41 protein-coding genes and 1 pseudogene are annotated in these 53,539 nt (G+C 59.8%); 27 read left to right on the forward strand and 15 right to left on the reverse strand.

Translation table 11 applies throughout. The annotated features are described in order from the left end of the window. Positions 1-131 precede the first annotated feature (131 nt). The 8 genes from recC (at position 132) to AC07V4_RS25935 (ending at position 14,330) form a co-directional block, all read left to right on the forward strand. Positions 132-3,584, forward strand: a complete 3,453-nt coding sequence (recC, locus tag AC07V4_RS25900) for an exodeoxyribonuclease V subunit gamma (protein WP_492638626.1) — start codon at positions 132-134, stop codon at positions 3,582-3,584. Further along, positions 3,581-7,255, forward strand: a complete 3,675-nt coding sequence (gene recB, locus AC07V4_RS25905) for an exodeoxyribonuclease V subunit beta (protein WP_492638627.1) — start codon at positions 3,581-3,583, stop codon at positions 7,253-7,255. The genes recC and recB overlap by 4 nt, the downstream gene beginning before the upstream one ends. After that, positions 7,252-9,312 (forward strand): exodeoxyribonuclease V subunit alpha, encoded by a 2,061-nt coding sequence (gene recD, locus AC07V4_RS25910; RefSeq protein WP_492638628.1) that lies wholly within the window; start codon positions 7,252-7,254, stop codon positions 9,310-9,312. Before recB ends, recD begins: the two co-directional genes overlap by 4 nt. A gap of 150 nt (positions 9,313-9,462) precedes the next feature. Beyond that, the gene (gene yfiR / locus AC07V4_RS25915) at positions 9,463-10,029 is read left to right on the forward strand and encodes a regulatory sequestration protein YfiR (RefSeq protein WP_492638629.1); all 567 of its coding nucleotides are present in this window, start codon (positions 9,463-9,465) and stop codon (positions 10,027-10,029) included. Next, positions 10,026-11,288 (forward strand): diguanylate cyclase DgcN/YfiN, encoded by a 1,263-nt coding sequence (gene dgcN / locus AC07V4_RS25920; RefSeq protein ID WP_492638630.1) that lies wholly within the window; start codon positions 10,026-10,028, stop codon positions 11,286-11,288. The genes yfiR and dgcN overlap by 4 nt, the downstream gene beginning before the upstream one ends. A gap of 4 nt (positions 11,289-11,292) precedes the next feature. After that, a complete protein-coding gene (gene yfiB / locus AC07V4_RS25925; RefSeq protein ID WP_492638631.1) occupies positions 11,293-11,784 on the forward strand; it encodes an outer membrane lipoprotein YfiB in 492 nt (163 codons plus the stop codon). A gap of 750 nt (positions 11,785-12,534) precedes the next feature. After that, positions 12,535-13,383 (forward strand): EamA family transporter, encoded by an 849-nt coding sequence (locus AC07V4_RS25930; protein WP_492638632.1) that lies wholly within the window; start codon positions 12,535-12,537, stop codon positions 13,381-13,383. Next, on the forward strand, positions 13,383-14,330 hold the full coding sequence (locus AC07V4_RS25935; RefSeq protein ID WP_492638633.1) for a LysR substrate-binding domain-containing protein: 948 nt from the start codon (positions 13,383-13,385) through the stop codon (positions 14,328-14,330). The genes AC07V4_RS25930 and AC07V4_RS25935 overlap by 1 nt, the downstream gene beginning before the upstream one ends. Before the next feature lie 25 nt (positions 14,331-14,355). Here AC07V4_RS25935 and AC07V4_RS25940 read toward each other — a convergent pair whose 3' ends face one another. Beyond that, positions 14,356-15,306 (reverse strand): LysR family transcriptional regulator, encoded by a 951-nt coding sequence (locus tag AC07V4_RS25940; RefSeq protein ID WP_492638634.1) that lies wholly within the window; start codon positions 15,304-15,306, stop codon positions 14,356-14,358. A 129-nt stretch (positions 15,307-15,435) separates the two neighbouring features. Here AC07V4_RS25940 and AC07V4_RS25945 point away from each other — a divergent pair, with 129 nt between their 5' ends. Together AC07V4_RS25945 and mmsB are read left to right on the forward strand one after the other, a co-directional pair. Next, positions 15,436-16,953, forward strand: coding sequence for a CoA-acylating methylmalonate-semialdehyde dehydrogenase (locus AC07V4_RS25945; protein WP_431751561.1), 1,518 nt, complete (start codon positions 15,436-15,438; stop codon positions 16,951-16,953). A 15-nt stretch (positions 16,954-16,968) separates the two neighbouring features. Further along, entirely contained in the window at positions 16,969-17,856 is an 888-nt protein-coding gene (gene mmsB / locus AC07V4_RS25950; RefSeq protein ID WP_492638635.1) for a 3-hydroxyisobutyrate dehydrogenase, read from the forward strand. 107 nt (positions 17,857-17,963) lie between these two features. Here the strand turns inward: mmsB and AC07V4_RS25955 are convergent, their stop codons facing one another. Next, positions 17,964-18,308 (reverse strand): cupin domain-containing protein, encoded by a 345-nt coding sequence (locus AC07V4_RS25955; protein WP_003230905.1) that lies wholly within the window; start codon positions 18,306-18,308, stop codon positions 17,964-17,966. A gap of 374 nt (positions 18,309-18,682) precedes the next feature. Between AC07V4_RS25955 and kynB the strand changes: the two genes are divergently transcribed. Together kynB and kynA are read left to right on the forward strand one after the other, a co-directional pair. Next, complete coding sequence (gene kynB / locus AC07V4_RS25960; protein ID WP_492638636.1) at positions 18,683-19,333, forward strand: arylformamidase; 651 nt, start codon at positions 18,683-18,685, stop codon at positions 19,331-19,333. Next, positions 19,330-20,202, forward strand: a complete 873-nt coding sequence (gene kynA / locus AC07V4_RS25965) for a tryptophan 2,3-dioxygenase (protein WP_492638637.1) — start codon at positions 19,330-19,332, stop codon at positions 20,200-20,202. Before kynB ends, kynA begins: the two co-directional genes overlap by 4 nt. A 141-nt stretch (positions 20,203-20,343) precedes the next feature. On the opposite strand, the gene AC07V4_RS25970 is transcribed toward kynA, so the two are convergent. From AC07V4_RS25970 to antA, 4 genes are all read right to left on the reverse strand, one after another. Next, positions 20,344-21,744 (reverse strand): amino acid permease, encoded by a 1,401-nt coding sequence (locus AC07V4_RS25970; protein ID WP_492638638.1) that lies wholly within the window; start codon positions 21,742-21,744, stop codon positions 20,344-20,346. Positions 21,745-21,814: 70 nt separating this feature from the next. Beyond that, the gene (antC, locus tag AC07V4_RS25975; RefSeq protein WP_492638639.1) at positions 21,815-22,822 is read right to left on the reverse strand and encodes an anthranilate 1,2-dioxygenase electron transfer component AntC; all 1,008 of its coding nucleotides are present in this window, start codon (positions 22,820-22,822) and stop codon (positions 21,815-21,817) included. A gap of 119 nt (positions 22,823-22,941) precedes the next feature. Next, complete coding sequence (gene antB, locus AC07V4_RS25980; RefSeq protein ID WP_492638640.1) at positions 22,942-23,433, reverse strand: anthranilate 1,2-dioxygenase small subunit; 492 nt, start codon at positions 23,431-23,433, stop codon at positions 22,942-22,944. After that, positions 23,433-24,824: an anthranilate 1,2-dioxygenase large subunit gene (gene antA / locus AC07V4_RS25985; protein WP_492638641.1), complete on the reverse strand. Its 1,392-nt coding sequence runs from the start codon at positions 24,822-24,824 to the stop codon at positions 23,433-23,435. Before antA ends, antB begins: the two co-directional genes overlap by 1 nt. Before the next feature lie 195 nt (positions 24,825-25,019). Here antA and AC07V4_RS25990 point away from each other — a divergent pair, with 195 nt between their 5' ends. Further along, entirely contained in the window at positions 25,020-26,000 is a 981-nt protein-coding gene (locus tag AC07V4_RS25990) for an AraC family transcriptional regulator (RefSeq protein WP_492638642.1), read from the forward strand. Between the two features lie 133 nt (positions 26,001-26,133). On the opposite strand, the gene AC07V4_RS25995 is transcribed toward AC07V4_RS25990, so the two are convergent. Next, positions 26,134-27,009, reverse strand: a complete 876-nt coding sequence (locus AC07V4_RS25995; RefSeq protein ID WP_492638643.1) for a LysR family transcriptional regulator — start codon at positions 27,007-27,009, stop codon at positions 26,134-26,136. Positions 27,010-27,123: 114 nt separating this feature from the next. On the opposite strand from AC07V4_RS25995, the gene AC07V4_RS26000 reads away from it, so the two are divergent. Genes AC07V4_RS26000 through catA form a run of 3 tightly spaced genes read left to right on the forward strand, consistent with a single transcriptional unit; the run spans position 27,124 to position 29,525 of the window. After that, positions 27,124-28,251 carry a muconate cycloisomerase family protein gene (locus tag AC07V4_RS26000; protein ID WP_492638644.1) on the forward strand — a complete coding sequence of 376 codons (1,128 nt, stop codon included), beginning with the start codon at positions 27,124-27,126 and terminating at the stop codon, positions 28,249-28,251. Positions 28,252-28,263: 12 nt separating this feature from the next. Beyond that, on the forward strand, positions 28,264-28,554 hold the full coding sequence (catC, locus tag AC07V4_RS26005; RefSeq protein WP_431751197.1) for a muconolactone Delta-isomerase: 291 nt from the start codon (positions 28,264-28,266) through the stop codon (positions 28,552-28,554). A 41-nt stretch (positions 28,555-28,595) separates the two neighbouring features. Next, entirely contained in the window at positions 28,596-29,525 is a 930-nt protein-coding gene (catA, locus tag AC07V4_RS26010) for a catechol 1,2-dioxygenase (protein ID WP_492638645.1), read from the forward strand. Between the two features lie 104 nt (positions 29,526-29,629). Here the strand turns inward: catA and AC07V4_RS26015 are convergent, their stop codons facing one another. After that, the gene (locus AC07V4_RS26015) at positions 29,630-30,103 is read right to left on the reverse strand and encodes an Lrp/AsnC family transcriptional regulator (RefSeq protein ID WP_431751199.1); all 474 of its coding nucleotides are present in this window, start codon (positions 30,101-30,103) and stop codon (positions 29,630-29,632) included. Positions 30,104-30,247: 144 nt separating this feature from the next. On the opposite strand from AC07V4_RS26015, the gene kynU reads away from it, so the two are divergent. Both kynU and AC07V4_RS26025 read left to right on the forward strand, forming a co-directional pair. Continuing rightward, positions 30,248-31,498, forward strand: coding sequence for a kynureninase (gene kynU, locus AC07V4_RS26020; protein WP_492638646.1), 1,251 nt, complete (start codon positions 30,248-30,250; stop codon positions 31,496-31,498). A gap of 136 nt (positions 31,499-31,634) precedes the next feature. Then, entirely contained in the window at positions 31,635-33,041 is a 1,407-nt protein-coding gene (locus AC07V4_RS26025) for an amino acid permease (protein ID WP_492638647.1), read from the forward strand. On the opposite strand, the gene AC07V4_RS26030 is transcribed toward AC07V4_RS26025, so the two are convergent. Then, on the reverse strand, positions 32,987-33,883 hold the full coding sequence (locus AC07V4_RS26030; protein WP_492638648.1) for a LysR substrate-binding domain-containing protein: 897 nt from the start codon (positions 33,881-33,883) through the stop codon (positions 32,987-32,989). The genes AC07V4_RS26025 and AC07V4_RS26030 overlap by 55 nt on opposite strands. Positions 33,884-34,071: 188 nt before the next feature. On the opposite strand from AC07V4_RS26030, the gene AC07V4_RS26035 reads away from it, so the two are divergent. The 4 genes from AC07V4_RS26035 to AC07V4_RS26050 all read left to right on the forward strand — a co-directional run bounded on the left by AC07V4_RS26035 (position 34,072) and on the right by AC07V4_RS26050 (position 38,413). Beyond that, positions 34,072-34,836: a sulfite exporter TauE/SafE family protein gene (locus AC07V4_RS26035; protein ID WP_492638649.1), complete on the forward strand. Its 765-nt coding sequence runs from the start codon at positions 34,072-34,074 to the stop codon at positions 34,834-34,836. A gap of 44 nt (positions 34,837-34,880) precedes the next feature. Continuing rightward, complete coding sequence (locus AC07V4_RS26040; protein WP_431751204.1) at positions 34,881-35,783, forward strand: LysR substrate-binding domain-containing protein; 903 nt, start codon at positions 34,881-34,883, stop codon at positions 35,781-35,783. Between the two features lie 96 nt (positions 35,784-35,879). Continuing rightward, entirely contained in the window at positions 35,880-36,773 is an 894-nt protein-coding gene (locus AC07V4_RS26045; protein ID WP_431751205.1) for an NAD-dependent epimerase/dehydratase family protein, read from the forward strand. A 194-nt stretch (positions 36,774-36,967) separates the two neighbouring features. Continuing rightward, positions 36,968-38,413, forward strand: a complete 1,446-nt coding sequence (locus tag AC07V4_RS26050) for a SulP family inorganic anion transporter (protein ID WP_492638650.1) — start codon at positions 36,968-36,970, stop codon at positions 38,411-38,413. A 20-nt stretch (positions 38,414-38,433) separates the two neighbouring features. Here AC07V4_RS26050 and AC07V4_RS26055 read toward each other — a convergent pair whose 3' ends face one another. Next, complete coding sequence (locus AC07V4_RS26055) at positions 38,434-38,814, reverse strand: lysozyme inhibitor LprI family protein (protein ID WP_492638651.1); 381 nt, start codon at positions 38,812-38,814, stop codon at positions 38,434-38,436. Between the two features lie 263 nt (positions 38,815-39,077). On the opposite strand from AC07V4_RS26055, the gene AC07V4_RS26060 reads away from it, so the two are divergent. The 4 genes from AC07V4_RS26060 to AC07V4_RS26075 are packed head-to-tail and all read left to right on the forward strand — an operon-like array spanning position 39,078 to position 43,163. After that, positions 39,078-40,427, forward strand: a complete 1,350-nt coding sequence (locus AC07V4_RS26060; RefSeq protein ID WP_492638652.1) for a GntT/GntP/DsdX family permease — start codon at positions 39,078-39,080, stop codon at positions 40,425-40,427. A 12-nt stretch (positions 40,428-40,439) separates the two neighbouring features. Beyond that, complete coding sequence (locus AC07V4_RS26065; RefSeq protein WP_431753419.1) at positions 40,440-41,300, forward strand: MurR/RpiR family transcriptional regulator; 861 nt, start codon at positions 40,440-40,442, stop codon at positions 41,298-41,300. A 1-nt stretch (position 41,301) separates the two neighbouring features. Then, positions 41,302-42,765, forward strand: coding sequence for an N-acyl-D-amino-acid deacylase family protein (locus AC07V4_RS26070; RefSeq protein WP_492638653.1), 1,464 nt, complete (start codon positions 41,302-41,304; stop codon positions 42,763-42,765). Positions 42,766-42,794: 29 nt separating this feature from the next. Further along, entirely contained in the window at positions 42,795-43,163 is a 369-nt protein-coding gene (locus AC07V4_RS26075) for a glyoxalase superfamily protein (RefSeq protein ID WP_492638654.1), read from the forward strand. A 635-nt stretch (positions 43,164-43,798) separates the two neighbouring features. Here AC07V4_RS26075 and AC07V4_RS26080 read toward each other — a convergent pair. From AC07V4_RS26080 to AC07V4_RS26090, 3 genes and pseudogenes are all read right to left on the reverse strand, one after another. Further along, complete coding sequence (locus AC07V4_RS26080; protein ID WP_492638656.1) at positions 43,799-44,662, reverse strand: methyl-accepting chemotaxis protein; 864 nt, start codon at positions 44,660-44,662, stop codon at positions 43,799-43,801. Next, a pseudogene (locus tag AC07V4_RS26085) lies at positions 44,654-45,718 on the reverse strand (methyl-accepting chemotaxis protein); the annotation flags it as partial. The gene AC07V4_RS26080 and the pseudogene AC07V4_RS26085, both read right to left, overlap by 9 nt. A gap of 171 nt (positions 45,719-45,889) precedes the next feature. Then, positions 45,890-51,598 (reverse strand): membrane-targeted effector domain-containing toxin, encoded by a 5,709-nt coding sequence (locus AC07V4_RS26090; RefSeq protein WP_492638655.1) that lies wholly within the window; start codon positions 51,596-51,598, stop codon positions 45,890-45,892. A gap of 199 nt (positions 51,599-51,797) precedes the next feature. Here AC07V4_RS26090 and bamJ point away from each other — a divergent pair, with 199 nt between their 5' ends. After that, a complete protein-coding gene (gene bamJ, locus AC07V4_RS26095; RefSeq protein ID WP_017477811.1) occupies positions 51,798-52,415 on the forward strand; it encodes a BamJ family beta-barrel-assembly machinery protein in 618 nt (205 codons plus the stop codon). 153 nt (positions 52,416-52,568) lie between these two features. Here bamJ and AC07V4_RS26100 read toward each other — a convergent pair whose 3' ends face one another. Then, positions 52,569-52,826 carry a PA4570 family protein gene (locus AC07V4_RS26100; protein ID WP_003194088.1) on the reverse strand — a complete coding sequence of 86 codons (258 nt, stop codon included), beginning with the start codon at positions 52,824-52,826 and terminating at the stop codon, positions 52,569-52,571. 159 nt (positions 52,827-52,985) lie between these two features. After that, entirely contained in the window at positions 52,986-53,327 is a 342-nt protein-coding gene (locus AC07V4_RS26105) for a zinc ribbon domain-containing protein YjdM (RefSeq protein WP_017254008.1), read from the reverse strand. Between the last annotated feature and the right edge of the window lie 212 nt (positions 53,328-53,539).

Genomic DNA, 53,539 nt, shown 5'->3' on the forward strand with positions numbered 1-53,539 from the left:
ATTCCGAAACCCCATTTGCGAAAGCAGATGGGGTTTTGTTTTGGGCGCTCGAAAAGTGCAACGAGGCTCATCAATGTGGCCTTCAATGCTAAAGTCCACGCCTCGATTTTGCTTTTCCCAAGGAAGCCGTTATGCCTGATACGACGTCCCCCAGCGCTGGATTCATGGTGGTTCACGGCAATCGCCTGGATGAACTGCGCAGCCTGGTGGTCAGTTGGATGCGCCGCTATCCTCTGGCGCCTTTGGAAAACGAAATCGCCCTGGTACAAAGCAATGGCATCGCCCAATGGCTCAAACTGGCCTTGGCTGAAGATCCTGAAGATGACGACATGGGTGGCTGCGGAATCGCTGCAGCAATCGATGTGCAGCTCCCCGGCAGTTTTATGTGGCAGCTTTACCGCATGGTCCTGGGCCGTGACGAAATACCGCCCAAGTCCCTGCTCGATAAAGCCCCACTGACCTGGCGTCTCATGCGGCTGCTGCCGGAACTCATCGATCAGCCGCATTTCGAGCCACTACAGCGCTTCCTCACCCACGACACAGATTTGCGTAAACGCTACCAACTCGCCGAGCGTCTGGCGGATCTGTTCGACCAGTATCAGGTCTACCGCGCCGACTGGCTGGAAGACTGGGCGGCAGGCCGCCACCAGCTGCGTAACGGGCGCGGCGAATCCAAGCCGCTCAACCCCGCCAATTGCTGGCAAGCCGAGCTATGGCGTGCCCTGTTACTGGATGTCGGCGAAGAAGGCATGGCACAAAGCCGCGCCGGCGTTCACCAACGTTTCATCGAGCGCATCAATACGCTGGAGACAGCCCCTCAAGGCCTCCCGTCCCGGGTGATCGTTTTCGGGATTTCATCGCTGCCCGCTCAGGCTTTGGAAGCGCTCGCAGGATTGGCACGTTTCAGCCAGGTCTTGCTATGCGTTCACAACCCTTGTCGCCATCACTGGTCCGACATCGTTGCGGACAAAGACCTACTGCGTAACGAATACAAACGCCAAGCGCGCAAAGCCGGCATGCCGGTCACTATCGACCCACAAACTCTGCACCAGCACGCACACCCGCTGCTCGCCGCCTGGGGTAAACAAGGCCGCGACTACATCAGCCTGCTGGACAGCTACGACGACCCCAACAGCTACCGCGCCGCATTCCGTGACGGCCGTATCGACCTGTTCAGCGAAAGCGAACCCACCACACTGCTCAATCAATTGCAGGACGACATCCTCGAACTGCGCCCGCTCAATGAAACCCGTGGGCTATGGCCTGCTGTCGATCTGGAACGTGACACTTCAATCCGCTTCCACATCGCCCACAGCGCCCAGCGCGAAGTGGAGATCCTGCACGACCAGTTGCTCCAACGCTTCAGTGCCGACCCAACCCTACGTCCCCGGGACATCATCGTCATGGTCCCCGACGTCGACAGCTACGCGCCGCATATTCGCGCCGTATTCGGCCAGCTCGAACGCAATGACCCACGCTTCATCCCGTTCACCTTGACCGACCAGGGCCAACGCGGCCGCGACCCTCTGCTGATCGCCATCGAGCACCTGCTCAAACTTCCGGACAGCCGTTTTCCCGTCAGCGAAATCCTCGACCTGCTCGACGTCCCCGCCTTGCGCGAGCGTTTCGGCATCAAGGAGCGCGACTTGCCCACGCTGCACCGTTGGATCGAAGGCGCCGGTGTGCGCTGGGGGCTCGACGCCGAGCAACGTGCCGGCCTTGGCCTGCCGAGTGAGTTGGAACAAAACAGCTGGCGATTTGGCCTGCGTCGGATGTTGCTGGGGTACGCGGTCGGTACTGGTGCCGCCTACAACGGCATCGAACCTTATGATGAAGTTGGTGGCCTCGACGCTGTGCTGATTGGCCCACTAGTCGCTTTACTCGACGCACTAAACGACGCGCATCAGACCCTCTCCCAACCTGCCGCTCCCCAGGAGTGGGGCGAGCGCCTGCAAGGTTTGATGCAACTCTTCTTCCTGGCCAGCAGCGAACACGATGACTACCTATTGGGCCAACTCGAACAACTCAGGGAGACCTGGCTGGAGACTTGCGAGTCCGTTGGCCTGCATGACGAATTACCACTCACCGTAGTCCGCGAGGCCTGGCTGGCTGGCCTCGACCAAGGCCGCCTATCCCAACGCTTCCTCGCCGGGGCTGTCAATTTTTGCACTTTGATGCCCATGCGAGCGATCCCGTTCAAGCTTGTCTGCCTACTGGGTATGAATGACGGTGACTACCCGCGCGCCCAACCGCCGCTGGACTTCGATCTGATGGGCAGCGACTACCGCCCCGGCGACCGTTCACGCCGCGAGGATGATCGTTACCTGTTGCTCGAAGCACTGCTTTCGGCCCGCGACCAGCTCTACATCAGTTGGGTCGGTCGCAGCATCCGCGACAACAGCGACCGTCCGGCCTCGGTACTGATCGGCCAACTGCGCGACCACCTCGCCAGTGGCTGGCAGAACGCACACCCAGAAACACCGCTTATCGACGCAATGACCCAGGAGCATCCGCTCCAACCCTTCAGCGCTCGCTACTTCCACGAAGGCGACCCGCTGTTCAGCTACGCCCGCGAATGGCAGTTGCTACACGAAGCATCCGACGCCGTCGCACAGGAGCACGAGCTGGCCGATCACCAACAAGAAGAACCCCTGAGCCTCGGCCAGTTACAGGACTTCCTACGTAACCCGGTCAAACATTTCTTCAGCCAACGTCTGAAAGTGTTTTTTGAAGCCGCCGAAGTCCCCTTGGCCGATGAAGAACCTTTCGTCCTCGATGCACTTCAACGTTACAGCCTCAGCGACAGCTTGCTGAGCGCCGTATTGGCCCGACCCGATCACGTGGACCAGGCCCTCAAGGCCCAGGCTCAGCGCCTACAAGGTAGTGGCCTGCTGCCCATGGTTGGTTTCGGCGAGTGCCTGCGTAACGAACTGATCGAGCCCTTGCCCGATCTGCTGCAACGCTACCAACAACTGCTGGCTCTCTGGCCCATCCCGCACACAGGGGCAGAGCCGGTCAGTTTTGAGCATCAGGGCATTCAGTTGGACGGTTGGATCAGCGGCTTGCACCGGCGCAGTGATGGCGGGTTGCTAAGCGTGACCACCATCCCCAACAGCATCGGCTCGATCAAGACGCGCAAGTGGCATCGCCTGATTCGTCCGTGGGTCAATCATGTGGTGGCGTGCGCGTGCGGCCTGTCACTCAGTACAGGTCTGGTGGCGAGTGATGACACTTTGCTACTAGCTCCGATGGATAAGTCGGCGGCCCAGGAAATCCTTGGCAACCTGCTGCTGGCTTGGCACACCGGTATGCGAAAGCCGCTGCCGGTGGCCGTCAAGACCGCCTTCGCCTGGCTTGGTCAAACCGACCCCGCCAAGGCTCAGGCTGCCGCCCATAAGGCCTACGAAGGCGACGGCCAAAATACCGATGGTGAACGCCGCGAAACCCCGGCGCTCACGCGGCAGTTCCCGGATTTCGCCACACTCATTGCCAGCGAAGAGTTCGAAGGGTGGTGCGAAACCCTGTATCGCCCCCTGATCAACGCTCCATGGCGATCACTCACGGGCGAGGAGGGCAGCGCATGAACAGCAAACCCCTGGCCTTGGCCTTCCCGCTCAAAGGCAGCCAGCTGATTGAAGCCAGCGCAGGCACCGGTAAAACCTTCACCATTTCCGCCCTGTACCTGCGCCTGGTTCTCGGCCACGGTGGTGAGGAATCCGGCTTTGGCCGCGAACTGTTGCCGCCGCAAATCCTGGTAGTGACCTTCACCGACGCTGCCACCAAAGAGCTGCGCGAACGTATCCGCATCCGCCTGGCCGAAGCCGCGCGCTTCTTCCGTGACGAAATCCAGCAACCGGATGCGCTGATCGCCGACCTTCGCGAGCAATACCTTCCCGAGCAATGGGCCGCCTGCGCCAATCGCCTGGATATTGCCGCACAATGGATGGACGAAGCCGCCGTCTCGACCATCCACAGTTGGTGCCAGCGCATGCTGCGCGAGCACGCGTTCGACAGCGGTAGCCTGTTCACCCAGACCCTGGAAACCGACCACAGCGACCTACTTGGCGAAGTGCTGCGTGATTACTGGCGTCTGTTCTGCTACCCGATGCATGACGATGCGCTGAATTGGGTACGCAACAACTGGGGAGGCCCGGCTGCGTTGATGCCACGGGTACGCGCACTGTTCGGCAGTGAGCGGCCGACGGATGAGACGCGTGAGCCGGCCGAGCTGATCAACGCCTGCCTGCAAGAGCGCCGCGAAGTGCTGATCCAACTCAAGGCGCCCTGGCAACAATGGGCCGCCGAGCTGCGCGATATCTGCCTGCAAGCCGTGGCCGCCAAAGCCGTCGATGGCCGCAAGATGCAGGCCCGTTACTTTGAACCCTGGTTTGAAAAAATCAGTGCCTGGGCCGCCGATGAATCTCTTGAGCAGCTTGATATTGGCACCGGCTTCATCCGCCTGACACCCGACGGTATGGCCGAAGCCTGGAAGGGCGAGGCACCGCGCCACCCCGGCATTGACGCGATGGCCGATCTCAAGGCCGCCCTCGACGCACTGCCAACCCCCGATGCAGCTGTTTTGCAACACGCTGCCGGCTGGGTGGGTAAACGCTTCGAAGATGAAAAGCGCCGACGCGCCGAAATGGGCTTCGACGACATGCTGATCCGCCTCAACGCCGCGCTGCAAGCCGAAGGCGGCGAGCGCTTGGCCAGTGTGATCCGCGAGCAGTTCCCGGTGGCGCTGATTGATGAGTTCCAGGACACCGACCCGGTGCAATACAGCATCTTCGACAGCATCTACCGCATCGAAGAAAACCACCTCGATAGCGGTCTGTTCCTGATCGGCGACCCCAAGCAGGCGATCTACGCGTTCCGTGGCGCCGATATCTACACCTACCTGCGTGCCCGTCAGTCCACCACCGGCCGTCACCACACCCTGGGCACCAACTTCCGCTCCAGCCACGCGATGGTCGAGGCGGTGAACCATGTGTTTCAGCGTGCGGAGCAAGGTCGTGGTGCGTTTCTGTTCCGTGAGCCGAATGGCGAAAACCCCGTACCGTTCCATTCGGTGCTGTCACAAGGCCGCAAGGAACAATTACAGGTCGATGGCCTGACGCTGCCGGCCATGAATCTCTGGCACCTGCCCACTGAGCAACCCGTTTCCAACGCGGTCTATCGTCAACAACTGGCAGCCGCCTGTGCCACGCAGATTGTTGAGTTGCTCAATGGCGGGCAACGAGGCAGCGCAGGTTTCCTACAACCGGACGGCAGCTTCAGTGGCGTGCTTCCGTCGGATATCGCCATCCTCGTGCGCGACGGCAAGGAAGCTCAAGCCGTGCGTGCCGAGTTGGCTGCCCGTGGCGTGCGTAGCGTGTATCTGTCGGACAAAGACTCGGTCTTCGCTGCCCAGGAAGCCCACGACCTGCTCGCCTGGCTCAAGGCCTGTGCCGAGCCCGACGTCGAGCGTCCGCTGCGTGCCGCGCTGGCCTGCGTCACCTTGAACCTATCGCTGCCTGAACTGGAACGCCTGAACCAGGATGAACTGGCGTGGGAAACCCGTGTCATGCAGTTCCGGGGCTACCGTGCGATCTGGCGTACTCAAGGCGTGCTGCCGATGCTGCGACGCTTGCTCCATGATTTCAAACTGCCGCAAACCCTGATCGCGCGCAGTGATGGCGAGCGCGTGCTGACCAACCTGCTGCACCTCAGCGAACTGCTGCAACAGGCTGCGTCGGAGTTGGACGGTGAGCAGGCGCTGATTCGCCATCTGGCCGAACATCTCGCACTGTCTGGGCAGGCCGGTGAAGAGCAGATCCTGCGCCTGGAAAGTGATGAGCAACTGGTCAAGGTCGTGACTATTCACAAGTCCAAGGGCCTGGAGTACGACCTGGTATTCCTGCCCTTTATCTGTTCGGCCAAGCCGGTGGATGGCAGCCGATTGCCGCTGCATTACCACGATGAAAACGGCAAGTCCCAGGTGAGTCTGCGGCCAAGCACCGAGTTGATCGCCCAGGCCGACGATGAACGCCTCGCCGAAGACCTGCGCTTGTTCTACGTCGCCCTGACCCGTGCCAAGTACGCCTGCTGGCTGGGTATTGCCGACCTCAAGCGCGGCAACAACAGCAGCTCGGTATTGCACCTGTCCGCGCTGGGCTATCTGCTCGGCGCAGGCACCGCCTTGAGCGAGTCCGCCGGGCTGGCACGCTGGTTGTTGGACCTGCAGGAAGGCTGCGCCGCCATCCACTACGGCCACGTGCCCGAAGCGCAAGACATCGTGTTCCTCCCGCCGCGCAACGACGCCACCCTGCTTGCGCCTTTGCTGCCAAAGCGCAAGGCCGCCGAAAACTGGTGGATCGCTTCCTACAGTGCTTTGAGAATCGGCGACAGCATGAGCGCCGCCAATCTTGAAGCACCGGAAAGCCCGCAAGCCCAGAAACTGTTCGACGACGAACGCCTCGACCCCGACGCACCGCGTGAAGTGGTGGCTTCCGGCGGTGACATTCACCGTTTCCCTCGTGGCCCGAATCCAGGGACCTTCCTCCATGGCCTGTTGGAGTGGGCGGGGGAGGAGGGCTTCAACGTGACACCCGAGGCCATCGAAAAGGCTGTGGGCGCGCGTTGTAATCGGCGTAACTGGGAAGGCTGGATCGTCACTCTCAGCGGCTGGCTGGGTCATTTGCTGCAAACGCCGCTGTCGGTAGATAACGATCTCGTCACGCTCAACGGTCTGGCGCGCTACCAGATCGAAATGGAGTTCTGGTTCGCCAGCCATAAAGTCGACGTGCTCGCCCTCGACAAGCTGGTGTGCCAGTACACTCACAATGGCGTCTCCCGAGTGGCCGCCGAACCGGTGCTGCTCAATGGCATGTTCAAGGGTTTTATCGACCTGACTTTCGAACACGCCGGCCGCTATTACGTGGCGGATTACAAATCCAACTGGCTCGGCCCCGACGATTCGGCCTATACCGTTGATGCCATGGAACTGTCGATTCTGGAGCATCGGTACGACCTGCAATACGTGCTTTACCTACTGGCCCTGCACCGCCAGCTAAAGGCCCGGCTACCGGATTACGACTACGACCGCCATGTCGGCGGCGCGCTGTATGTATTCCTGCGCGGCACCCAGTCGGCAAGCAAAGGTGCGTATTTCACCCGACCGCCACGAGAGTTGATTGAAGGCCTGGACCTGCTGTTCCAGGGCAAGCCCATCCCGCCCAAGGTTGAGCCCGCCTGGGAACAAGGAGTTCTGCTATGAGCCTGTCGCCTCTACCGCTTGAGGAGCTGATGCCCCTCGATCACGCCACCGACCTGGTGCAGTTGCTGGAGCGTTGGGTGGATCGCGGCTGGTTGCGCGCTCTGGACAAAGCCTTTGTCGGTTTCCTGCATGAACTTGATCCACAGGCCGATCCTTTGGTGCTGCTGGCGGCAGCGCTGACGAGCCATCAACTGGGCCATGGCCACGTGTGCCTTGACCTGTTCGAAACCCTCAAGGCGCCGGATTTTGCCCTGTCATTGCCGCCAGAAGGTGATCTGCAGACCGGCGCCATGTTGCTGCCGTCGCAATTGCTTGATGGCCTGGATGGCGCCCATTGGTGCCATGCGTTGGTCGCCAGTCATTTGGTCGCGTTGGCGGTTGATGGCAGTGAGGATGCTCAAAGTCGCCCGTTGGTGTTGTCCGGCAAACGCTTGTATTTGCGCCGCTACTGGACTTACGAGCGGCGCATCGATAGCGCTTTGCGCCTGCGCCTGGCCATTCAGGAAACCGTCGCTGCCGATTTGCCGCAACGCCTGAACAGTTTGTTCGATCAACCTCCGCCGGATGGCGTGATCGACTGGCAAAAACTCGCCTGCGGCCTGGCAACGCGTGGTGCATTCAGCATCGTTACCGGCGGCCCCGGTACGGGCAAGACCACCACCGTGGTGCGCTTGCTTGCGTTGTTGCAGGCTCCGGCTGTTGAGACCGGTAATCCGCTGCGCATACGCCTGGCCGCGCCCACCGGTAAAGCCGCTGCGCGCCTGACCGAATCCATCAGCCAGCAAGTACTGTCGCTGAATGTGCCTGACAGCGTGCGGGAAAAAATCCCCACCCAGGTCACCACCGTTCACCGCCTGCTGGGCAGTCGTCCGGGCACCCGGCACTTCCGTCATCATCTCGGCAACCCGCTGCCCCTGGATGTGCTGGTGGTAGACGAAGCCTCGATGATCGACCTGGAAATGATGGCCAACCTGCTGGATGCCTTGCCGCCCCATGCGCGGCTGGTGTTGCTGGGTGACAAGGATCAACTGGCTTCGGTGGAGGCGGGTGCCGTACTCGGTGATTTGTGCCGCGACGCCGAGGCCGGTTGGTACAGTCCGGATACCCGCCAATGGCTGCAAGCCGTCAGCGGCGAAGACCTCAGCGCCAGCGGCCTGCGGGAAGACCACGACAGCAGCCACCCGTTGGCCCAGCAAGTGGTGATGCTGCGCTACTCGCGGCGGTTCGGTGAAGGCAGTGGCATTGGCCAGCTGGCGCGTTGGGTCAACCAGCAGAATGCCGAAGAAGCACGCAAATTACTGGCCGCGCGCAGCCACGATGACCTGTACTGTCTCAGCCTCAAGGGCGAGCACGACCACGCCCTGGAGCGCCTGGTACTGGACGGGCAGGGCGGGGAAGCCCAAGGTTATCGCTATTATCTCAACCTGCTGCGCAGCGCGCGCCCAGCCTTGGACACTCCGCGCGAAGATCCCGCCTGGACCCACTGGGCGCAACAACTGCTGCAAGCCTTCGATGCCTTCCAACTGTTGTGTGCCGTGCGTAAAGGCCCTTGGGGTGTCGAAGGACTGAACCTGCGTATCACCGCCGCGCTGCGCAAAGTGCGGCTGATCGAAGGTGACGACCCCTGGTACGAGGGCCGTCCGGTGTTGATGACCCGCAACGATTACGGCCTGGGCTTGATGAACGGCGATATCGGTATCGCCCTCAAGCTGCCCGAAAGCGATGGTGGCCCTCAGGTGTTGCGTGTGGCCTTCCCACGTAACGATGGCCAGGGTGGTGTGCGCTTCGTGCTGCCCAGCCGTCTGAATGATGTGGAAACGGTGTACGCCATGACCGTGCACAAATCCCAAGGCTCGGAATTCACCCATACCGCGCTGATCTTGCCGGATGCCCTGAATCCAGTGCTGACTAAAGAACTTATTTACACCGGTATCACCCGTGCCAAGCGCTGGTTCAGCCTGGTCGAGCCCCGAGGCGGTGTGTTTGAGGAGGCGGTGCGACGGAAGGTCAAGCGCTTGAGTGGACTGATGCTGGAGCTGGACGCCGTGCCTGAATAAACTGACTGTCGGGTCATGAAATATTTCTGATTCAACTGTCGGATTTTTCTGGAAAAATAGCGAACCCCGCGTAAGCCGTGCTTCACGGGGTTTTCCGCCGCTGTGCTATCGTTGCGGCATCACCTTGAAAAAAACTGAGAGTATCGCTGCATGAACGTGGCTGTCTCGCCCACAGAACGCAGTTTGAGCTGGAGACGCATGTTACTGGTGGCGATGCTGTGCCTGCTCGCGCCACTTGTATCGGCCCAATCGCCCAGCCTGGCGGATAATCGCGCCCAGGCAGTCACCCAAGTGGTACTCGGTATCCTCAGTTACGCGCGTTGGCCAGTGGAGCCCGCGCAACTGCGCCTGTGCATCGTCGGTCCCACCCAATACACCGACGATCTGATCAAAGGCACCACCCAGGCCACCGGCCGTCCGGTGCTGGTGCGGCGCCTGTTGGCCGATAATCCCGATATCGTCAGCGCATGCGACGCCGTGTACATCGGCAAACTCAGTGCTGATGAACGCACACGGTTGTTTACCTCGTTGATCGGCCACCCGGTGCTCAGCATCAGTGAAGGCGGTGACCAATGCACCGTAGGCAGCCTGTTCTGCCTGCGGGTGAATGATGAACAGGTGTCGTTCGAGGTCAACCTGGACTCTGTCGCGCGCAGTGGCGTGCGCATTCATCCCAGCGTGTTGCAACTGTCCCGTCGGCGAGCGCCCGTGCCATGACCGCCGTTAAAGCGCGACCGACCCTGCGCTCGGTCATTGGCCGTGGGCATTTGATCCTGGCGTTGGTGGCCGTAACCCTGGCGAGTGTGTCCCTAACCCTGCTTGGTGTGCTGGCGCTGCGGGTGTACGCCGATCACAACCTGCACCTGATCGCGCGCTCCATCAATTACACCGTGGAAGCGGCGGTGGTGTTCAACGACAGCGCCGCCGCTACCGAAGCCCTCAGCCTGATCGCGTCCACCGAAGAAGTGGCCCAGGCCGAAGTCTTCGACGCTCATGGCAAACTACTGGCGCAATGGGTGCGCCCGGAAACTGGGATGTTGTCGCAGATTGAACTGGTGCTAGCGCACACGCTGCTGGAACAACCCATCAGCCAGCCGATCCTGCACCAAGGGCGTACCGTGGGCAGCATTCATGTGGTCGGCCACGGTGGCAGCCTGCTGCGCTTTTTGCTCAGTGGCTTGGCCGGCATTCTGATCTGCACGGCCCTCAGCGCCTGGATCGCGTTGTTTCTGGCGCGGCGCCTGTTACAGGGCATCACAAGGCCATTGCAAAGTCTTGCCGCCGTGGCCCACGCCGCCCGTAGCGAGCGCGATTTCGACCGTCGCGTGCCACCGGCGCAGATCGCCGAACTCGACAGCCTGGGCAGCGACTTCAACGCCTTGCTCGGTGAAATGGAGGCCTGGCAGAGCCACCTGCAAAGCGAAAACGAAACCCTCGCCCACCAGGCCAGCCACGACAGCCTGACCGGTCTGCCTAACCGTGCATTCTTCGAAGGTCGCCTGATCCGCGCCCTGCGCAGTGCGGCCAAGGTCAACGAGCGCGTAGCCGTGTTGTTTCTCGACAGCGACCGCTTCAAAGACATCAATGACAACTTCGGTCACGCCGCTGGCGACGCCGTGCTGGTGGCCGTCGCCGAGCGTATACGCGCGCAACTGCGCGAAAATGATTTGGTGGCACGTCTGGGCGGTGATGAATTCGCGATCCTGCTGGCGCCGTTGCACAAGGCCGAAGACGCCCGGCGCATTGCCGACAAGATCATCGCCAGCATGGACGTACCGATCCCGCTGCCGGGTGATAGCCAAGTGTTGACGTCCCTCAGTATCGGCATTGCCATTTACCCCGATCATGGCGCCACTCCCGGCACCTTGCTCAATGCCGCCGATGCGGCGATGTACCAGGCCAAACGTTTGTCTTCGGGCGGCCAGCAAACGGCGGAATCGGAGCCCACCGCCGCAAATGTTAACCACAGGAGTTGATCCCTTGTTCTCGACCGCGCGTTTTATGTTTATTACCTTACTGGTGGCATTCCTTGCCCTCGGCGGCTGCCAGACGCCCCCACCCAAAGGCCTGACCCCAGCCCAAGTCGCGGTCCTCAAACAGCAAGGCTTTGAACTCACCGATGAAGGCTGGGCGTTCGGCCTGTCCGGTAAAGTGCTGTTCGGCAGCGACATCGAAAGCCTTAACAAAACCAGCACCGACATCGTCGAACGTATTGGCAAAGCCCTGGTGGGTGCGGGCATCGAGCGCGTACGCGTTGACGGCCACACCGACGCCTCGGGCAAAGAAACCTACAACCAGCAACTGTCCCTGCGCCGCGCCAAAAGCGTGAGCAAGGTACTCACGGGTGTGGGCATGAAGGAAGAAAATATCCAGCTGCGTGGCCTGGGCAGCAGCGAGCCGGTGGCACCGAACACTACGGTGGCGGGGCGTACCGAGAATCGACGGGTATCGATTGTGGTGATCGCGGACTAAGCGGGCTCACCCAATTCCAATGTTGCAATGCAGTCAAATGTGGGAGCTGGCTTGCCTGCGATAGCGGTGTATCAGCAGCAGATGTGCTGACTGACCCACCGCTATCGCAGGCAAGCCAGCTCCCACACTTATTCGTGCCTGACCCGAACCTTGTGCTCGCCACCATTCCAATGTGGGAGCCGGGCTTGCCCGCGATGGCGGTGTATCAGTAGCAGATGTGCTGACTGACCCAACGTCATCGCAGGCAAGCCAGCTCCCACACTTATTCGTGCCTGACCTGAACCTTGTGCTCGCCACCATTCCAATGTGGGAGCCGGGCTTGCCCGCGATGGCGGTGTATCAGCAGCAGATGTACTGACTGACCCACCGCTATCGCAGGTAAGCCAGCTCCCACACTTATTCGTGCCTGACCCGAACCTTGTGCTCGCCACCATCCCAATGTGGGAGCCGGGCTTGCCCGCGATGACGGTCGCTCAGTCAAGGACTTATTGACTGGCTCATCTCACACAGATAATGCGCAGCCCACGCTTTCGCCAAGCGCCAAAAACATCAAATTTTACCTGTAGGAAAGGCCTGCCATGACGAATCTTGATGGCTAAGCTGATGAGGTTTCGCTTTTTTGCATGGGCTGGGCTTAGTTAAATGATTGCTCCAGCACCTTTGCAGCGGTGCGAATACGCGAACCTGAGTGCTTAGTCGTCTGCCAGTTTTCGCCTCGAATATTCCCTCCAAACGAAAACGCCGAGCCCCATGGACAACTCCGATATCGCGATCACGCTAGTCTTGATCTCTGCCTTTATGCACGCCACTTGGAACGCGGTCGTTCGCGCTGGTAGTAGTCGTTTCATGACCTTGGCCATGGTCGATGGCACTGCGCTGGTGATTTGTCTGTTGGCGCTGCCGCTTGTCAGTATGCCGAGCCTGGAGGTATGGGGTTATATCCTTGTCTCCGTGGTGCTCAATACGGTCTATCGGCTATTTTTGATCAAGGCTTATGAAACGGGTGACTTCGGTCAGGTTTATCCGGTGATGCGTGGCGTGCCGCCCGTATTGGTCGCGCTGTTTTCCTACTTTCTACTGCACGAGCAGTTATCGCCCCAGGCATTGGCGGGGGTACTGCTGATTTGTGTGGGGATTATCAGCCTGACCTTTGTGCGCAGGATGACGGCGCAGATGTTCAAGCCGATCCTGATGGCGGTGTGCGCCGGGGCGTTTATTGCGTCTTACACGGTGGTGGACGCCAAAGGGGTAAGAGCCAGTGAGACGGTGTTGCAATACATCATCTACCTGACGGTGTTCCAGAGTATTCCGATCCCGGTGCTGGCGTTTTCCAAAGAGCGCTCGGCCTTGGTTAGCGCGATACGTGGACATTGGCGAGTCGGCCTGCTAGGCGGTGTTTTTTACTTGGCGTCTTACGGGTTGGTGTTGTTTGCGTTGTCGCTGGACGCGGTAGCCAAGGTCTCAGCCCTTAGAGAAACCAGTGTTATCATCGGTGCCATTATTGCCGCGCTGTTCTTTCGTGAGCGGTTCGGTTGGCGACGGATGCTGTCGGCATTCGTCATTGTTTGCGGGATCATCTTGATCAAAGTGAGCACTTGATGGCCCAGCGCCCGCCTCCTACTCCAATGCTTCAAGCGTTCGTCAGCGCTGCGCAAACCGGTAGTTTTGCGCGTGCGGCGTCTGAGCTTAACCTCTCCGCCAGTGCCATCAGCCATCAAATTGCGGGCCTGGAGGAGTGGTGGGGCGTGCAGTTGTTCGAGAGGCACTCGCGGGGCGTCAAGCTGACGGTAGCGGGGCAGGCGTTGTTGCCGGTTACCGATGGTTTTTTCAAGGCGCTGGATGGGGTACTGCATTCACTCAATCCCGGTAAATCCCAACCGTTGTACCTCTCATGCACGTCTTCTCTCTGTTCGACGTGGCTGATTCCCAGGATGCACGGTTCTCACACTGAGGCCTCATTCAACCTTGATCTGGTGTTGACCAGCGCCGACATGAGCAGCGCCAGCCTGGAGGCTCATCAATACGATGTCGCGGTGGTGATGGGGTACGGTGACTACCCGGATCATCATGTCGAACTACTGATGCGCGATGCAGTGTTCCCTGTTTGTTCGCCGGAGTTTCTGCGGTTGAAGGGTGAGATTGCGCTGGAGGATGTCGCCCGGTATACGTTGATTCATCGGGTGGACGATCAAGTGTGCCCGGGGTGGGAAAGCTGGTTTGCTTTTCAGGGGCTGGCGGCGCCGCCTTATCACCATGGGCCGCGATTCCCGGATTCGAGCCTGGCGATCAGCCTGGCGGTGAAGGGTGCAGGGATAGCGCTGGGCAGGACTGCCTTGGTGTATGACCAATTGGAAGACGGTGCGCTGGTTGCGCTGAACAGTCCCGTAATGATGTCGCCAGCGGCCTATTACATCATTTGTCGAAACGGGCGGCAGTCGGAGCCGGATATTGCTCGGTTGATTGAATGGCTCAAGATGAGCGCGGGTGAGTTTCTGCGGAACGTTCGGGCGCGGCATCCACAAGTAGCCGGGGCTGGTGCGGTTTAACTGTGGGGGCAGGAGCGAGTCTCCCTCACTGACTGGCAAACTGCATCTCCCGCGTCTCCCCCATCAACAACCCCTGATTCCGCTCCGTCACCTCCCTGATGTAATCCCACAACAGCGTAATCCGCTTCAACTTCCTCAAATCCTCCCGGCAATACATCCAGAACTGGCGGGTGATGGAAATCTGCTCCCCCAGCACCGGCAACAACCGTGGGTCCTGCGCCGCCAAAAAGCATGGCAATATCGCCATCGACCGCCCCTGCTGCGCCGCGACGTACTGCGCGATCACGCTGGTACTGCGCAAACTCGCGCTGGCGCCGGGTACTACGTTCGCCAGGTACAGCAGCTCCGAGCTGAACGCCAAATCATCCACATAGCTGATAAACGGATGCTCAGCCAAATCCGCGGGTTTGCGGATCGGTGGGTGTTGGTCGAGGTATTCCTGGGTCGCGTATAGCTGCAATTTGTAGTCGCACAGTTTGCAGCACACGTACGGACCATGTTCCGGGCGTTCCAAAGCGATGACGATGTCGGCTTCGCGCTTGGACAGGCTGATGAAGTGGGGCAGGGGCAGGATGTCCACCGAGATCGCCGGGTAGGTGTCGACGAAGTGGCTCAACTGCGGGGTGACAAAGAAGCTGCCGAAACCCTCGGTACAACCCATGCGCACGTGGCCGGACAGCGCGACGCCGGAGCCGGAGACTTGTTCGCACGCCATGTGCAGAGTGCTTTCGATGGATTCGGCATACCCGAGCAAACGCTGGCCCTCGGCGGTGAGGACGAAGCCGTTGGTCCGGGATTTTTCGAACAGCAGCGTGCCGAGCGACACTTCCAGTGAACTGATACGCCGCGACACGGTGGTGTAGTCCACCGCCAGGCGCTTGGCGGCGACGCTGGCCTTGCGGGTACGGGCCACTTCGAGGAAAAACTTCAGGTCATCCCAGTTCAGGGAACCCAGTGATGTGATGTTTTTTTGCATATTGGTCCGGCTTTTATGTGCGTTCTTATTAGAGATTTGCACATCTATACTCCAAAAATAGTCCGAACGCCTCATTCCCAAGGCGATTCACGCGCCTTGTCTCTGCATAACTACAAGATTGGAGACCACATGAACGCATCTGCCGATATTTCCGTGCAACAGGTCAAGTTGCTGATCAACGGTGAATGGGTCGAGTCCAAGACCACCGAGTGGCAAGACATCGTCAACCCGGCCACCCAGCAAGTGCTGGCCAAAGTCCCGTTCGCCACCGCCGACGAAGTCAACGCCGCCATTGATGCTGCCCACCGTGCCTTCCAGACCTGGAAGCTGACGCCGATCGGCGCACGCATGCGCATCATGCTCAAGCTGCAAGCGTTGATCCGCGAACATTCCAAGCGTATTGCCGTCGTCCTCAGCGCCGAGCAGGGCAAGACCATTGCCGATGCCGAGGGCGATATTTTCCGTGGCCTGGAAGTGGTCGAACACGCGTGCTCCATCGGCACCTTGCAGATGGGCGAGTTCGCTGAAAACGTCGCCGGTGGCGTAGACACCTACACACTGCGTCAGCCTATCGGCGTGTGCGCGGGGATCACGCCCTTCAACTTCCCGGCGATGATTCCGTTGTGGATGTTCCCGATGGCGATAGCCTGCGGTAACACCTTCGTGCTCAAGCCGTCCGAGCAGGACCCGCTGTCGACCATGCTGCTGGTGGAGCTGGCGCTGGAAGCCGGTGTCCCGGCGGGCGTGCTTAACGTGGTGCACGGCGGCAAGGATGTGGTGGATGCGCTGTGCACCCATAAAGACATCAAGGCCGTGTCCTTCGTTGGCTCGACTGCCGTGGGTACCCACGTCTATGACCTGGCCGGAAAACACGGCAAGCGTGTGCAGTCGATGATGGGCGCCAAGAACCACGCCGTGGTACTGCCGGATGCCAACCGTGAACACACCCTCAATGCCCTGGTCGGTGCAGGTTTCGGCGCGGCGGGCCAACGTTGCATGGCCACTTCGGTGGTGGTGCTGGTGGGCGCCTCCAAACAGTGGCTGCCGGACCTGAAAGCACTGGCGCAGAAACTCAAGGTCAACGCCGGCAGCGAAGCGGGCACGGATGTGGGCCCAGTGATTTCCAAGCGCGCCAAGGCTCGCATCCTGGAGCTGATCGAAAGCGGCGTGAAAGAAGGCGCCAAGCTGGAGCTGGACGGCCGTGACATCAAGGTGCCGGGCTTCGAGCAAGGCAACTTTGTCGGTCCGACCCTGTTCTCGGGTGTGACCACCGATATGCAGATCTACACCCAGGAAATCTTCGGCCCGGTGCTGGTGGTGCTGGAAGTCGCCACACTCGATGAGGCCATCGCGTTGGTCAACGCCAACCCGTTCGGTAACGGCACCGGCCTGTTCACCCAGAGCGGCGCGGCGGCGCGTAAGTTCCAGAGTGAAATCGATGTCGGCCAGGTCGGTATCAACATCCCGATCCCGGTACCGGTACCGTTCTTCAGCTTCACCGGCTCCCGTGGTTCCAAGCTTGGCGACCTCGGCCCGTACGGCAAGCAAGTGGTGCAGTTCTACACCCAGACCAAAACCGTGACGAGCCGCTGGTTCGATGACGACACGGTCAACGATGGCGTCAACACCACCATCAACCTGCGCTGATTCCGGGAGACGACCATGAAGATTGCATTTATCGGCCTGGGCAACATGGGCGCACCGATGGCCCGCAACCTGATCAAGGCCGGCCACGCGCTGAATCTGTTTGACTTGAACCAGGCGGTACTCAAGGAACTGGCTGAGCTGGGCGGCAGCATCAGCGATTCACCGCGTGATGCGGCCAATGGCGCCGAACTGGTCATTACCATGCTGCCGGCCGCTGCCCATGTGCGCAGCGTCTGGCTGAATGAAGACGGTGTACTCGCCGGCATCGGCAAAGGCGTGCCGGCTGTGGATTGCAGCACCATCGACCCGCAGACCGCCCGCGATGTGGCCGCTGCTGCGGCCAAGCAAGGCGTGGTGATGGCTGATGCACCGGTTTCCGGTGGCACCGGTGGCGCCCAGGCCGGGACGTTGACCTTCATGGTCGGCGCCACTCCTGAACTGTTCGCCACCCTGCAACCGGTGCTGGCGCAGATGGGCCGGAATATCGTGCACTGCGGCGACGTCGGTACCGGCCAGATCGCCAAAATCTGCAATAACCTGTTGTTGGGCATCAGCATGGTCGGCGTCAGCGAGGCCATGGCCTTGGGTGATGCACTGGGGATCGACACCCAAGTGCTGGCAGGGATCATCAACAGCTCCACCGGGCGCTGCTGGAGTTCCGATACCTACAACCCGTGGCCAGGAGTGATCGAAACTGCGCCGTCGTCCCGTGGCTACACCGGTGGGTTCGGTGCCGACCTGATGCTCAAGGATCTGGGCCTGGCCACTGAAGCCGCGCGTCAGGCCAAGCAACCCGTGATTCTGGGCGCCGTGGCCCAGCAGTTGTATCAATCGATGAGCCAGCGTGGGGAAGGCGGCAAGGACTTCTCGGCGATCATCAACAGCTATCGCAAGCCCAAATAAGGTTGATCTGTAGTGAGCGGGCTTGCCCCGCGCTGCGGTGTGTCAGGTAAGTTTGAGGTGCCTGGTACACTGCGGCGCGGGGCAAGCCCGCTCACTACAAAGACACTTCAAGCAAATACAAAATACTTGCGTACCGTCTCCACCACTTCCCACGTCCCCTTCATCCCCGGCTCCACCACGAAGATATCCCCAGCCCGCAGGTGGATCGGCTCCATGCCTTCCGGTGTGATCACGCAGTAGCCTTCCTGAAAGTGGCAGTATTCCCACTTCACATACTCCACATACCACTTGCCCGGTGTGCAGATCCACGTGCCCATGATCTTGCTGCCGTCTTCGCTGGTGTAGGCGTTGAGGTTGACGGTGTGCGGGTCGCCTTCGAGTTTTTCCCATTTGCACGCGTCCAGGACCGGCAGTGGGTGGGTGTCGCGTAGTACGGTGATGGGCTTGGACATGATGGCTCCGAGGCAGGGAATGAAAAGAGGCACCCTAAGGCCTTGAGCGTCGTGGCAGTGGTCTGAACTCGACATCAGGATGCCCAGAAGCGCAGCGGCGTGATAATCCGGAAATCACTGCGAACCCTTGTGGGAGCCGGGCTTGCCCGCGATAGCGGAGTGTCAGGCTATGAAGATACAAGCAGTGCTACCGTCATCGCGGGCAAGCCCGGCTCCCACAGGGCGCAGTGGCGGGCCGGATCGATAGATTTGTGCGCTCTTGCGCCATTTCATCGCAGTAAGTGCGAAAGATTTCCCAGCCGGCGCCAGAATTCGCAAGAAAATTCGCAGCAGGCCCTCGTATCATTCACCGCATAATGAGTGAGAGCCTTGTCATGAACCCAATAAAAACGTGGTGGGATATCAGCCCGCCCTTGAGTACGGCGACTCCGACCTGGCCGGGGGATACGCCGTTCCAGGAAGAGCGCGTGTGGCAGTTTGGCCCGGAGTGCCCGGTGAATGTCGGGCGTATCACCTTGTCGCCGCACACCGGCGCCCACGTGGACGCACCGCTGCATTACAGCGCAGACGGTGCGCCCATCGGCGAGGTATCACTGGATGTGTACATGGGCCCCTGCCGGGTGCTGCATTGCTTGGGTAGCGGCGCGTTGGTGCAGCCGCATCAGTTGGAAGGGCGTGTGGATAACTTGCCGGAGCGCGTGTTGCTGCGTACTTATCCACAAGCGCCGCTGACCGAATGGGATTCGAATTTCACCGCCATCGCTCCACAAACCATTGAGCTGCTCGCCAGCCTGGGGGTGCGCCTGGTCGGTATCGACACCCCATCCCTGGACCCGCAACAGTCCAAGACCATGGATTCCCACAACGCCGTGGCCCGCCATGGCATGGCGATTCTCGAAGGCATCGTGCTCGACGATGTACCGGAAGGCGACTATGAACTGATCGCCCTGCCGCTGCGTTTTGCCAACCTGGACGCGAGCCCGGTTCGCGCCATTCTCCGCCCGCTCAAGGAACCCACGCGATGAGCCAGTGTCCCTTCTCTCCAGAATATAAGCCTGCCGACGGCCGGCCACCCGAAGAATGGCATAACGCCGAACTGAATTTCTCCGAGTCCATGAGCTACGGCGATTACCTGGACCTGGGCAAAGTCCTCAGCGCCCAGCACCCGCTGTCGCCGGACCACAACGAAATGCTGTTCATCATCCAGCACCAGACTTCCGAGCTGTGGATGAAACTGATGCTCCACGAACTCAAGGCCGCCCGCGAACACGTGCGCCTGGGTGAGCTGCCTCCGGCGTTCAAGATGCTGGCACGGGTGTCGCGGATCTTCGATCAACTGGTGCACGCCTGGGCGGTGCTGGCGACGATGACGCCATCGGAATACAAGGCGATCCGCCCGTTCCTGGGGCAGTCGTCGGGGTTCCAGTCGTTCCAGTACCGAGAGATCGAATTTATCCTCGGCAACAAGAGCCCGGCGCTGTTGCGGCCTCATGCCCATCGTCCGGAACTGCTTCAGGAGTTGCAGGTGGCGATTGCCACGCCGTCGCTGTATGACGAGGCGATCAACCTGATGATCAAGGCAGGCCTGACGATTGATCCGAAACGCTCCGAGCGCGACCCGACGGCGGCGACGGTTCATGATGAGTCCGTGGAGGCGGCATGGCGTGAGGTATACCGCGACCCGAACCGCTACTGGGACTTGTATCAGTTGGCCGAGAAGTTTATCGACCTGGAGGATTCGTTCCGTCAGTGGCGCTTCCGTCATGTGACCACGGTGGAGCGGATCATCGGCTTCCAGCCCGGTACAGGTGGTACGGAAGGTGTGGGGTATTTGCGCAAGATGCTCGATACGGTGTTGTTCCCCGAGCTGTGGCGAGTACGCTCCACGCTCTAAACAAAAAGCCCCGGATAACCGGGGCTTCTCATTTGAAATACATTCAAAACTGTGGGAGCTGGCTTGCCTGCGATGACATCACCTCGGTCTCACTGGAAAACCGAGTCGCCTGCATCGCGGGCAAGCCCGGCTCCCACAGGGTTATTGCGTCACTGCAACCTTCGTATTTCTGATCCGCAACCGGTAGGCCACATAGATAATCCCCACCCACACCGGCATGGCATACACAGACTCGCTGATGCCCGGAATCGCCAGCATCACACTGATGATCATCACCATGAACGCCAGGCACAGGTAGTTGCTGAACGGGAACCAGAAGGTCTTGAACGACGGCGTCAGGCCTTGCTCACCCATGGCCTTGCGGAACTTGATGTGGGTGATGCTGATCAACGCCCAGTTGATCATCAGCGAGGCAACTACCAGCGCGAACAGCAGTTCCAGCGCACTTTTCGGTGCCACGTAGTTGACCACCACGCACAGCATCGTCACCAGTGCCGAAATCGCCAGGGCGCGGATCGGCACGCCTTGCTTGTTCAGTTTCATCAGCGATTTCGGCGCATCGCCTTGCTCGGCCAGGCCGAACAGCATGCGGCTGTTGCAATACACGCCGCTGTTGTACACCGACAGCGCCGCGGTCAGGACCACGAAGTTGAGGATGTGCGCGGCGGTATCGTTACCGATCAGCGAGAAGATCTGCACAAATGGGCTACCGCTGTAGGCATCGCCCGACGCACCGAGGGTTTGCAGCAGTTGGTCCCAGGGGTACAGTGACAGCAGCACGGTCAGGGCGCCGACGTAGAAAATCAGGATCCGGTACACCACTTGGTTGATGGCTTTGGGAATCACTTTGCGCGGCTCACTGGCCTCGGCGGCAGTGATGCCCACCAGCTCCAGGCCACCGAACGAGAACATGATGAACGCCATGGACATCAATAGCCCCATACCGCCATTGGGGAAGAACCCGCCGTGGCTCCACAGGTTGCTGACGGTGGCTTGCGGGCCGCCGGTGCCGCTGAACAGCAGGTAGCAGCCGAGCACGATCATGCCGACAATCGCCACCACCTTGATGATCGCGAACCAGAACTCGGCCTCACCGAAGAACTTCACGTTCAGGGTGTTGATGAGGTTCACCGCCACGAAGAACACCAGAGCACTGACCCAGGTCGGGATCTCCGGCCACCAGAACTGGATGTACTTGCCTACTGCGGTCAGTTCAGCCATGCCCACCAGCACGTACAGCACCCAGTAGTTCCAGCCTGCCAGGAAGCCTGCGTAACCCCCCCAGTATTTGTGGGCGAAGTGGCTGAAGGAACCCGCCACCGGCTCTTCGACGATCATCTCGCCGAGCTGGCGCATGATCAGGAACGCGATAAACCCGGCAATCGCGTAGCCGAGGATCATCGACGGTCCCGCCGACTTGAGTACCCCGGCCGAGCCAAGGAACAACCCCGTGCCGATCGCCCCTCCCAAGGCGATCAGCTGAATGTGCCGGTTCTTCAGGCCACGCTTGAGGCCTACCGGGTTAACCATGTCATCCGCCATTAACATTCCCTTCTACTTGTTTTTCTTAGGGTAAGTGCACGCCGCATCTGCCCCTCAGAAGTACTGAGGGTCAGATATTACTCTGCGTAAACTTTTCGTAATACAGCTGAACGTCGTTAAGCGCCTGATCCGCCAGCCATTGTTGGATGGATTCGACCATTGGAGGGGGGCCACACAGGTACATATCCGCCGATCTGTCCCGCAATTCGGCCAGGTCGAAATGCTCGGTGAGGTAACCGCGCTTGCCGGGCCATTCGGGCGACGGGTCACTCAATACCTCGGTGTAGCGAAAATCAGCGATTGTCGAGGCATAGCTCCGGATACGTTCCGCTTCGCACAAATCCTCGGCCCCACGCACGCCGTAATACAGGTGCACCGGTTGCGCGCAGCCGTTGGCAGCCAGCTCATCGAGCATGCCCAGCAAGGCCGATAGCCCGGTGCCTCCTGCCACCAACACCAGTGGTTTGGTGACGTGCCTGAGGTAGAAAGCCCCCAAGGGGGCTTCCATCAGCACGTCATCCCCGACCTGACAGCGCTCGCGCAGGTAGTTGCTCATCACGCCATCCGGCAGCAGGCGCACCAAAAACTGCAACTGGTTGCCCGGAAGGTTGGCGAAGGAATAAGAACGCCAGCTGTCGGTGCCGGGAACCGACAGGCGGGCGTATTGGCCGGGGAGAAAATCCAGGGTCTGATCCAACTGCACCCGCAGGATCGCCGTGCTGGCCGACACCTGCTGCATCGCGCTCACCGTGCCGCGCACTTGCACCGGCCCCGGTGCATTGCACAGGCTCGAATCAAAGTCGAAGTAGAACGTCGCGTCGGACTTCACCCGGGTCTGGCAACTGAGCATCTTGCGTTGTTGCAAATCGAGGCTGGAAAGCGCTTCGTCGTCCACATAGTCCTGGCTGTACTCGCCGGATTCGCAACGACCCTGGCAGGTGCCGCACACGCCTTCGCGGCAATCCAGCGGAATCTTGATGCCGTTGCGCAGGGCTGCATCCAGCAGGATTTCATGGGCATCCACCGGGAAGAACAGGGTCTTGCCATCGGCAAAGCTGAAGGCCACTTTGTGATTCATCTTATTTGCTCGCAGAACCTTGTAGTGAGCGGGCTTGCCCCGCGCTGGGCTGCGTTGCGGCCCCAAAAGATGGGAGCGCTACGCACTCCAGCGCGGGGCAAGCCCGCTCACTACAGGGTTTATAGGTGGTAGAAATCCAGCACCGAGTTGATGGTGTCGTTGAGCAGCAGCGCGTGTTTGCGGGTAATCAGCCAACTGTCGCCATTGGGTTTGAGGCGGTAGGTGGCCTGTCCATAAAACTGCTCCGACATGGCCAGGCGATAGAACAGCGTGTGCCAGTTCAACTTCACTTCCAGGGTGCCGCCTGCTTGCTCGGCAATACGCACGTTATTGATCAGGTGCAAGGTACGCGGCATCGGCGTGGCCGACGCCGCCTTACCGGTACGCAGGCGGAACACACGGTCTTCCAGGCCCGAACGGTTGGCGTAGTAGATCAACGACATCTCACGCTTGGGGTCACGGGTGTAGACGTGTTCCGAGTCCCATTGCGGCAGGTGGAACTCACTTTGCGGGTCGAACAGTTGCACATAGGCGTCCCAGTCCTGGGCGTCGCACAGCTCGGACTTGCGGTAGAAGAACTGCTCGATCTGGTACTGCAGTTGCGCATTCATCACTTCACCTCCCGAAGTTTCAACGCTTGTTGATCGAGGCCGTTGAGCAGGAACTGTTGCCAGTTACGGTGCTGGTTGACGTACAGGCCTTCGTGGGTGAATTCAGTGCCGGTCATCGCCGGCTGGATGCCAATGGCTTCGCTGTTTGGCGTGGGCCCGGTTTCCCAGCGGTGGCTGCCGCGAGAGATATCGCTCCAGCGTTCAAGCCGGCCCTGGAAACCGCGCTGGGCTTCGCGGAATTCCACCAGGTCATCCGGCGTGCCCATGCCGGAGACGTTGAAGAAGTCTTCGAACTGGCGGATACGGTTTTCGCGGTCGGCGTCGGACTCGTTCTTCACCCCCAGGCACTGGCTGATGATCTCGGTCTTGTTCCAGGCCACCGGACGGATGATGCGCAGTTGGGAGCTGATCTGGTCGAGGAAGAACAGGCTCGGGTAGATATTCAGGTTGCGCAGGCGGTGCATCATCCACTCGGCCTTTTGCTGGCCGTGTTCTTCCACCAGGCGCGGCATGATGGTGGCGTAGCCGGAACGCACGCTGGGGTTGGGCATGTCGCTGAACAGCACACTGTGACCGTTGTTGAAGGCGAACCAGCCGTCATCGGTATTGGCGTCGCCGGCGCCGAGCTTGCTGTAGTCCAGGGTGCTGGCCGACCCGTTGCCGTTCTCGGTGTTCACCTGTTGGCGGTGCTGCACCGTGGCCACGTAGTTGTAGTGCACGGTACTGACGTGATAACCGTCCAGGCCGTTTTCGTTCTGCAGTTTCCAGTTGCCGTCGTAGGTGTAGGCGGATTTGCCCGGTAGCACTTCCAGCTCACCGGTGGCGGACTGTGCGACCATCATGTCGAAGAACACTTTGGCGTCGCCAAGGAAGTCTTCCAGGCTGTCGCGACCGTTCACGTCCAGGCTGATGAAGACAAAGCCCTTGTAGCTTTCGATGCGCGCTTTTTTCAGCCCGCGCGTGGCCTTGTCGAAGCCCTCCGGATATTCCCCGGGCGCCTTGACCTTCACCAGCCGGCCGTCGCTCTTGTAGCACCAGGCGTGGAACGGGCAGGTGAAGGTGGATTGGTTGCCCTTGCCGACCCGCGTCAGGGTGGTGCCGCGATGCTGGCAGGCATTGATCAAGGCATTGAGTTGGCCTTCGCCGTCGCGGGTGATGATCATCGGCTGGCGCCCGGCGCGCAGGGTCACGAAGTCGTGGTTGTTGGCCAGTTCGCTTTCGTGGCAGGCGTAGATCCAGTTCTTTTCGAAGATCAGTTCCATCTCCAGGTCGAACAGTTCCGGCTCGGTGAACATGTCCCGGGCAATGCGGAACATCTCGTCTGCCGGGCGAAAATCCAGGCAACTCTCGATAAAGGATTTCCACTGCTCGACGCTTCTTGCACCACTCATGGGAGGCACCTTTTTTGTTTGGGCTAATCGGTGGCTCATTAAAAACAGTGCGATTGGGCATGGGCTATCCGCTTAATCGGGGAAGCTGGGCCAAATAATTGGGGCGGGTGCCGGACGGCGGCGCAATGCGCTACTGTGATTGAACAGACGCGCCGCCAGAGCGCGCAAACGCCTAACCGCCGTGGGTGCACCCTGATGAGCAGCCAAACGATTCAACGTTTCGACCTGGAAGGTGCGCGTAGCTGGATGTGTGGCATCTGCGGGCCACACCGGCTGGCCACCGCCACGCCCGAGCGCTTGCGCTTTCACCACAGCGCCAACGTATTCAAGTCCCGCGCCACCACCTTGGGCGTGATCGAGTACGGCACTGACGTGACCATCGACATCGAAGACGCCGAGCACTTCAGCAGCTACAGCCTCAGCCTGCCGTTGGTGGGTGAGCAGGAGTTGAGCAAGCACGGTTTACGCCTGAGTTCCAACCGCGACCAAGGCGTGATCATCTCGCCCAACGAGCACCAGGTCCTGGCGATTTCCGGTGACTGTCGCAAGCTGCAGGTGGTCATTACGCAGGCGGCTATGCGTGAGTCCCTGGAAGGTTTGCTGCAACGACCGATAGAAGCACCGCTGCGCTTTGAGTCGGTGATGGACGCGGTCGATGGCGCTTCGGCGTCGTGGTGGCGCATGGCGCGCTACATGATTGCGGAGTTGGAGTGCAGCAGTGAGCTGTATGAGCAGGCGGCGTTTACCCGGGACCTGGAAAGCTCGCTGATCAAGGGCCTGATCCTGGCCCAGCCGAATAATTACTCCGAAGAACTGCGCGACGTGCTCGGAGTGAAACTGCCGCACTACTTGATCCGCGCTCGGCAGTACATCCACGACAACGCCCGTGAAGCCATACACCTGGAAGACTTGGAGGCTGCCGCCGGTGTCTCTCGGTTCAAGCTGTTCGATGCTTTCCGCAAGTACTTCGCTCTATCGCCCATGGCCTACCTGAAGAAGCACAGGCTGGGCGTCGTACGTCAGGAAATCCTTGAACACGGCTCTACCCGTACGATTTCCGAAATCGCCCTGGGCTGGGGCTTTACCCATCTGGGACGGTTTTCGGCGGAGTATCGCAAGCTGTTCGATGAGTCACCGAGCCAGACCCTGCAACGCAAGCGCCTGCGCGCTATCTGAACTCAATGAAGATCAAACTGTGGGAGCTGGCTTGCCTGCGATAGCGGTGGATCAGTTGGCATCTTTACTAACTGGCCCACTGCTATCGCAGGCAAGCCAGCTCCCACAGGGGGATTGCGGTGTTTGGGTGGTATCAGATCAATTCTTCCACCAGTTGCAAGCAATGACTGAGCCCCGGCGACTGGTCATTCACCCGCCGGCTCAGAATGATCGGCGAGGTCGCGGTGGTTTCTACGATCGGTGTGTAACCGATGTCCGCCCGATGCAGTACCTGTACCGAAGCCGGCACCAACGTCACGCCCATGCCCGCGCCGACCAGGCCGATGGCGGTCTGCAATTCATTGGTCCATTGCGTTACCTTGAGGCTCAAACCGTGAGCGTCGAACAGCGCAATCACATGGTCGGCATAGCTGGGGCGCGGGTTGCCGGGGTAGAGCACAACGGGCTCGGCCGCCAATTGGGCAAGGGTGGCGGGCGCGCCGAGCAACGGGTGACCGGCGGGCAACACGGCCACCAGTCGATCTTCCACCAACACACGCTGGACGATGGCCGGGTCATCGATGCGAATGCGCCCGAAGCCCACATCGATACGTCCGGCCTTGAGGGCGTCGACCTGCTGCAGGGTGGTCATCTCCGACAACCCCAGCTCCAGCTCCAGCGAATCGTGGTTGCGCAGGCGCCGAATCAATTCCGGCAGTACACCGTACAGGGTCGACGGCGCAAAGCCGATACCCAGCCAGGTCTTCTCGCCCAGGCCGATGCGCCGCGTGTTGTCGCAGACCGTGCTCAACTGTTCCAGCAGCACATTGGCGTGTTCATAGAAAAAACGCCCGGCGTCAGTCAGCCGCAGTGGCCGGCCGCGTTCCAGCAGAATCACCCCCAGTTCATCCTCCAATTGCTGGATCTGCCGGCTCAGTGGTGGCTGGGCGATGTGCAGGCGAACGGCTGCGCGGGTGAAGTTAAGGGTTTCACCCAGCACCTGGAAATAGCGCAGATGACGCAGTTCCATGTCGGCTCCTTTCATACCTTGAGGGTATCGATTGAGACCAATTCTATATTGGAAGCCCGGAAAATTGCGGAACAGAATCGGCTCAAACCGATAAAGAACCCAATGGGTATAGCCATGCCGATTTGTACCATCGAGTCGATCGAAACGATCATCGTCGACCTGCCCACCATCCGCCCGCACAAGCTGGCGATGCACACCATGCAAAACCAGACCCTGGTGATCATCCGCCTGCGTTGCAGTGATGGCGTCGAAGGTATCGGCGAAGCCACCACCATCGGTGGCCTGAGCTACGGCAACGAAAGCCCCGACAGCATCAAGGTCAACATCGACCGTCACTTCGCACCGCTGTTGATTGGCCAGGACGCGGGCAATATCAACGCCGCCATGCAGCGTTTGGATCGCAGCATTCGCGGTAACACCTTTGCCAAGTCCGGTATCGAAAGCGCCTTGCTCGACGCGCTGGGCAAACGCCTGAACCTGCCGGTCAGCGAACTGCTCGGCGGGCGTGTGCGTGACGCCTTGCCGGTGGCCTGGACCCTGGCCAGCGGCAATACCGAACAGGACATTGCCGAGGCCGAAAAGATGCTCGATCTGCGCCGCCACCGCATCTTCAAGTTGAAGATCGGTGCCGGTGAGGTGGGTCGCGACCTGGCCCATGTGATTGCGATCAAGAAGGCCCTGGGCGAGCGCGCCAGTGTGCGAGTTGATGTCAACCAGGCGTGGGATGAAGCGGTGGCCCTGCGCGCGTGCAAGGTGCTGGGCGATAACGGCATTGACCTGATCGAGCAGCCGATCTCACGTAACAACCGTGGCGGTATGGCGCGGCTCAACCTGTCGAGCCCGGCACCGATCATGGCCGATGAGTCCATCGAGTGTGTCGAAGATGCCTTCAACCTGGCCCGCGAAGGCGCGGCGTCAGTGTTCGCCTTGAAGATCGCCAAGAATGGTGGCCCCCGCGCCGTGTTGCGTACCGCTGCGATTGCCGAAGCGGCAGGCATCGGCCTGTACGGCGGCACCATGCTCGAAGGTGGTATCGGCACCCTGGCCTCGGCCCATGCCTTCCTCACGCTGAATAAGCTGGCGTGGGACACCGAGCTGTTCGGCCCGTTGCTGCTCACCGAAGACATCCTCACCGAACCGCCGGTGTACCGCGATTTCCAGCTGCATGTTTCCCACTTACCGGGCCTGGGCCTGGCCATCGATGAAGAACGTTTGGCGTTCTTCCGTCGTGACAAACACTAAGAGGCGCCTGCCATGTTGTTCCACGTAAAAATGACCGTGAACCTGCCTTTGGACATGAACCCCGAACGCGCAGCCGCCCTGAAAGCCGACGAGAAAGCCCTGGCGCAGCGCCTGCAACAAGAGGGCAAATGGCGCCACTTGTGGCGCATCGCCGGGCACTACGCCAACTACAGCGTGTTCGATGTCGACAGCGTACAGGCACTGCACGACCTGCTGATGCAGTTGCCGCTATTTCCCTACATGGCCATCGAAGTGAACCCACTGTGTCGTCATCCATCGTCGATCCACGAGGACGACCGCTGAGCCTGTTTTGCACCCAATAACTACAAGATGAGGATTGCACCATGTCCATCCGACTGTCCCAGACTGCCCACGCCCAACAGTTTCTCGAAGAAGCCAGTGGTAACCTCAATGACGGCGGCAACCCGCGTGCCAAGGCTCTGATCTACCGTATCCTGCGCGACACCGTGAACATCATCGAAGACCTGGAAGTGACCCCGGAAGAGTTCTGGAAGGCGGTCAATTACCTCAACGAGTTGGGTAAGAACCAGGAAGCCGGTTTGCTGGCGGCAGGGTTGGGCCTGGAGCATTACCTGGACCTGCTGATGGACGCTGCCGATGAAGAGGCGGGCAAGTCCGGCGGCACGCCGCGTACCATCGAAGGCCCGCTGTATGTGGCGGGGGCGCCGCTGAGCAAGTACGAAGCACGGCTGGATGATGGCCAGGACGACGCGGTGCCGTTGTTTATGCGCGGGCAGGTACGCGACACCGATGGCAAGCCGCTGGCGGGTGCGATTGTGGATGTGTGGCAGGCCAATACCGGCGGCACCTATTCGTGGTTCGACCCGACGCAATCAGCGTTCAACCTGCGTCGGCGCATCGAGACCGATGCCCAGGGCAACTACCGCTTTCGCAGCATCGTGCCGTCCGGCTACGGCTGCCCACCGACCGGGCCGACCCAGCAGTTGCTCGATCAACTGGGGCGGCATGGGCAGCGGCCAGCGCATATTCACTTCTTCATTTCGGCGCCGGGGCATCGGCATTTGACCACGCAGATCAACCTGTCGGATGACCCGTATCTGCATGATGACTTTGCCTACGCCACGCGGGATGAGTTGATTGCCGAGATTCGCTTCAGTGACGATCAACAACTGGCCCGGGAGTTTGGCGTGCAAGGGCGGTTTGCGCAGATTGATTTTGACTTTGAGCTGCAACCGGCTGCCGCGCCGGTAGAGCAGAAACGCATGCAGCGGGTCCGCGCCCTGGAAGACTAAACGCGGTTAAAACTGTGGGAGCTGGCTTGCCTGCGATAGCGATGGTGCATTCACCACCGCTATCGCAGGCAAGCCAGCTCCCACAGGGTTTTGTGGTGTTGCGGTTATTTGCGGATGACCAGATCCAACACCTCATCCCGATCCTTGATCTTCTGCAGCACAATCTCCGAACGTATATCCATCACCCCGGCCGTGCGGTTCAGGTGGTTCACGATAAAGTCCGAAAAGTGCTTGAGGTTGCGCGCCTGCACCCGCAACACATAGTTGCTCGCGCCGGTAATCACATAGGCGCTGGCCACCTCCGGCCAGCCTTGCACCTTCTTGATAAATGTCTCATGCCAGTCCTCCATATCCTGGCGCAACGACAGGTGCACGATGGCCTCCAGCTCGATGCCCAGTTGCTCGGCATTCAGCACCGCACGGTAGCCGCTGATGATTCCCTCGCTCTCCAGCAAGCGCAAACGGCGCAGGCAGGCGGAGGGTGACAACGCGACTTTTTCCGCCAGTTCCTGGTTGCTGATACGCCCATCCTGTTGCAGGAAATGCAGGAGGCGCAGGTCGGTGGCGTCGAGAATCATGATTAGAATAAATCCACGTGTTTGGGGGTTAAATTCGAATTTCCTACAGCTTAATTAGCCTGTTACCCACCACTTTGCACGAAAATTCTCTAGAACTTCGCTCATTATTTTGTCCATTCTCACTTATAAAAATCAGGACCACCCATGACCACTCGAAGCCACTGCCAAGCCCTCGATGCCCTGGATTCACTCGCCCCGTTGCGACGCCAATTCGCGTTGCCCGAGGGGGTGATCTACCTCGACGGCAACTCTCTCGGGGCGCGTCCGGTGGCGGCGGCTGAACGTGCACAACAGGTCATCTGCGAGGAGTGGGGCAATGGCTTGATTCGCAGCTGGAACAGCGCCGGTTGGGCCGATTTGTCCCTTCGCCTGGGCAACCGCCTGGCACCGTTGATCGGCGCCCAGGACGGTGAAGTGGCCATCACCGATACCACCTCCATCAACCTGTTCAAGGTGCTCAGTGCCGCGTTGAGCGTGCAGCGCCAACGCCAGCCTGGGCGCAAGGTCATCGTCAGCGAGGCGAGCAACTTCCCCACGGATTTGTATATCGCCGAAGGCCTGGCCGAGTTGCTGCAACAAGGTTATTGCCTGCGGTTGGTCAACAGCCCGGATGAACTGCCCCAGGCCATCGACCAGGACGTGGCGGTGGTGATGCTCACTCACGTCAACTACAAGACCGGCTACATGTACGACATGCAGGCGCTCACCGCCTTGAGTCATGAGTGCGGTGCGCTGAGCATCTGGGACTTGGCGCATTCGGCGGGTGCGGTGCCTGTCGACCTGCACAAGGCCGGTGCCGATTATGCGATTGGCTGCACCTACAAGTATCTCAATGGCGGGCCGGGTTCCCAGGCGTTCGTGTGGGTCAACCCGACGTTGGTGGATGTGGTGCGTCAGCCGCTGTCGGGTTGGTTCGGGCATAGCCGGCAGTTCGCCATGGAGGCGCAATACGCCCCGAGCAGCGGCATTGCCCGCTACCTGTGCGGCACGCAGCCAATCACCTCGTTGGCCATGGTGGAATGCGGCCTGGAGATTTTCGCCCAGACCGATATGGCCAGCCTGCGCACCAAATCCCTGGCGTTGACCGACCTGTTTATCGCGCTGGTTGAAACCCGCTGCGCCGCCCACGGCCTGGTGTTGATCACACCGCGTGAGCACGCCAAACGTGGCAGTCATGTGAGTTTCGAACACCCTGAAGGCTATGCGGTGATCCAGGCGCTGATTACCCGTGGCGTGATCGGTGACTACCGCGAGCCGCGCATCATGCGTTTTGGTTTTACCCCGCTGTACACCAGCTTTACCGAGGTGTGGGACGCAGTGGAGATCCTTGGCGACATCCTCGACAACCACACTTGGGACCAGCCGCAATACAAAGTCCGAAACAGCGTCACCTGATACAACGCGGAACAAAATGTGGGAGCTGGCTTGCCTGCGATGACGTCAGTGAATGCACCGACGCTATCGCAGGCAAGCCAGCTCCCACAGGTTCAGCACCAGCAACAACAATCACAATAATAAAGGGGCACACCACGTGACCACGCCAGACCACGGCTTTGCAGAGATCACCCACCGCGAACTGGGCCTGAGGCGCCAGCTCACTTCCGGCCAGATGAGCATGATCGCTATCGGTGGCGCCATCGGCACCGGGCTATTCATGGGCAGCGCCTATGCCATTGGCTACGCCGGGCCCAGTGTGCTGGTGAGCTATGCCATCGGCGCATTGATCACCTTGCTGTTGATGGGCTGCTTGGCGGAGATGACGGTGGCCCATTCCACTTCGGGCTCGTTTGGTGCCTACGCCGAGTTCTACATCAGCCCGCTGGCCGGGTTTCTGGTGCGCTATGCCTACTGGGCGGCGATTGTGTTGGCGGTCGGGGCCGAGGTCACGGCGGTGGCGATGTACATGAAGTACTGGTTCGCCAATGTGCCGGAGTGGGTATGGATCGTATCGTTTTCCAGTGTGCTGATCCTGCTCAATGCGATCAGCGTGAAGACCTTCGGCAACTTCGAATACTGGTTCTCAACGATCAAGATCAGCGCCATTGTCGGCTTCATCATCCTCGCCGTGTACGTGGTGTTCGGCTCCGGCAACCCGGAATACGGCGTGCACAACTACACGGCCCACGACGGGTTTTTTCCCCATGGGTTGGGCGGCATGTGGATCGCGGTGATTGTGTCGATCTTCAGCTATTTGAGCGTGGAAATGATCGCGGTGGCCGCAGGTGAAGCGGCCGACCCGGAGCAGGCGGTGAAAAAAGCCTTCCGGGCGACCATCGTGCGGTTGGTGGTGTTTTACCTGCTGACCCTGGCCCTGATGCTCGCCATCGTGCCGTGGAACCAGGCCGGGCAAACCCAGAGCCCGTTCGTCACGGTGATGCAGACCATTGGCATTCCCGGAGCGACCGGCGTGATGAACTTCGTGATCCTGATCGCGGCGTTGTCGGCGATGAACAGTCAGCTCTACATTACCACTCGCATGATGTTCAGCCTGTCGCGCGCCGGTTTTGCACCCAAGTCCATGGGGGCCTTGAGCAAGAGCGGCATTCCGCTGAACGCCTTGCTGTTGTCCAGTTCGGGGATTGCCCTGGCGACCTTGTTGAACGTGGTGTACCCGGAAAGCTCGTTCACCCTGATGATGGCGATCTCGATGTTCGGCGCGATCTTCACCTGGTTCATGATCTTCCTCACGCACCTGTTCTTCCGCCGCTATCGCCAGCGTCATGGTGGGCCGAAGCTGTCGTTCCAGTTGCGGCTGTTTCCCTACAGCACCTTGCTCGGCCTGGGGCTGATGGGGGCGGTGATGATCACCACGTATTTCACCGAGGCGTTCAAGATGACCCTGGTGTTCGGCGTGCCATTCCTGTTGATTCTGTCGGCGGTGTACTACGGGTTCTTTCGCAAGGGCAGGGCCAAGGCTTCGAACAAAGCCTTGGCGTAACCCGGTAGATGATCGAACGAGCGCGCACATAACAACAGCTGTCGGCAGGCCCACGCTTCGCGCAAGGGTTGGGCCTTGAAGCGCTGCGCCGACGGCCAGCGGTCCAGTGCGGCCTGGGGCACGATGCCCAGGCCGGCGCCCCGGGCGACCATGCGCATCACCCCATCAAAGCCTTCGGCGCGGATGCGCGTCTGCAAGCGAAAGCCGGTATGCAGCGCCTGTTCCTCCAGGTACACCGCCAGCGCACTGTCGGCAGTCAGGCCGACGAAGTCGTATTGCAGGCTGTCGATGAAGCTCACCGTACCGTCTGCCAGGGGATGATCGAGGGGCAGGATCAACACCAGTGGGTCATCGCGAAACGGCAGGGTTTGCAGGCCGTGGGTATCCACGGCATCGGAGATGATTCCAATCTCGGCTGTACCTTGGCGCAGGGCCTGAGTGATGCGCAGGCTCGGCAGCTCCTGCAGGTCGATATCGAGGTTGGGGTGTTCGCGCAAAAAATCCGCCAGCAGTTCCGGCAGGTATTCGCTCAGGGCCGTGGTGTTGCACAGCAGGCGCACTTGGCCTTTGATGCCCTTGGCGTATTCCGCCAGGTCCTGTTGCAGATGCTCGGCTTGTTGCAGCAGCAAGCGGGCATGACGGGCCAGGGCTTTACCCGCTGCAGTGGGCGTGACACCGCGACGGCCGCGCTCAAGGAATTCGATACCCAACGATGCTTCCATCGCCCGGATGCGTGCGCTGGCGGCGGCCAGGGATAAATGGCTGCGTGCCGCGCCTGCGGTGATGTTGCCGGTGTCGAGGATGTGCAGGTAGAGGCGCAGGTCGATCAGGTCAAAGTGCATGGCTGGAACCTTCGGGTGACTGGACTGGCCTCATCGCGGGCAAGCCCGCTCCCACATTTTGATTGGTGAACACATTCAGTGTGGGAGCTGGCTTGCCTGCGATGGCGATTTCAGCCTAAAGCAAAACAAGAGTCTACCTCAGTATATGGCGAATTTTCGGACTGATCGAAAAGCGCCACAATCGGCCCATGAATACTTTCCTCGCGTTCTACCAAAATATCGGCCCGGCCCTGACTTTGTTGGTGGTCGGCACTTTTCTGCTGGCCGGCACCGTCAAGGGCGTGATCGGGCTTGGCCTGCCCACGGTGGCCATGGGTATGCTCGGCCTGGCTATGTTGCCGGCGCAGGCTGCGGCGTTGCTGATCATTCCTTCGACGGTCACCAACCTCTGGCAACTGATGTTTGGCGGCCACTTGAGTGACTTGCTCAAGCGCCTGTGGCCGATGCTGCTGCTGATTTTCCTCGGCACCGGGCTGGGTACTCTGTGGCTGGGAATGGACGGCGGGCAGTGGGTAGTGCGTGCGCTGGGGGGCGCGTTGCTGGTGTATGCGTTGAGCGGATTGTTCTTGCCCACGTTCAGGGTCGCACCTGGGACCGAACGTTGGTTGGGGCCGGTGTGTGGGCTGATCACCGGGCTTATCACCTCCGCGACGGGTGTGTTCGTGATCCCTGCGGTGCCGTATCTGCAAGCCCTGGGCTTGAACCGCGATCAACTGGTGCAGGCGCTGGGGCTGTCGTTCACGGTTTCCACGTTGGCATTGGCCGCGGGGATGATCTGGCGCGGTACGTTGGGCGGTGGCGAAATCAATGCGTCGTTGTTGGCCATGCTGCCTGCATTGCTAGGGATGTGGCTCGGCCAGGTGTTGCGCCGGCGCATCAGCGCGGTGCTGTTCAAGCGCGTATTTTTTATCGGCATGGCGCTGCTGGGAGGGCATTTGCTGATTGGCGGTTGAACCGCTCGGTGTAAGCTGCGCTGATCCGATAGAGAGGACAGCCTGTGAAAGCCCGATCCGATGAGCTACAAACCTTCGTCAGTGTGATTGAGTGCGGCTCGATTTCCGCTGCGGCGGAGCAGGTCGGGCAGACGCCATCGGCAGTCAGCCGCACCTTGTCGCGCCTGGAGGCCAAGCTCGACACCACGCTGATCAACCGCACCACACGGCGCATGGACCTGACCGAAGAGGGCAAGTACTTCTTCGAACAGGCCAAGGTGATCCTGGCGCAAATGGATGAATTGGAAGAGCGCCTGTCGTCACGCCAGAAAAACCCCGCCGGGCGGCTGCGCATTAATGCCGCCGTGCCGTTCATGCTGCACGGGATCGTGCCGTACATCGCCGAATTTCGCAGCCTCTATCCGGACATCCAACTGGAGCTGAACAGCGATGACTTGATCATCGACCTGCTGGAGCAGAGCACTGATATTGCCATCCGCATTGGGGCGTTGGCCGACTCAACCCTGCATGCGCGCTCGCTGGGTTGGTCGCCGCTGCACATCCTGGCCAGCCCCGCCTACCTCAAGCAGCACGGCACGCCGAGCACCGTGGCCGAGTTGGCGGATCACACTTTGCTGGGGTTCACCCAGACCGAAACCCTCAACCACTGGCCGCTGCGTCATGTGGAAGGCGACCGCTGGCTGATCCAGCCGCGCATTGCCGCCTCCAGCGGTGAAACCCTGCGGCACCTGGCGCTGGAAGGGCAGGGCATTTGCTGCCTATCGAACTTCATGACCATCGACGACATCAACGCCGGACGCTTGGTGCCGGTGCTGGAGGCGTTCAACAGCGGCTACCGCCAACCGATCAACGCGGTGTTTTATCGCAACTCGCAATTGGCCTTGCGCATCCAGTGTTTCCTGGACTTTATCCAGGCCAAGCTGGCACGGTACGCCGCTGATTCGTGACTTGTACGCAAGAGTGAATTGGGTAGCAGGGACTTATTCGACAGGGCGTGGGCGCTGATACTGGACCCATCACTTACCCCGTCAGGAGAACACTCCATGAACGTATTCGTTACCGGCGCTGCAGGTTTTATCGGTGGTTCCATTGCGACTGGCCTGGTCAAGGCCGGTCACGCGGTCACCGGCCTGGTGCGCAGCGCCGAACAGGCTGCCGAAATGACAGCCCTGGGCATCACCCCGGTGATCGGCACCCTTGACGATGCAGCCCTCTTGACCGCGCAGGCCCAGCAAGCCGATGCGGTGATCAACGCCGCCAGCAGCGATCATCGTGCAGCGGTAGAAACCTTGCTCGCCGCCTTGAAAGGCTCGAACAAGCCTTTCCTGCACACCAGCGGTTCGAGCATCGTCGGTGATGCGTCGGGCGGCAAGGCCAGCGATGTCATCTATTTTGAAGACAACCTGCCGGAGCCGACGGTAGACAAGGCTGCACGCGTGGCCATCGATAACTTGATCCTGGCAGCTGCCCGAGAGGGTGTGAATTCGGCCGTGATCTGCAACACCTTGATCTACGGCCACAGCCTCGGCGTGAAGCGTGACAGCGTGCAATTGCCGCGTTTGCTCAAGCAAGCGCGCAAGAGTGGGGTGGTGCGCCATGTGGGGCCGGGGCAGAACATCTGGTCCAACGTGCATATTGAAGACGTGGTGGCGCTGTACCTGCTGGCACTGACCAAGAACGTACCCGGTACTTTCTACTTTGTGGAGAGCAGCGAAGCGGCATTTGTCGACATGACCACCGCCATTGCCGAAGCCCTGAAGCTGGGCAAACCACAGGATTGGCCATTGGCCGAGGCTGAGGCCGAGTGGGGTTATGAAATGGCCAATTACGGCCTGGGCTCCAACAGCCGCGTGCGCGGCAAGCATGCCCGTGAGTTGCTGGGTTGGGCGCCGAAGCGTGCGTCGGTGGTGGAGTGGATTCGCCACGAAATGGTTTGATGTTCACTTAGAACCGAGGCGCTGCCATCGGGGGCAAGCCCCCTCCCACACGGACTGCATTCCAAAGCTGGAACTCGGTCAAATGTGGGAGGGGGCTTGCCCTCGATTGGGCCGACTCGGTCTTCCTGGCTAGCTCCCCCCGCCGCAATTCCGTACCATTCCCCGCCTTATCCCCCGCAATGCCCTGGTACCTCATGAACCTCACCCGTCTGCGCGCCGATGCCCTGGCCGGCCTCACCACGTCTTTCGCGTTGCTGCCCGAATGCATCGCCTTTGCCTTGGTGGCCCACCTCAATCCGCTGATGGGGCTCTACGGTGCCTTTATCATCTGCACCCTCACCGCGCTGTTCGGCGGTCGGCCCGGCATGGTCTCAGGCGCGGCCGGTTCGATGGCGGTGGTGATCGTCGCCCTGGTGGTGCAACACGGTGTGGAGTACCTGTTGGCGACCGTGTTGCTGGGCGGGCTGATCATGATTGCCTTTGGCGTCCTGCGCTTGGGCAAGCTGGTGCGCATGGTGCCGCACCCGGTGATGCTCGGTTTCGTCAACGGCTTGGCGATCATCATCGCGCTGGCGCAGTTGGAGCACTTCAAGAGCGGTGACACCTGGCTCAGCGGCACGCCGTTGTATGTGATGACGGGCTTGGTGTTGGTGACCATGGCCATTGTCTACCTGCTGCCACGGCTGACCCGCGCCGTGCCACCGGCATTGGTGGCGATCCTTGGCGTGGGCCTGGCGGTCTACCTGCTCGGCCTGCCGACGCGCACACTGGGCGACATGGCCCACATCGCCGGTGGCCTGCCGACCTTTGCCCTGCCGCAAATTCCCTGGACCCTGGAAACCCTCGGCATCATCGCGCCCTATGCATTCCTGATGGCCATGGTTGGCCTGCTGGAAACCTTGCTGACCCTGAGCCTTACCGACGAAATCACCGAGTCCCGTGGCTACCCCGACTGCGAAAGCGTGGCCCTGGGCGCGGCGAATATGGTCTCGGGGCTGTTCGGTGGCATGGGCGGTTGCGCGATGATCGGGCAGACCGTGATCAACCTCAGCTCCGGCGGGCGCGGGCGCTTTTCCGGGATATTTGCCGGGGTGATGATCCTGTTGTTCATTCTGTTTCTGTCGCCGTTGATCGAGCGCATTCCGTTGGCGGCGCTGGTGGGCGTGATGTTCGTGGTGTCCCAGCAGACCTTCGCCTGGGCGTCGTTGCGAGTGGTCAACAAGGTGCCGCTCAATGATGTGTTGGTGATTCTTGCGGTGACGGTGATCACGGTGTTCACCGACCTGGCGACCGCCGTGCTCTGCGGGATCGTGATTGCGGCGCTGAACTTCGCCTGGCAACAGGCCCGTGAACTGTACGCCGATGAGCATCTGGAAGCCGATGGCAGCAAGCTCTATCGCCTGCACGGTACGTTGTTCTTTGCCTCGACCAGGCCGTTCCTGAACCAGTTCGACCCGGCCAATGATCCGGCCCAGGTGACGCTGGATTGCCGTCACCTGAGCTTTGTCGACTATTCAGCCATTGCCGCACTGATGACCCTGCGCGAGCGCTACACCAAGGTCGGCAAGCACCTGCGGGTGCTACATTTGTCGGAGCGCTGCAGGAAGCTGCTCAAGCGCGCTCATGCGCATCACGACTAACTCGCTCATGTTCCTGATCCTTACGGCCCGACTAGGTCTTCCAATTCCTGGGCACGGGTCTGGGTCATGTCCACCACGCAGCCGGAGCCGTTGATCTGATCGATGGTGCCACCCGTGGCTGAGCCTGCGAAAGCGCAATTGGCGTCGCGGTACTTTATCCACAGGCGCTGCACGTCTTGCAGTTGCTGTTTACGTGGGCCTTCCTGGGCGGCAAGGGCGGTCTTGTAGGCTTTGTTCAAGCGGTCGTCCTGCACCTTGGCGGCCTGGGTGTTGCAACCGACCATCTCGGCGGTCGTGTTGGCGCTGTCCATGCACTTTTTCAAGGCCGCGTTATCGGCGGCCGAAGCGGTGCCACACAGGGCGAGAAGCACGGCGCTGGCGACGAGGGATGTGCGGATCATGATCGATTTTCCTGGGCGTGAGTGAATGCGCATTCTATGACTTGAGGCAGGCGCTTGAGTTTCCGAGGATCTCTAATCTTCATGTAAGAACACTTCATGTAAGAACACCCTCCGAATTTTCATGCACGGGTGTTGGGCATATCCCAACGCGACAGCGCTTATCTGTGGGCGAAAATTACTTTCATAAAAATTGAAAATAATCCTAGGTAATGATTTATGAGTTTCACAACCAATTCGACGTGACCCTTTCCGAGGAGTACCGCATGGCCGCATCACCGGGCTTCGGGCTATTGGCATACGCTGCCATCGCCATCATTGCTTTGATCGTGCTGATTGCACGTTATCGGCTCAACCCATTTATCGTCATTACCTTGGTGTCCATTGGCCTGGCGCTGATGGCCGGGATGCCGGCGGACACGATCATGGGTTCCTATGAGGCGGGCGTCGGTAAAACCCTGGGGCACATCGCGCTGGTGGTGGCGTTGGGCACCATGCTTGGCAAGATGATGGCCGAGTCCGGGGGCGCCGAGCAGGTCGCGCGCACGCTGATTAACCGCTTCGGCGAGCGCAATGCCCATTGGGCGATGGTGTGTATTGCGTTCCTGGTGGGGCTGCCGCTGTTTTTCGAGGTCGGTTTTGTGTTGCTGGTGCCCATTGCGTTTACCGTGGCGCGGCGTGTGGGCGTGTCGATCCTGATGGTCGGCTTGCCGATGGTCGCGGGCTTGTCGGTGGTGCATGCGCTGGTGCCGCCGCATCCGGCGGCGATGATGGCAGTGCTGGCCTATAACGCGTCGGTAGGGCAGACCGTGCTGTATGCGATTTTGATCGGCATTCCGACGGCGATCATTGCCGGTCCCGTTTACGCCAAGTTCATCGTGCCGCATATTCACCTGCCCGCAGAAAACCCGCTGGAGCGCCAGTTCATCGAGCGCGAACCACGCACCCGCTTGCCGAGCTTTACCCTGACCATGGGCACCATTCTGTTGCCGGTGGTGCTGATGATGATCGGCGGTTGGGCCAACGTGATTTCCACGCCAGGCACTGGGTTCAACCAGTTCCTGTTGTTTATCGGCAATTCGGTGATCGCGCTGCTGGTGGCGACCCTGGTGAGTTTCTGGACCTTGGGCCTGGCCCAGGGCTTTAACCGTGAGTCGATCCTCAAGTTCACCAATGAATGCCTGGCGCCGACCGCCAGTATTACGTTGCTGGTGGGCGCAGGCGGCGGGTTGAATCGCATTCTGGTGGACGCGGGCGTTACCAACGAGATTCTCGGCTTGGCCCATGCCTTCCAGCTGTCGCCACTGGTGATGGGTTGGCTGTTTGCCGCGTTGATGCGTATCGCCACCGGTTCGGCCACCGTCGCCATGACCACGGCCTCGGGTGTGGTTGCGCCTGTGGCCATGGGCATGGGTTATCCACACCCGGAATTGTTGGTGCTGGCCACTGGCGCGGGCTCGGTGATCTTTTCCCATGTCAACGACGGCGGCTTCTGGCTGATCAAGGAATACTTCAATATGACGGTGATCCAGACCTTCAAGACCTGGACCGTGCTGGAGACTTTGATTTCGGTGGTCGCGTTCGGTCTGACTTATGGTCTTTCCTGTCTTCTGTAATCCGGAGAACCCATGGACATCCTCTACCAGATCCGTGCTCGTCAGGACTCTTTCAGTGCCGGTGAAGGGCGTATCGCCAAGCTGATGCTCGATGATGTGGGCTTTGCCGCGTCGGCCAGCCTGGAGGCGTTGTCCCAGCGGGCCGAGGTCAGTACGGCCACCTTGTCGCGTTTTGCCCGCAGCGTGGGTTGCCGCGATTTACGTGATTTGCGCCTGCAACTGGCACAGGCCAGTGGCGTAGGCAGCCGCTTCCTCGACCCGGCGGGTTTGCCGGAGCAGTCTGCGTTTCACCGGCAGATTCTGGGGGATATCGAAGCGACGTTACGTCAGCACTTGTCCGGTTTCAACCAGGCGAGTTTTGTCGATGCGGTGAGCCTGCTGGGCAAGGCGCAGATGATTCATGCCTTCGGCATGGGGGGGCCATCAAGCCTGTGCAGTGACGAATTGCAGGTACGACTGGTACGCCTGGGCTACCCGATTGCCGCCAGCCATGATCCGGTGATGATGCGCGTCACGGCGGCAACATTGGGCCCCGAGCATGTGTTGATTGTGTGTTCGCTGACCGGCCTGACGCCCGAACTGTTAGACGTGGTTGCGCTTGCACGTAACTACGATGCGCGCATTGTCGCCATCACCCTGGCCGATTCTCCCCTGGCTCAGTTGGCGGATGTGCTGCTGCCGCTGCAACCGGCTGAAACCAGTTTTATCTACAAACCCACGGCGGCGCGCTACGGAATGTTGCTGGCCATCGACCTGCTCGCCACCGAGTTGGCCCTGGCCCTGCCGGACGACAACCAGGAACGCCTGCGCCGGATCAAGCTGGCCCTGGACGATTATCGCGGCGGCCCCGACAGCCTACCGCTTGGAGACTGATATGAAATACGACACGCTGATTCGCCAGGCGCTGATCATTGATGGCCGCAACACCCCGGGCTATGTCGCTGATGTGGGACTTTTGGCGGGGCGCATCGAGACGATCGGTGACTTGTCGGCTGCCGTGGCCGAGCATGAAATCGATGCCCATGGCCGTGTGCTGTCGCCGGGGTTTATCGACGTGCACACCCACGATGACACGGTGGTGATCCGCCATCCGCAGATGCTGCCCAAGCTCAGCCAGGGCGTGACCACGGTGATCGTCGGCAACTGCGGCATCAGTGCCTCGCCGGTGAGTTTGCGCAGTGATCCGCCGGACCCGATGAACCTGTTGGGCAGCGCTTCGGCGTTTGTTTATCCACGTTTCAGCGACTATCGAACGGCTGTCGAAAATGCTCATCCGGCGGTCAACGTCGCCGCGCTTATCGGCCATACGGCGCTGCGCAGCAACCATATGGACGACCTGCATCGCACCGCAACGCTGGACGAAATCGCGGCCATGCGCGTGCAACTGCAAGAAAGCCTGGAAGCCGGCGCCCTCGGTTTATCCACAGGCCTGGCCTACGCCAGTGCGTTCAACGCTGAGACCGATGAGGTGTTGCAACTCAGTGAAGAATTGACGGCGTTCGGTGCGGTGTATACCACCCATTTGCGCAGCGAATTCGAGCCGGTGCTGGAAGCGATGGATGAGGCGTTTCTGATCGGTCGACATGCCCAGGCGCCGGTGATCATTTCCCACCTTAAATGTGCCGGTGCGGGAAACTGGGGACGCAGTCCGCAGCTGCTGGCGTCGCTGGAGTTGGCGGCGAAAACCCATTCGGTGGGGTGTGATTGCTACCCCTATGCGGCGAGTTCTTCGACCTTGGATCTCAAGCAGGTGACTGATGCATTTCGGATCACCATCACCTGGTCGACGCCGCACCCGCAGATGGGCGGGCGCGATTTGCAGGATATTGCCGCTGAGTGGGACGTTTCGTTGATGGATGCAGCCCGTCGCCTGCAACCGGCGGGGGCAGTGTATTACGGAATGGATGAGGCGGATGTGCGGCGGATCCTGGCGCATCCGTTGTCGATGGTGGGGTCGGATGGGTTGCCTGAAGATCCGTTCCCGCATCCGCGTTTGTGGGGTGCGTTTCCACGGGTACTGGGGCATTTCAGCCGGGATGTCGGGCTGTTCCCGCTGCACACCGCAGTGCACAAGATGACCGGCTTGTCGGCGGCGCGGTTTGGCTTGGCGGAGCGCGGAGAGATTCGTGAAGGGCACTGGGCCGACCTGGTGCTGTTCGATCCGTTGCGCGTGCGTGATGTGGCGGATTTCAAAGAGCCACAGCGCGCGGCGGAAGGCATTGACGGGGTGTGGGTCAACGGGGTGTTGAGCTACAGCGACGGGCAGGCGAACGGTCAGCGGCCAGGACGTTTCCTGGCGCGTAGCGGGGATTTGCGGCGTGGGTTTTCATCACTATAGTGGGCGCTCTTATTAGCGGAGCGGTCGCCATGCACTTAGGAAAAGTCACTCCCATCCTGCGGATCTTCGACGAGGCCAAGGCGCTGGAATTCTACGTCGATTTCCTGGGGTTCAAGGTGGATTGGCAGCATCGTTTCGAGGCGAATTTTCCGCTGTATTTGCAGGTGTCGTTGGGCGAGTGTGTGTTGCATTTGTCCGAGCACCATGGCGATGCCTCTCCGGGGGCGGCGGTGCGGATTCAGACGCAGGATGTGGACGCCTATCAGCAGCAACTGCTGGCCAAGGATTACCGGTATGCCAAGCCCGGGGTTGAGGAAACACCTTGGGGATCGCGGGAGATGAGCATCAGCGATCCGTTTGGCAATCGGCTGGTGTTTGCTGAGGACGGCGAGGGTTGATCGGTAAATCGCAGGCAATAAAAAACCGCCTTAGTAGGGCGGTTTTTTTGCAATCCCAGTTAGTGGCTGGGGTTGCTGTCTCAAAGATGCGTTGACCCGCAGGCGGATACTACCGCCGGTCATTTTATCGCGCAAGGTTGGGCGATGGTTGGCATCGGTAATCTTGAGCGTTCCATGATGTCGATTTTCGCTGCAAAAGTTTGCAATAGATCTGCAAATCAAATACTGGATATTTGACCACTGCCTGTCACACCGTCATGGCGGATTTTGGTTAGGCTTCACCCCGTTCTGCGTTTGTTGCTTTTAGGTGAGCCGGGTACGCGCGCGAATTTTTGGACTGATCGCCACGGGCTAGTAATCCGTGCCGGATTCATGCGAGAAGCCCATTAGCCTGGCCGCCTCAGAGATGCGATGACCCGCGTCCAAAGGCTCACGTGTTCCGGTAAGTGCGCTGGAGGTAAGGCCCAACTCACGGAGGGCCGAGTATGTCTAAGTTTGCACGACGTACGTGGAACCTAGTAGTGAACTGCCTGCGTGCTTATCACGTTTGGAAGTTCCTGCGGGACAGCTTCGATGACCGCTAAGGTCTGAGAAGTGGAGCTGCCTCGGTTTATACCGAGGCGGTTTTTTTGTTTTTACACCCGGAAATGACTAACCATCTGCTGCAACTGGCTACCCAACCGTGCCAGTTCCACACTCGACTTGGCCGTCTCGTCACTCGCTGTAGCGGTCTGCTCCGACACATCACGCACATTCACAATGCTGCGGCTGATTTCTTCGGCCACGGCGCTCTGCTGCTCGGCGGCGGCGGCGATTTGCTGGTTCATCGACTGGATGTTTGACACCGTACGGGTGATGTTTTCCAGTGACGCACCGGCTTTGCGTGTCAGCTCGACGCTGCTGTCGGTGAGGCTGCGGCTGTTGTTCATCACTGTGGCCACTTGCTGGGTGCCGTTCTGCAAACCGGCGACCAACCCTTCGATCTCTTCAGTGGATTTTTGTGTGCGCTGGGCCAGGCCACGCACCTCGTCGGCCACCACGGCAAACCCTCGACCGGCTTCACCGGCACGCGCTGCTTCAATCGCCGCGTTGAGCGCCAGCAGGTTGGTCTGTTCGGCCACGGCCTTGATCACATCCATCACGCTGCCGATCTTGTTGCTCTCTTGTTGCAGATGGGTCATGGCATCGGTAGAGCGTGCCACTTCGGCAGCCAGGCGTTCGATTTGGGCGATGGCTTCGGCCACCACCTTGTCGCCTTCGCGGGCTTGGCCGTCGGCGTCGGAGGCGGCTTGGGACGCCTGTTCGGCATTGCGTGCGACTTCCTGCACGGTAGCGGTCATTTCGTGCATCGCGGTAGCGACCTGATCGGTCTCGATCTTCTGGCTGTTCACGCCAGCGCTGGTTTGTTCGGTAACGGCTGACAGTTCTTCAGCGGCGCTGGCGATCTGGGTCACGCCGTCGCGAATACCGCTGATCAGCTCGCGCAGAGTGGTACCCATACGCTGGATGCCTTGTTGCAGCACGCCCAGTTCATCACGGCGAGTGACCTGGATATTGTGGCTCAAGTCGCCGGAGGCAATGCGCTCCACCACGGCCAGGGTTTCCTGAATCGGGCGGGTGATCTGACGGGTGATGACCCAGGCGGCGATGACGCCCACCAGCAGCGCCAGCAGTGTGCTGATCAATTGCAGGCTACGGGCCTGGATACTTTCTGCGTCACGGCGTTCCAGTTGAATGTCGTACAACTTGTCGCTGATGGTCACGATGTCGCTGCCCTGAGTGGTCATTTCGGCACGGGCTGCAACGATATTGGCATTGGCTGCCTTGTAGTTTTGCACAGCGCTGCGATAGGCACTGAGTGCGGTTTCCAGTGCGGCCAATGCGGTCTGTTGGCTGCTACCGAAGGCGCTGCTGAGACTTTTCAAGCTACTGACGGCTTTCTCGATTTGCGCAGCGGCGCGGGCTTCGGTCTCGGCGTTGGCGTTGTTGGTGTAGCCACGCACTTCATAGCGTGCGACTTGGAATTCTTCCTTGGCGTTGGTCACGGCCTGGTACTGAGTGAACCGCTCCGGGCTGTCACCCATCTGCTGCACACTGGTGTCCAAGGCATTGATTTGCGCATTGGCGATGTCGGCTTTGTCGCCCATCACTTGGCGCGCGGCATTGCCGTTACGGTAAGCCTCGCGCATTTTGTTCAGCGACTGCTGATAGGCGGTAATGACCGCTTTCTGGTCATTGAGCAGCTTGAGGTTTTCCGGGCTCTTGAAGGTATCGAGCAGCTTTTGCTGCTGGGCAACGAAGGCGTCAAGGCTGGTCTGTACGTTCTGCGCCACGGTTTCGTCGCCGTTGGCCAACATGTATTGCAGGCGCACGATGCGTAGTTTGGTCAGCGAGGCGTTGAGCTGAGTGATGTCGCTCATCCAGTTGCTGCGATCGATCAGGCCGCCCAGGCTGGTCCAGCCGGTGAGGGCCAGAATCGAAGTGAGGACCAGTACCAGGCCGAAACCCAGGCCGAGTTTGAGGTTGACGCTGATGTTACCGAACCAGCTGTTCATCGAATGCTCCGCAAGAATGATGTCTGTTTGCTGGATGGTATTGTTGTTTGAGCCAGCCAAAGTATGTAGGTCGGTATCGGCGGCGAGGCGGGGATCTGAAATTATTTTTAAGCGAGCTGATGAATGGTGAACCCCGCCCGATGGTCGGGCGAGGTTTTCAGGCGTTGGTTGTCAGGTTATTTGCCGTAGCCCAAGGCCCCGAGGAGGGTGTGCTTTGAGCACTTCGATCAGGACTATCAGATCAAAGAAACGCTCATTTTTGAGTGCCTCCCAGCGTTCGATGAAGTATTGGCCTTTGTCATCGATCTGAATCGCGGTGGTGATGATTTCATTGCTGCGGGAGCGGTGAACCAGGTTGACCTCGAATTCACTGGGGTGCTCGATGAAGAACTGACCCGCTTCGATAAGCCGTGTACGGTCGGGCAGCGGTGCACGCCGCGGCACTGGCTGTTTGAGGTTACCCACATCAATTCTGAAATCACTGCGCAGGGCCACAATCGAGCGTTCCCCGACAGATCGCCAACCGCCGAGGCGCAGTCTCTTGGCCTGCTCCGGGAAGGTATCATTCACATGCAGGCTGGCAGCATCCTGCAACAGAACAATTCCCGGCACTCCCCGGTGCATATCGGTATGGGAATTGCCCATGAAGGCCACCCATTTGTGGGCTCCCTCGGCGAGCTGATCGGCCTTGATCACCTCATTGGCAAAATAGTTGAATAACTCACCCCGGCCCATTTCACCGATGATGCCTTTGACGTGATAGCTGGCTGTGCAGTCCAGTGCCCTGACTCGAATCCCGTATTTGTTGGCAACTTTGACCACGTTGGTAAACGTGTGGGAGCCCTTGTACCCCGGCATATGTCCCACATCGAGGGCCATCAGGTAGCTTTTCAAGCTCGGCGGCATTTTTGAGGTGCGGTGAAATATGTCCAATGCAGCCTGATGCAGGTCGGTGAGCAGGTGCTCCATGTACAACGTCTTCACACCCTGTTTTTTCAGCCGTTTCATATAGTCGATCAAGAACTGCTTGGCGGACTGCTGGATGTGGCTTTCATCGATGACCAATCCGGTTTTTTGCCGATACAGCTGCTCGATAAATACCTGCTCGCTCTGTGTCGATAGTTGAGTCAGAGGTGCGCGCGGGGCTGGCGTGACGCCGGCGAAAGCAGTTTCTGCTGCGCTCGCCAAGCGTTGTCGTATTTCGCTGAATTGGTGCTGTGCAGCCACATGATCTGGTTTGGTTGACGTGTAGTGGGTATCCAGCCCGAAGCGGCCCTGCTTTATCTCTTCAATAGGTGCGTGAATGGCGAGGGGCAAGTCGAATTCTGCAAAATGTGTGGCCGGCACAGGCGGGGTCGCAGAGGGGATCGGTGCGGGCAATTCGACATGAGCTGCCGGCATCGACAATGCGTAATCCCCTCGGGACAGACCCAGCGCGGTGCTGTCGGGCCACACACCGGTTGGCTGTCCGAGTGCGGCGTTCTGAACGCGCAAGGCCAGAGTTTTTTGCAGATCCGCCAGCCCGGGCACTCGTTCATATGTACCCAGGCGATCCGCTGTCACCAACGCCACCCAGCTTTCGCCAGGGTTGTCGCTCAGGTTGTGTTCAATGAGCGTGTGGGAATAAAAGTTGCGCAGTCTGCTGCTGCGAGGGGTGAAGCGTGAGCTGTCGAGCAGGCTCGTAATCGGTTCGAGGTGATAGGACACGGAGCCGTCCAGCCCATCAATCTCAACGTTCAGGCGCTGGGTTTCATGCAGCAATTTGCTGTAGGTGAAGGCTGCATCTTTCGACAAGCCCAGGTTGTCATCAGTCAACTCCAGCTGGCGCTTGAGCGTTCTCAGTGCGCGGGCTTTGTCTCCAGAGCGCCTGTTACTCAGGGTTTTCAGTTTGCTGTGGAACAGGTCTCGTGGCAGGTGCTCGATGTAGACACGTTTGAGCCCTTGCTCAACCAGCGTGGGCAGTTCTTCGATCAAGAGTTGCAGGCTGGCGGTTGGATTCCTGTCAGTACCAATGATCAAGCGTTTATCGCGGCCGAACAGCGTTTTGACGATATCGCTGTGAGCCGCGTCGACGGCCAGTACGGGAACGGGTGCTTTTGGGGTTGGAGCAGGCAAGGCCTGGAAAAACGTCTCGGCGCTTTGGGTCAATTGCGCAACCCTCGTTGAGTAGGCGTCGCGCAGAAACGATGTACTGGCATGGAAGTTGTGAAGGATGGTTTCCGGTGCTCCCAACTCCATGCCTGGGAGGTTCTCCTTGAATGTTGGATCGAGCATGTCGCGCAGCAGCGTGGCGTCATCGCCCGTCATGTCGAAGTTGTCCAGCGGGCTGCTCTGCTCGTTTATCAATGATTCATAGCCGTTGGTGCCACCGCGTACGGTCGGGCGTACCCAGCGGTCGCCCTCCCGCTTGACCAGGCGTGCGGTCGAATGAAATTGGCCGGTGCCCGTGTCCAGGCGATACAGCACATAGATGTTCTCGGAGTTGGGCGTTTTGGTGGTCCACAACTCCCGCCCGTTGAACAACGCAGGCTGCATGTTTTCAGGCGTGAGCGTGTCGAGCCTGCCGACCACTGCACTTTGAGCTGCTTGTGGGCGCGGTTTGATCATCGGCCGCAGCGGCCTCAAGGTACTTTTCAGAACAGGGCGAACATCAAACAGCACGGCGCCACCGAAGTTGGCCAGGTAACTGATGTAGTGCTCCAGCGCACCGCTCTTGTCGTTTTGGTAGTAGGCATTCAGGGCGAGCATGGCGTCTTTGAAGGCCAGCAAGCCACCCAGGGTCAGGCTGAGTATGGGGAACGGCATGGTGGCGATGGCCGTCACCCATTCGATACACGTCCACAGAATGCCGGTGATCATCTGGGTGCGATTGACTGTGGTGCCTTGCACATCGTCGATCTTGCGCTGCAGGCTCATGTTATAGAACTCATGGCGCAAGTCGCTGAGTGGCGATATATGGCTTATCCCGTCGTATCGTGGAGGGCTCGGTGTAGTGCGATTGATATCCTGCGGCAAACCGTTACTTGCGTTTTGTAAAAACAACCCGATGCGTGCCATCGACGTCAGCGGCACCCGCGCGCGCCAGTAACCGAGCATGCCGTCGACTTGTTTGAGCAGGTAATTGAATAGCCTTGCTTCACGAAAGGCGATGCTGTCCGGCGCATCCGGGGTGTACAACAGCACCGGGTTGTCGGCATGGCTGAACAGGTAATTACCGATGACCCAGTCGCCATTGATAAACAATCGGTGGACTTTGTAAGTGTTGCGTACGGTGATGGAGGTGTCCGTCAGGCTGTCGATAGCCCGTTCGAGCCAGGCCAGGTCGATGCTGGCTATATGCCCTTGCAGCCGCGACTCCAATGCGCAGCTTTTCATTTGCAATTGCTGGATCGCCAGCACTGCATTGCGACGCTCGTCGTACTTGGGGCTGCTGCTGTTTTGCAAGCGCTGGCGGACTTCATTGGTATAGCGTTCGCCAATCCATACACCTCTCACCGAGCGCTCGACTTTTTCGGTGGTCAGTGTGCTCAAGTCAACACCGGGAGGGCCTCTAAACGTGGCGGAGCGGGAAAACTTTTCGTTGAGAAAACCAATGCTGTCGTCGTACCCGTTGCGGTACAGCGTGGTGTAGGAGACAGGCTTGTCCCCATCACCGATCAAGGGTTGGGGTGAGTAGACGAAAATACTGTCAGGGTCGATGTCGTTCTGAGGGCGGCCCAGCAATTGATTCAGGCTGCGCTTGGCCTTTTCGTGCAGGTAGCTCTCGAACGTCGGGAAACTGGCTTCTGAGTCTGGCCTCGCGTTATACACGCGCAGTGCGCCTGCGGCGTCCTCTGCCAGGGTTGTGAGGCGCATGCGGTCAGCCGCCGAGGCGGATCGGTACCAGGCCGGTGAAGCCAACTCGTAGTCATCCAGCAAGAGTGCCAGACGATGCGCCGCCATGGCATCCAGGCAGTCGGTATGGCTGCAGGGTTTACCGAACGTCACTTTCAGGTGTTCCTCGGCGCCAGGCTTGAAACCGATGCCCTGCATGACAGCGGTCATCGATGGGCGGAAGCGCAAGGGCACTTGCTCCAGCACGTACCCGGCCATTGAGCGACTGTCTGCCTGGGGGTTGTCACTCAACCAGCCGAGGATGTGAGTCTGGCATTCGCGCTCCGTGCTGAAGCTGTAGAACTGCTGTGCGCTTGGAGCATCAGGCGTACACAGCAACAGACGTTTGGCTTGACCGCTCGCATCATTTTCGCGCAACAGCCACAGGTCCTTGAGCTGGGCGCCGTGGAACATCACGGTTTGCGCGCAAAGTTCCGGGCGCGGGGTGTCTCGCAATTGCTCAAACAGTTGGAAATCGGCTTGGTTCAGATGGCCTTGCAACGTGGCGAGATAAGCCATGGCCACCAGACGCTGATCGAAAAAACTGCGCGCGGCGTGTTTGATGTGCGGGGTGCCCAAGGCGTTTTTCTGGACGTTGGCAAATTCCAGGCGCGGTCGCAGGTTTTGTAACGGGGTGATCAGGTTTTGCGGCGTTATGTAAGCATGCTCTCCACTCAACGGAGCGCCGGCATAACTCAGGGTGCTGTGTTCGAGGAAGGCTGAGCCGGGGTTGGCGTCACCCGTGTGCAGGCCACGCAACGTCAGTTCCACCAGTGAGTGTTGTTGAACGTAGGTGCCTGCTTGAGCCACCGTGCGGTGAGTGGTGATGTGCAGTTTGTCCGGGTCCAAGTCGTGTATGTCCCACTGATAGGCCAGGTACTCGGCCCATTGATACCGAGCGAGGGCATGGGGAGTTGACGCGGGGCCTATCAGGTCCATGAACGCCTGACGGGCCCGGTTATAACTTTGCAGGTTCAGGTCAAGCATCTTGCGTTGGCTGTCGCCGGCGCTGCGGTACCAGTCTGGAAGGGAGTGATAGAGATCACGTTCCAGCAACAGCTGTGCCCTGAGGTCCAGGCGCAAGGTCAGGTCCGGCAGGGCGGCGTTGACGGCGTTGTCCAAATACTGCTGGAGCTGTGCGGCGTTGAGCTGGCCGTCTTCGGCGAGGCTTAGGGCGAAGTCGATGTCTTGTGTGCGTTTGTCGAGCAGGGCCTGGTAGGTGTATTCGAACAGCGGTTCACCCTCGATGGGCTGCAGGTTCAGCGGGAAAATTTCAATGGGGTCGAGATGCTGATACCGCACGGGCAGGTGGCGATTGAACTCTGTCCGTCCGGCATGCGTCGCCATCACCGATTGCAAGCCTTGATCCAGCTCGTGCAGCGAGTCGAAGGCTTCCAGGCCGCGAGAAGGGGTGAATAACAGCACCGGGCCCACGGGGTCGGTGCTGCTCAGGCTGTCGACAGCAGGGCTGGCTTTGCGCGTCAGCACGAAGGTGCCGGCAAATGCCACCGTGTGTTCCTGATAGCTGAAAGTGAGCGCGTACATGCCCGGGCGAAAGTCGGGCCCGCGTGAACAATCTTCAAGCATCAGCAGGTCGGCAGGGGACAGCAAATAGTCACTGACGTTGAGTCGAGCCTCGTGCTCCAGGGCACTGATGCCGGCCGTGAAAGTCAGGTAAGTCTTGCGACTTTGGCCATCGACGGTGCCTGTTTCATCCAGGGTCTGGAGGTTTTTATTCAGGTCTGATTGTAATTGACTCAGTTTTTGTTTGCCGGCGACCTGGGTGAGGTCCACCTGATCGAGGCCTTGATACAGAGCGCGAGCCTGAGCCTGGAATGTGCCGTTGATACGTTTTAAGGTGGCGCTTGTGTGTTCCAGAGTCACGCGTTCTTTCGGTAGGACGACAGGCCGCTGGCTGTGGGCGCGCAGCGTTGGGTCGATCTCTAGCAAGTGGGTATGGATCTGTTGCCGCGTGGGTGCGGATGGAAGGGTGTTCGGCGTACTCATTGGCACAGCCCCGGGAGTGATGAGTTGAATCACCAGCATGGGGACTGACGCAGTGTGGTCGGCAGTAGATAGGTATGCCCGGGCGCTCATCAAGGCCTGGTGTTGTGTGCTAGTCTGCTGGCCCTTTTAGTTCTGGATGACGGGGGAGGCGCAGCCTTCGTGCGGCTTTTCCCGTGTCGTCCTACAGCGGAGCACCTTCATGTCTGAAGTTAATCTGTCCACCGACGAAACTCGCGTCAGCTACGGCATTGGCCGTCAACTGGGCGACCAACTGCGCGACAACCCGCCACCGGGCGTGAGCCTGGACGCTATCCTGGCCGGTCTGACCGACGCCTTCGCCGGCAAGCCAAGCCGTGTCGACCAAGAGCAAATGGCCGCCAGCTTCAAGGTTATCCGTGAAATCATGCAAGCCGAAGCGGCTGCCAAGGCTGAAGCGGCTGCTGGTGAAGGCCTGGCCTTCCTGGCTGAAAACGCCAAGCGTGATGGCATCACCACCCTGGCTTCCGGTCTGCAATTCGAAGTGCTGACCGCAGGTGATGGCGCCAAGCCAACCCGCGAAGACCAAGTGCGTACTCACTACCACGGCACCCTGATCGACGGCACTGTGTTCGACAGCTCCTACGAGCGCGGCCAGCCAGCAGAATTCCCGGTTGGCGGCGTGATCGCCGGTTGGACCGAAGCCCTGCAACTGATGAATGCCGGCAGCAAATGGCGCCTGTACGTGCCAAGCGAACTGGCTTACGGCGCTCAAGGCGTTGGCAGCATCCCGCCGCACAGCGTTCTGGTGTTCGACGTCGAGCTGCTCGACGTTCTGTAAGACCTGCTGATTACTGCGGGTGTTGGGCTTGTGTGGGAGCGGGCTTGCTCGCGAAGACGGGGTGTCAGTCACTCACTTGTTGATTGATTCACCGCTTTCGCGAGCAAGCCCGTTCCCACATAAAGCCCGCATCCACAGATTGGACATATTGGTTCATGGATGGAACTTGCCATTCAACTCGGTGGCCGGGCGCAACGCTCGGGCATAGCAGAACAGAAACAGATTGCGCACCACCTCTTTCAGTACGCCCGGTTCACTCGAACTCAAGCCATTCACGTCCAGGTCGCCCTGGTCCTGTAGCTCATTCAGCGCTTCTTCTTCCAGCACGGCACAGACTTCGCCGGTTTCCCGATGCAGGATTCGAAGGTAAGGGTGTGGGCGGTCCAGCCAGGCATCTATCAAATAAGTCATGGATCATTCTCCTTGATGGGTTTCAATGGGAATAATTCTTATTCGTGGAATAGCAAGTGCCTATTGGCGGATTCTGGTTTTTTCTGAGTGGTTATTGCGTGGGATCAACGAGAGGGTGAAACGCCATCCCGCGGCGGGCGCGGGATGGCGGCAGCAGGTTCAGACCTTGCGGACGAACTCGGATTTGAGCTTCATGGGGCCGATACCGTCGATCTTGCAATCGATATCGTGGTCGCCGTCGCACAGGCGGATGTTCTTGACCTTGGTGCCGACCTTGACCACCAGGGAGGTGCCCTTGACCTTGAGGTCCTTGATCACGGTGATGGTGTCGCCGTCTTGCAGGACGTTGCCCACAGAGTCTTTCTTCACGGTTTCATCACCGGCTGCTTCGGCCTCGCCATTGGCGGACCACTCATGGGCGCATTCCGGGCAGATCAGCTGGGCGCCGTCCTCGTAGGTGTATTCGGAATTGCATTTTGGGCAGGGTGGCAACGTGCTCACTAAGGCTCCTTGAAAGTCAGGGATGGCTAAAGGGCGCACATTATATAGGGATTTGTAGTCTTGCAGGTTGTGCGAAATATAAATGTGGGAGGGGGCTTGCCCCGGTACAAACCGGGGACATCGTTTACATTTCTCACCGGGGACATGGTTTACAGGTTAATACGCATGATCAGGAGGTAACTGATCATGCCCTGGAACCAAGAGTCCCCCAT

It is taken from the genome of Pseudomonas sp. GW821-FHT03A09 (assembly GCF_059421065.1).

Excerpts from the sequence above, each read along its gene's own strand:
- recC (WP_492638626.1), top strand. The coding sequence starts at position 132 with ATGCCTGATACGACGTCCCCCAGCGCTGGATTCATGGTGGTTCACGGC.
- recB (WP_492638627.1), top strand. The coding sequence starts at position 3,581 with ATGAACAGCAAACCCCTGGCCTTGGCCTTCCCGCTCAAAGGCAGCCAG.
- recD (WP_492638628.1), top strand. The coding sequence starts at position 7,252 with ATGAGCCTGTCGCCTCTACCGCTTGAGGAGCTGATGCCCCTCGATCAC.
- yfiR (WP_492638629.1), top strand. The coding sequence starts at position 9,463 with ATGAACGTGGCTGTCTCGCCCACAGAACGCAGTTTGAGCTGGAGACGC.
- dgcN (WP_492638630.1), top strand. The coding sequence starts at position 10,026 with ATGACCGCCGTTAAAGCGCGACCGACCCTGCGCTCGGTCATTGGCCGT.
- AC07V4_RS25930 (WP_492638632.1), top strand. The coding sequence starts at position 12,535 with ATGGACAACTCCGATATCGCGATCACGCTAGTCTTGATCTCTGCCTTT.
- AC07V4_RS25935 (WP_492638633.1), top strand. The coding sequence starts at position 13,383 with ATGGCCCAGCGCCCGCCTCCTACTCCAATGCTTCAAGCGTTCGTCAGC.
- AC07V4_RS25940 (WP_492638634.1), bottom strand. The coding sequence starts at position 15,306 with ATGCAAAAAAACATCACATCACTGGGTTCCCTGAACTGGGATGACCTG.
- AC07V4_RS25945 (WP_431751561.1), top strand. The coding sequence starts at position 15,436 with ATGAACGCATCTGCCGATATTTCCGTGCAACAGGTCAAGTTGCTGATC.
- mmsB (WP_492638635.1), top strand. The coding sequence starts at position 16,969 with ATGAAGATTGCATTTATCGGCCTGGGCAACATGGGCGCACCGATGGCC.
- AC07V4_RS25955 (WP_003230905.1), bottom strand. The coding sequence starts at position 18,308 with ATGTCCAAGCCCATCACCGTACTACGCGACACCCACCCACTGCCGGTC.
- kynB (WP_492638636.1), top strand. The coding sequence starts at position 18,683 with ATGAACCCAATAAAAACGTGGTGGGATATCAGCCCGCCCTTGAGTACG.
- kynA (WP_492638637.1), top strand. The coding sequence starts at position 19,330 with ATGAGCCAGTGTCCCTTCTCTCCAGAATATAAGCCTGCCGACGGCCGG.
- AC07V4_RS25970 (WP_492638638.1), bottom strand. The coding sequence starts at position 21,744 with ATGGCGGATGACATGGTTAACCCGGTAGGCCTCAAGCGTGGCCTGAAG.
- antC (WP_492638639.1), bottom strand. The coding sequence starts at position 22,822 with ATGAATCACAAAGTGGCCTTCAGCTTTGCCGATGGCAAGACCCTGTTC.
- antB (WP_492638640.1), bottom strand. The coding sequence starts at position 23,433 with ATGAATGCGCAACTGCAGTACCAGATCGAGCAGTTCTTCTACCGCAAG.
- antA (WP_492638641.1), bottom strand. The coding sequence starts at position 24,824 with ATGAGTGGTGCAAGAAGCGTCGAGCAGTGGAAATCCTTTATCGAGAGT.
- AC07V4_RS25990 (WP_492638642.1), top strand. The coding sequence starts at position 25,020 with ATGAGCAGCCAAACGATTCAACGTTTCGACCTGGAAGGTGCGCGTAGC.
- AC07V4_RS25995 (WP_492638643.1), bottom strand. The coding sequence starts at position 27,009 with ATGGAACTGCGTCATCTGCGCTATTTCCAGGTGCTGGGTGAAACCCTT.
- AC07V4_RS26000 (WP_492638644.1), top strand. The coding sequence starts at position 27,124 with ATGCCGATTTGTACCATCGAGTCGATCGAAACGATCATCGTCGACCTG.
- catC (WP_431751197.1), top strand. The coding sequence starts at position 28,264 with ATGTTGTTCCACGTAAAAATGACCGTGAACCTGCCTTTGGACATGAAC.
- catA (WP_492638645.1), top strand. The coding sequence starts at position 28,596 with ATGTCCATCCGACTGTCCCAGACTGCCCACGCCCAACAGTTTCTCGAA.
- AC07V4_RS26015 (WP_431751199.1), bottom strand. The coding sequence starts at position 30,103 with ATGATTCTCGACGCCACCGACCTGCGCCTCCTGCATTTCCTGCAACAG.
- kynU (WP_492638646.1), top strand. The coding sequence starts at position 30,248 with ATGACCACTCGAAGCCACTGCCAAGCCCTCGATGCCCTGGATTCACTC.
- AC07V4_RS26030 (WP_492638648.1), bottom strand. The coding sequence starts at position 33,883 with ATGCACTTTGACCTGATCGACCTGCGCCTCTACCTGCACATCCTCGAC.
- AC07V4_RS26035 (WP_492638649.1), top strand. The coding sequence starts at position 34,072 with ATGAATACTTTCCTCGCGTTCTACCAAAATATCGGCCCGGCCCTGACT.
- AC07V4_RS26045 (WP_431751205.1), top strand. The coding sequence starts at position 35,880 with ATGAACGTATTCGTTACCGGCGCTGCAGGTTTTATCGGTGGTTCCATT.
- AC07V4_RS26050 (WP_492638650.1), top strand. The coding sequence starts at position 36,968 with ATGAACCTCACCCGTCTGCGCGCCGATGCCCTGGCCGGCCTCACCACG.
- AC07V4_RS26055 (WP_492638651.1), bottom strand. The coding sequence starts at position 38,814 with ATGATCCGCACATCCCTCGTCGCCAGCGCCGTGCTTCTCGCCCTGTGT.
- AC07V4_RS26060 (WP_492638652.1), top strand. The coding sequence starts at position 39,078 with ATGGCCGCATCACCGGGCTTCGGGCTATTGGCATACGCTGCCATCGCC.
- AC07V4_RS26065 (WP_431753419.1), top strand. The coding sequence starts at position 40,440 with ATGGACATCCTCTACCAGATCCGTGCTCGTCAGGACTCTTTCAGTGCC.
- AC07V4_RS26070 (WP_492638653.1), top strand. The coding sequence starts at position 41,302 with ATGAAATACGACACGCTGATTCGCCAGGCGCTGATCATTGATGGCCGC.
- AC07V4_RS26075 (WP_492638654.1), top strand. The coding sequence starts at position 42,795 with ATGCACTTAGGAAAAGTCACTCCCATCCTGCGGATCTTCGACGAGGCC.
- AC07V4_RS26080 (WP_492638656.1), bottom strand. The coding sequence starts at position 44,662 with ATGGGTACCACTCTGCGCGAGCTGATCAGCGGTATTCGCGACGGCGTG.
- AC07V4_RS26090 (WP_492638655.1), bottom strand. The coding sequence starts at position 51,598 with ATGAGTACGCCGAACACCCTTCCATCCGCACCCACGCGGCAACAGATC.
- bamJ (WP_017477811.1), top strand. The coding sequence starts at position 51,798 with ATGTCTGAAGTTAATCTGTCCACCGACGAAACTCGCGTCAGCTACGGC.
- AC07V4_RS26100 (WP_003194088.1), bottom strand. The coding sequence starts at position 52,826 with ATGACTTATTTGATAGATGCCTGGCTGGACCGCCCACACCCTTACCTT.